Origin of the sequence: Brachybacterium sp. AOP43-C2-M15, assembly GCF_052446295.1 — a bacterium.
Lineage (GTDB): Bacteria > Actinomycetota > Actinomycetes > Actinomycetales > Dermabacteraceae > Brachybacterium.
Window position 1 is genome coordinate 168,463 of the sequence record NZ_JBQSWB010000004.1, and the last position, 54,790, is coordinate 223,252.

At 73.6% G+C, this 54,790-nt stretch carries 54 protein-coding genes and 1 riboswitch (2 of these 55 running past the window's edge); of the genes, 33 read left to right on the top strand and 21 right to left on the bottom strand.

All coding sequences use genetic code 11. The features are described 5' to 3' along the window. From ACT3SP_RS05995 to ilvD, 3 genes are all read left to right on the top strand, one after another. Positions 1–402: the 3' end of an L-lactate permease gene (locus ACT3SP_RS05995; protein ID WP_444586347.1), read on the top strand. It extends 1,290 nt beyond the left edge of the window; the window shows 402 of its 1,692 coding nt (coding positions 1,291–1,692); the start codon falls outside the window, past its left edge; it ends in the stop codon at positions 400–402. 100 nt (positions 403–502) lie between these two features. Next, positions 503–1,759 carry an alpha-hydroxy acid oxidase gene (locus ACT3SP_RS06000; protein ID WP_444586348.1) on the top strand — a complete coding sequence of 419 codons (1,257 nt, stop codon included), beginning with the start codon at positions 503–505 and terminating at the stop codon, positions 1,757–1,759. 56 nt (positions 1,760–1,815) lie between these two features. Further along, on the top strand, positions 1,816–3,591 hold the full coding sequence (gene ilvD, locus ACT3SP_RS06005) for a dihydroxy-acid dehydratase (RefSeq protein WP_444586349.1): 1,776 nt from the start codon (positions 1,816–1,818) through the stop codon (positions 3,589–3,591). A 4-nt stretch (positions 3,592–3,595) separates the two neighbouring features. On the opposite strand, the gene ACT3SP_RS06010 is transcribed toward ilvD, so the two are convergent. The 7 genes from ACT3SP_RS06010 to ACT3SP_RS06040 form a co-directional block, all read right to left on the bottom strand. Then, on the bottom strand, positions 3,596–4,849 hold the full coding sequence (locus ACT3SP_RS06010; protein WP_444586350.1) for a PEP/pyruvate-binding domain-containing protein: 1,254 nt from the start codon (positions 4,847–4,849) through the stop codon (positions 3,596–3,598). Next, the gene (locus ACT3SP_RS06015; protein WP_444586351.1) at positions 4,846–5,421 is read right to left on the bottom strand and encodes a histidine phosphatase family protein; all 576 of its coding nucleotides are present in this window, start codon (positions 5,419–5,421) and stop codon (positions 4,846–4,848) included. The genes ACT3SP_RS06010 and ACT3SP_RS06015 overlap by 4 nt, the downstream gene beginning before the upstream one ends. A 1-nt stretch (position 5,422) precedes the next feature. Continuing rightward, the gene (locus ACT3SP_RS06020; RefSeq protein WP_444586352.1) at positions 5,423–6,094 is read right to left on the bottom strand and encodes a hypothetical protein; all 672 of its coding nucleotides are present in this window, start codon (positions 6,092–6,094) and stop codon (positions 5,423–5,425) included. Beyond that, positions 6,091–6,477, bottom strand: coding sequence for a hypothetical protein (locus tag ACT3SP_RS06025; protein WP_444586353.1), 387 nt, complete (start codon positions 6,475–6,477; stop codon positions 6,091–6,093). The genes ACT3SP_RS06020 and ACT3SP_RS06025 overlap by 4 nt, the downstream gene beginning before the upstream one ends. Positions 6,478–6,625: 148 nt before the next feature. Next, positions 6,626–7,213, bottom strand: a complete 588-nt coding sequence (locus ACT3SP_RS06030; protein WP_444586354.1) for an AAA family ATPase — start codon at positions 7,211–7,213, stop codon at positions 6,626–6,628. 1 nt (position 7,214) lies between these two features. Continuing rightward, entirely contained in the window at positions 7,215–7,991 is a 777-nt protein-coding gene (locus ACT3SP_RS06035) for a class I SAM-dependent methyltransferase (RefSeq protein ID WP_444586355.1), read from the bottom strand. Positions 7,992–8,090: 99 nt separating this feature from the next. After that, on the bottom strand, positions 8,091–8,702 hold the full coding sequence (locus tag ACT3SP_RS06040) for a class I SAM-dependent DNA methyltransferase (RefSeq protein WP_444586356.1): 612 nt from the start codon (positions 8,700–8,702) through the stop codon (positions 8,091–8,093). Positions 8,703–8,812: 110 nt separating this feature from the next. On the opposite strand from ACT3SP_RS06040, the gene ACT3SP_RS06045 reads away from it, so the two are divergent. From ACT3SP_RS06045 to ACT3SP_RS06055, 3 genes are all read left to right on the top strand, one after another. Next, the gene (locus ACT3SP_RS06045) at positions 8,813–9,574 is read left to right on the top strand and encodes a phosphotransferase (protein WP_444586357.1); all 762 of its coding nucleotides are present in this window, start codon (positions 8,813–8,815) and stop codon (positions 9,572–9,574) included. A gap of 81 nt (positions 9,575–9,655) precedes the next feature. Beyond that, positions 9,656–10,789 carry a hypothetical protein gene (locus tag ACT3SP_RS06050; RefSeq protein WP_444586358.1) on the top strand — a complete coding sequence of 378 codons (1,134 nt, stop codon included), beginning with the start codon at positions 9,656–9,658 and terminating at the stop codon, positions 10,787–10,789. A gap of 146 nt (positions 10,790–10,935) precedes the next feature. Next, on the top strand, positions 10,936–11,256 hold the full coding sequence (locus ACT3SP_RS06055) for a hypothetical protein (RefSeq protein WP_444586359.1): 321 nt from the start codon (positions 10,936–10,938) through the stop codon (positions 11,254–11,256). 64 nt (positions 11,257–11,320) lie between these two features. On the opposite strand, the gene ACT3SP_RS06060 is transcribed toward ACT3SP_RS06055, so the two are convergent. Further along, the gene (locus tag ACT3SP_RS06060; protein ID WP_444586360.1) at positions 11,321–12,160 is read right to left on the bottom strand and encodes a TetR/AcrR family transcriptional regulator; all 840 of its coding nucleotides are present in this window, start codon (positions 12,158–12,160) and stop codon (positions 11,321–11,323) included. Positions 12,161–12,267: 107 nt separating this feature from the next. Here ACT3SP_RS06060 and ACT3SP_RS06065 point away from each other — a divergent pair, with 107 nt between their 5' ends. The 9 genes from ACT3SP_RS06065 (at position 12,268) to ACT3SP_RS06105 (ending at position 20,532) form a co-directional block, all read left to right on the top strand. Further along, on the top strand, positions 12,268–13,236 hold the full coding sequence (locus ACT3SP_RS06065) for an NAD-dependent epimerase/dehydratase family protein (protein ID WP_444586361.1): 969 nt from the start codon (positions 12,268–12,270) through the stop codon (positions 13,234–13,236). 26 nt (positions 13,237–13,262) lie between these two features. Then, on the top strand, positions 13,263–13,715 hold the full coding sequence (locus ACT3SP_RS06070) for an SRPBCC family protein (RefSeq protein ID WP_444586362.1): 453 nt from the start codon (positions 13,263–13,265) through the stop codon (positions 13,713–13,715). 79 nt (positions 13,716–13,794) lie between these two features. Then, positions 13,795–14,112 (top strand): ArsR/SmtB family transcription factor, encoded by a 318-nt coding sequence (locus tag ACT3SP_RS06075; RefSeq protein WP_444586363.1) that lies wholly within the window; start codon positions 13,795–13,797, stop codon positions 14,110–14,112. Next, positions 14,109–14,594, top strand: a complete 486-nt coding sequence (locus ACT3SP_RS06080) for an SRPBCC family protein (protein ID WP_444586364.1) — start codon at positions 14,109–14,111, stop codon at positions 14,592–14,594. The genes ACT3SP_RS06075 and ACT3SP_RS06080 overlap by 4 nt, the downstream gene beginning before the upstream one ends. Next, positions 14,594–15,025: a VOC family protein gene (locus ACT3SP_RS06085; protein ID WP_444586365.1), complete on the top strand. Its 432-nt coding sequence runs from the start codon at positions 14,594–14,596 to the stop codon at positions 15,023–15,025. Before ACT3SP_RS06080 ends, ACT3SP_RS06085 begins: the two co-directional genes overlap by 1 nt. 52 nt (positions 15,026–15,077) lie before the next feature. After that, on the top strand, positions 15,078–16,421 hold the full coding sequence (locus ACT3SP_RS06090; protein WP_444586366.1) for a sensor histidine kinase: 1,344 nt from the start codon (positions 15,078–15,080) through the stop codon (positions 16,419–16,421). Further along, a complete protein-coding gene (locus tag ACT3SP_RS06095; RefSeq protein ID WP_444586367.1) occupies positions 16,409–17,050 on the top strand; it encodes a response regulator transcription factor in 642 nt (213 codons plus the stop codon). The genes ACT3SP_RS06090 and ACT3SP_RS06095 overlap by 13 nt, the downstream gene beginning before the upstream one ends. 388 nt (positions 17,051–17,438) lie before the next feature. Continuing rightward, positions 17,439–19,388 (top strand): DUF222 domain-containing protein, encoded by a 1,950-nt coding sequence (locus tag ACT3SP_RS06100; protein ID WP_444586368.1) that lies wholly within the window; start codon positions 17,439–17,441, stop codon positions 19,386–19,388. A gap of 67 nt (positions 19,389–19,455) precedes the next feature. Next, positions 19,456–20,532 carry an FAD-dependent monooxygenase gene (locus ACT3SP_RS06105; RefSeq protein WP_444586369.1) on the top strand — a complete coding sequence of 359 codons (1,077 nt, stop codon included), beginning with the start codon at positions 19,456–19,458 and terminating at the stop codon, positions 20,530–20,532. 118 nt (positions 20,533–20,650) lie between these two features. On the opposite strand, the gene ACT3SP_RS06110 is transcribed toward ACT3SP_RS06105, so the two are convergent. Then, entirely contained in the window at positions 20,651–21,250 is a 600-nt protein-coding gene (locus ACT3SP_RS06110) for a class I SAM-dependent methyltransferase (protein WP_444586370.1), read from the bottom strand. A gap of 198 nt (positions 21,251–21,448) precedes the next feature. Here ACT3SP_RS06110 and ACT3SP_RS06115 point away from each other — a divergent pair, with 198 nt between their 5' ends. After that, entirely contained in the window at positions 21,449–22,687 is a 1,239-nt protein-coding gene (locus ACT3SP_RS06115) for a glycosyltransferase (RefSeq protein WP_444586371.1), read from the top strand. After that, entirely contained in the window at positions 22,684–23,475 is a 792-nt protein-coding gene (locus ACT3SP_RS06120) for a PIG-L family deacetylase (RefSeq protein ID WP_444586372.1), read from the top strand. The genes ACT3SP_RS06115 and ACT3SP_RS06120 overlap by 4 nt, the downstream gene beginning before the upstream one ends. Positions 23,476–23,543: 68 nt before the next feature. On the opposite strand, the gene ACT3SP_RS06125 is transcribed toward ACT3SP_RS06120, so the two are convergent. Then, positions 23,544–24,281, bottom strand: a complete 738-nt coding sequence (locus ACT3SP_RS06125; RefSeq protein WP_444586373.1) for an endonuclease/exonuclease/phosphatase family protein — start codon at positions 24,279–24,281, stop codon at positions 23,544–23,546. Further along, a complete protein-coding gene (locus tag ACT3SP_RS06130; RefSeq protein WP_444586374.1) occupies positions 24,278–25,342 on the bottom strand; it encodes an ADP-ribosylglycohydrolase family protein in 1,065 nt (354 codons plus the stop codon). Before ACT3SP_RS06130 ends, ACT3SP_RS06125 begins: the two co-directional genes overlap by 4 nt. A gap of 82 nt (positions 25,343–25,424) precedes the next feature. Between ACT3SP_RS06130 and ACT3SP_RS06135 the strand changes: the two genes are divergently transcribed. The 6 genes from ACT3SP_RS06135 (at position 25,425) to ACT3SP_RS06160 (ending at position 32,269) form a co-directional block, all read left to right on the top strand. Beyond that, on the top strand, positions 25,425–26,219 hold the full coding sequence (locus ACT3SP_RS06135) for a hypothetical protein (RefSeq protein WP_444586375.1): 795 nt from the start codon (positions 25,425–25,427) through the stop codon (positions 26,217–26,219). 55 nt (positions 26,220–26,274) lie between these two features. After that, the gene (locus ACT3SP_RS06140) at positions 26,275–28,299 is read left to right on the top strand and encodes a M13 family metallopeptidase (protein ID WP_444586376.1); all 2,025 of its coding nucleotides are present in this window, start codon (positions 26,275–26,277) and stop codon (positions 28,297–28,299) included. Beyond that, entirely contained in the window at positions 28,296–28,862 is a 567-nt protein-coding gene (locus tag ACT3SP_RS06145; RefSeq protein ID WP_444586377.1) for a hypothetical protein, read from the top strand. The genes ACT3SP_RS06140 and ACT3SP_RS06145 overlap by 4 nt, the downstream gene beginning before the upstream one ends. Positions 28,863–28,908: 46 nt before the next feature. Further along, positions 28,909–29,015: riboswitch (TPP riboswitch) on the top strand. Positions 29,016–29,061: 46 nt separating this feature from the next. Next, entirely contained in the window at positions 29,062–29,643 is a 582-nt protein-coding gene (locus ACT3SP_RS06150; RefSeq protein WP_444586378.1) for an ECF transporter S component, read from the top strand. A 98-nt stretch (positions 29,644–29,741) separates the two neighbouring features. Beyond that, on the top strand, positions 29,742–31,781 hold the full coding sequence (locus tag ACT3SP_RS06155) for an ATP-binding cassette domain-containing protein (protein WP_444586451.1): 2,040 nt from the start codon (positions 29,742–29,744) through the stop codon (positions 31,779–31,781). Positions 31,782–31,840: 59 nt separating this feature from the next. After that, a complete protein-coding gene (locus tag ACT3SP_RS06160; protein WP_444586379.1) occupies positions 31,841–32,269 on the top strand; it encodes an ankyrin repeat domain-containing protein in 429 nt (142 codons plus the stop codon). On the opposite strand, the gene ACT3SP_RS06165 is transcribed toward ACT3SP_RS06160, so the two are convergent. Genes ACT3SP_RS06165 through ACT3SP_RS06190 form a run of 6 tightly spaced genes read right to left on the bottom strand, consistent with a single transcriptional unit; the run spans position 32,260 to position 37,094 of the window. Next, entirely contained in the window at positions 32,260–32,781 is a 522-nt protein-coding gene (locus ACT3SP_RS06165) for a GNAT family N-acetyltransferase (protein WP_444586380.1), read from the bottom strand. The two genes, ACT3SP_RS06160 and ACT3SP_RS06165, sit on opposite strands and share 10 nt — an antisense overlap. Positions 32,782–32,791: 10 nt before the next feature. Beyond that, the gene (locus tag ACT3SP_RS06170) at positions 32,792–33,886 is read right to left on the bottom strand and encodes an alpha/beta fold hydrolase (protein WP_444586381.1); all 1,095 of its coding nucleotides are present in this window, start codon (positions 33,884–33,886) and stop codon (positions 32,792–32,794) included. Continuing rightward, a complete protein-coding gene (locus tag ACT3SP_RS06175) occupies positions 33,879–34,817 on the bottom strand; it encodes a phosphotransferase family protein (protein ID WP_444586382.1) in 939 nt (312 codons plus the stop codon). The genes ACT3SP_RS06170 and ACT3SP_RS06175 overlap by 8 nt, the downstream gene beginning before the upstream one ends. Before the next feature lie 4 nt (positions 34,818–34,821). Then, a complete protein-coding gene (locus ACT3SP_RS06180; protein WP_444586383.1) occupies positions 34,822–35,904 on the bottom strand; it encodes an Fpg/Nei family DNA glycosylase in 1,083 nt (360 codons plus the stop codon). Further along, entirely contained in the window at positions 35,904–36,425 is a 522-nt protein-coding gene (locus ACT3SP_RS06185; protein WP_444586384.1) for a ribose-5-phosphate isomerase, read from the bottom strand. Before ACT3SP_RS06185 ends, ACT3SP_RS06180 begins: the two co-directional genes overlap by 1 nt. Before the next feature lie 48 nt (positions 36,426–36,473). Further along, positions 36,474–37,094 (bottom strand): mycothiol-dependent nitroreductase Rv2466c family protein, encoded by a 621-nt coding sequence (locus ACT3SP_RS06190; RefSeq protein WP_444586385.1) that lies wholly within the window; start codon positions 37,092–37,094, stop codon positions 36,474–36,476. Positions 37,095–37,252: 158 nt separating this feature from the next. On the opposite strand from ACT3SP_RS06190, the gene ACT3SP_RS06195 reads away from it, so the two are divergent. Beyond that, a complete protein-coding gene (locus tag ACT3SP_RS06195; protein ID WP_444586386.1) occupies positions 37,253–39,058 on the top strand; it encodes an ABC transporter transmembrane domain-containing protein in 1,806 nt (601 codons plus the stop codon). Further along, positions 39,055–40,887, top strand: a complete 1,833-nt coding sequence (locus tag ACT3SP_RS06200; RefSeq protein ID WP_444586387.1) for an ABC transporter ATP-binding protein — start codon at positions 39,055–39,057, stop codon at positions 40,885–40,887. The genes ACT3SP_RS06195 and ACT3SP_RS06200 overlap by 4 nt, the downstream gene beginning before the upstream one ends. Here the strand turns inward: ACT3SP_RS06200 and ACT3SP_RS06205 are convergent. Then, positions 40,884–42,248 (bottom strand): hypothetical protein, encoded by a 1,365-nt coding sequence (locus ACT3SP_RS06205; protein ID WP_444586388.1) that lies wholly within the window; start codon positions 42,246–42,248, stop codon positions 40,884–40,886. The two genes, ACT3SP_RS06200 and ACT3SP_RS06205, sit on opposite strands and share 4 nt — an antisense overlap. A 67-nt stretch (positions 42,249–42,315) precedes the next feature. Between ACT3SP_RS06205 and ACT3SP_RS06210 the strand changes: the two genes are divergently transcribed. Then, complete coding sequence (locus tag ACT3SP_RS06210) at positions 42,316–43,587, top strand: serine/threonine-protein kinase (RefSeq protein WP_444586389.1); 1,272 nt, start codon at positions 42,316–42,318, stop codon at positions 43,585–43,587. 28 nt (positions 43,588–43,615) lie between these two features. Here the strand turns inward: ACT3SP_RS06210 and ACT3SP_RS06215 are convergent, their stop codons facing one another. After that, positions 43,616–44,296 carry a response regulator gene (locus ACT3SP_RS06215; RefSeq protein ID WP_444586390.1) on the bottom strand — a complete coding sequence of 227 codons (681 nt, stop codon included), beginning with the start codon at positions 44,294–44,296 and terminating at the stop codon, positions 43,616–43,618. Positions 44,297–44,340: 44 nt separating this feature from the next. Between ACT3SP_RS06215 and ACT3SP_RS06220 the strand changes: the two genes are divergently transcribed. The 3 genes from ACT3SP_RS06220 (at position 44,341) to ACT3SP_RS06230 (ending at position 48,140) form a co-directional block, all read left to right on the top strand. Further along, a complete protein-coding gene (locus ACT3SP_RS06220) occupies positions 44,341–46,173 on the top strand; it encodes a sensor domain-containing protein (protein WP_444586391.1) in 1,833 nt (610 codons plus the stop codon). Positions 46,174–46,235: 62 nt separating this feature from the next. After that, a complete protein-coding gene (locus ACT3SP_RS06225) occupies positions 46,236–47,327 on the top strand; it encodes a fatty acid desaturase family protein (RefSeq protein WP_444586392.1) in 1,092 nt (363 codons plus the stop codon). A gap of 159 nt (positions 47,328–47,486) precedes the next feature. Continuing rightward, a complete protein-coding gene (locus ACT3SP_RS06230; protein WP_444586393.1) occupies positions 47,487–48,140 on the top strand; it encodes a DUF402 domain-containing protein in 654 nt (217 codons plus the stop codon). A gap of 30 nt (positions 48,141–48,170) precedes the next feature. Here the strand turns inward: ACT3SP_RS06230 and ACT3SP_RS06235 are convergent, their stop codons facing one another. Further along, entirely contained in the window at positions 48,171–49,940 is a 1,770-nt protein-coding gene (locus ACT3SP_RS06235; RefSeq protein WP_444586394.1) for an ATP-binding cassette domain-containing protein, read from the bottom strand. A 100-nt stretch (positions 49,941–50,040) separates the two neighbouring features. Between ACT3SP_RS06235 and pepN the strand changes: the two genes are divergently transcribed. The 3 genes from pepN to ACT3SP_RS06250 all read left to right on the top strand — a co-directional run bounded on the left by pepN (position 50,041) and on the right by ACT3SP_RS06250 (position 54,096). Continuing rightward, positions 50,041–52,590: an aminopeptidase N gene (gene pepN / locus ACT3SP_RS06240; RefSeq protein ID WP_444586395.1), complete on the top strand. Its 2,550-nt coding sequence runs from the start codon at positions 50,041–50,043 to the stop codon at positions 52,588–52,590. 127 nt (positions 52,591–52,717) lie between these two features. Continuing rightward, positions 52,718–53,668 carry a mechanosensitive ion channel family protein gene (locus ACT3SP_RS06245; RefSeq protein ID WP_444586396.1) on the top strand — a complete coding sequence of 317 codons (951 nt, stop codon included), beginning with the start codon at positions 52,718–52,720 and terminating at the stop codon, positions 53,666–53,668. Then, positions 53,665–54,096: a globin gene (locus ACT3SP_RS06250; protein ID WP_444586397.1), complete on the top strand. Its 432-nt coding sequence runs from the start codon at positions 53,665–53,667 to the stop codon at positions 54,094–54,096. Before ACT3SP_RS06245 ends, ACT3SP_RS06250 begins: the two co-directional genes overlap by 4 nt. 41 nt (positions 54,097–54,137) lie before the next feature. Here ACT3SP_RS06250 and ACT3SP_RS06255 read toward each other — a convergent pair whose 3' ends face one another. Next, positions 54,138–54,635, bottom strand: a complete 498-nt coding sequence (locus ACT3SP_RS06255; RefSeq protein WP_444586398.1) for an acyl-CoA thioesterase — start codon at positions 54,633–54,635, stop codon at positions 54,138–54,140. 40 nt (positions 54,636–54,675) lie between these two features. On the opposite strand from ACT3SP_RS06255, the gene ACT3SP_RS06260 reads away from it, so the two are divergent. After that, positions 54,676–54,790, top strand: partial view of an acyl-CoA thioesterase gene (locus ACT3SP_RS06260; protein WP_444586452.1) — the beginning only. The gene runs 824 nt beyond the window's last position; 115 of the gene's 939 nt are visible here — the first part of the coding sequence; the start codon lies at positions 54,676–54,678; its stop codon lies beyond the right edge, outside the window.

Consider the following 54,790-nt stretch of genomic DNA (forward strand, 5'->3'; position numbering starts at 1 on the left):
GTGATGAACCAGTCCGGGCAGACCATCACCATCGGCACCTGGATCGCCGGCGCCGGCGCGGCCTTCGCCTTCCTCTCCCCGATCCTCGGCTGGCTGGGCACGGCGGTCACCGGCTCGGACACGAGCGCGAACGCCCTGTTCGCGACCCTGCAGCAGACCGCCGCCGAGGAGGCGGGACTGGACCCGGCCCTGCTGGTCGCGGCGAACACCTCCGGCGGCGTGGTCGGCAAGATGATCAGCCCGCAGAACCTCGCCATCGCCGCCACCGCGGTGGGCCTGGTCGGCAAGGAGTCGGCCATCTTCCGCAAGGTCATCTGGTGGAGCCTCGGCATGCTCGTGGCCCTGTGCCTGCTCATCGGCCTCCAGTCCGGCGTCCTGTCCTGGATGGTCCCCGTGCAGTGACCCGACCGCCCCTCCGCCCGCCGCGCCGACTCCCGCACCCGCACCCGCACCCGCACCCGCACCCGCACCCGCACGACTCTGCTCTCGAAGGAAGGCCCCCATGGTCCAGCGACAGATCCCCCGCCCGGCCGAGATCCTCGACCTCATGAAGTTCAAGCCGATCGACCTCGACGGCACGCGCCGTCGGCTCTCCTCGGCGCTCACCATCGACGACCTGCGATCGATCGCCAGGCGTCGCACCCCCGCCGCGGCCTTCGACTACACCGACGGCGCCGCCGAGGGCGAGATCTCGATGGACCGCTCCGTGGAGGCCTTCGAGGACATCGAGTTCCACCCCTCGATCCTGCACGACGTCTCCTCGGTGGACACCACGGCGCAGATCCTCGGCGGCAGCTCCGCCCAGCCCTTCGGCATCGCACCCACCGGTTTCACCCGGCTGATGCAGACCGAGGGCGAGATCGCTGGTGCCTCCGCCGCGGGCGCGGCAGGAATCCCCTTCACCCTCTCGACCCTGGGCACCACCTCGATCGAGGACGTCCGCGCGGCGAACCCGCTGGGACGCAACTGGTTCCAGCTCTACGTGATGAAGCAGCGCGAGACCTCCTACGGCCTGGTCGAACGGGCGGCGCAGGCCGGCTACGACACGCTGTTCTTCACGGTGGACACCCCCGTGGCCGGGGCGCGCCTGCGCGACTCCCGCAACGGCTTCTCCATCCCGCCCCAGCTGAGCCTCGGCACCGTGATCAACGCGATCCCCCGCCCCTGGTGGTGGTGGGACTTCCTGACCACCGCGAAGCTCGAGTTCGCCTCCCTGTCCCAGACCGGCGGCACCGTCGGCGAACTGCTCGACTCCGCGATGGACCCGTCGATCGACTTCGAGGACCTCGCCGAGATCCGGCGCATGTGGCCCGGGAAGTTCGCGGTCAAGGGCGTCCAGACGCTCGAGGACGCGAAGAAGCTCGCGGACCTCGGGGTCGACGCGATCGTGCTGTCCAACCACGGCGGCCGACAGCTCGACCGCGCCCCGGTGCCCTTCCACCTGCTGCCCGAGGTGGCCCGCGAGGTGGGCGGGGACATGGAGATCATCCTGGACACCGGGATCCGCAGCGGCGCCGACATCGTCGCCTCGATCGCGCGCGGCGCGGACTTCACGCTGATCGGCCGCGCCTACCTCTACGGCCTCATGGCCGGGGGCCGGCAGGGCGTGGACCGCACCATCGACATCCTCTCCGACCAGGTGGAGCGCACCATGAAGCTGCTGCAGGTCCCGACCCTGCAGGATCTCGGCCCCGAGCACGTCACGCAGCTCAGCCGGGTGCGCCGCCTCGACGAGGAGTCCCGCCGCCGCGTGCTGTGAGCCGGGGCCTCGGCGCGTCCGTGTACATCGGCGGTGGAGGGTCCTAGGGTCGGGGCATGGACGCCGACGCCACCAGCACCGCCCCGGACACAGCACCGGACACCTCCCAGGACGCATCTCGAGGCACAGCCCGGGACACCGCGCCCGACATCAAGCCGCGCAGCCGCCAGGTCACCGACGGGCTGGGCGCGACGGTCTCGCGCGGCATGCTGCGCGCGGTGGGCATGGGCGACGCGGACTGGGACAAGCCGCAGATCGGCATCGCCAGCTCCTGGAACGAGATCACCCCCTGCAACCTGTCCCTGGACCGGCTCGCGCAGGCGGCGAAGGAGGGCGTCCACTCCGGCGGCGGATACCCGCTGCAGTTCGGCACCATCTCCGTCTCCGACGGCATCTCCATGGGGCACGACGGCATGCACTACTCGCTCGTCTCCCGCGACCTGATCGCCGACAGCGTCGAGACGGTGATGAGCGCCGAGCGGCTCGACGGGTCGGTGCTGCTGGCCGGCTGCGACAAGTCCCTGCCGGGGATGCTGATGGCCGCGGCGCGGCTGGATCTGGCCAGCGTGTTCGTCTACGCCGGCACGATCATGCCGGGGCGGGTCTCGCTCTCCACCGGCGAGGAGAAGGACGTGACCATCATCGACGGCTTCGAGGCCGTCGGCGCCTGCGCCCGCGGGCTGATGAGCCGGGAGGACGTCGGCCGCATCGAGCGCTCCATCTGCCCGGGCGAGGGCGCCTGCGGCGGCTACTACACCGCCAACACCATGTCGACCGTGGCCGAGGCCATCGGGATGTCGATCCCCGGCTCCGCCACTCCCCCGTCGGCCGATCGCCGCCGCGACGCGGACGCCCGCCGCGCGGGCGAGGCGGTGGTCGGCATGCTCCGCCAGGGCATCACCAGCCACGACATCATGACCAAGGCCGCCTTCGAGAACGCGATCGCGGTGGTCCAGGCCTTCGGCGGATCGACCAACGCGGTGCTGCACCTGCTGGCCATCGCGCACGAGGCGGACGTCGACCTCGCCCTGGACGACTTCGCCCGCATCGGCGCGAAGGTCCCCCACCTCGCGGACCTCAAGCCCTACGGCCGCTACGTGATGAACGACGTCGACCACGTGGGCGGCATCCAGGTGGTGATGAAGACGCTGCTGGACGAGGGGCTGCTGGACGGCGACTGCCTCACCGTCACCGGGAGCACGATCGCCGAGAACCTCGAGGTGCTCGCGCCGCGTCCGGCCGACGGCACCGTGCTGCGCCCGGCCTCCGCGCCGATCGCCCCGACCGGCGGGATCACCATCCTGCACGGCTCGCTCGCGCCGGACGGCGCGGTGGTGAAGTCCGCGGGCTTCGAGTCCGACGACTTCGAGGGCACCGCCCGCGTCTTCGAGCGCGAGCAGCAGGCCCTGGACGCCCTGAACGACGGCACCATCACCCACGGCGACGTGGTGGTCATCCGCTACGAGGGCCCCAAGGGCGGGCCCGGCATGCGCGAGATGCTCGCGATCACCGGCGCGATCAAGGGCGCCGGTCTGGGCAAGGACGTGCTGCTGATGACGGACGGGCGCTTCTCCGGCGGCACCACCGGGCTGTGCGTCGGGCACATCGCCCCCGAGGCCGTGGACGGCGGCCCGATCGCCGTCGTGCGGGACGGGGACCGGATCCGCCTGGACGTGAGCACCGGGGCGCTCGACCTGCTCGTGGACGAGGAGGAGCTGGCCGCCCGCTGGGAGGGCTGGGAGCCGCTGCCGCCGAAGTTCACCAAGGGCGTGCTGGGCAAGTACGTGCAGCTGGTGAAGTCCGCCTCGACCGGCGCGATCCTCGGGGACTGAGGGCTCAGCGCATCTCTCCTGCGCAGGGCGTCACGGTTCCGCGGGCGCCGTCGACGTGCACCTCGGTGCCCTCGACGAGATGCTCGAGGGCTCCGGGCACGGCGAGCACCGCGGGGATCCCGACCTCCCGGGCCACGATCGCGGCGTGGGAGAGCGCCCCGCCGGTCTCCGTGACCACCGCCGCGACCACCCCGAACAGCGGGGTCCAGGCCGGGTCCGTGGCGCGGGCGACCAGGATGTCCCCGGGGTGCACGCGGGAGAAGTCCGCCGTCGAGCGCACGTGGCGGACGCTGCCCGTCGCGGCGCCGCCGCTCGCCGCGATCCCGGTCAGGCGGGCAAGGGGCCCCTGCTCCGCGACCGGCTCCGCGACCGGCTCCTCGACGGGCTCCTCGGCGGGGGCGGTCGGAAGGCTCGCGGTGACGGGCCGGGCCTGCAGGAGGTGCAGTCGGTCGGCCACCAGCGACCATTCGAGGTCGATGGGGAGTCCGAGATGCGCCTCCACCTCGCGGCCCAGCCCGTCGATCCGGAGCACCTGCTCGCGGGTGAGCACCGCCCGCTCCTGCAGCTCGACGGGAAGATCCTCGTGCCGGACGCCGTTCCCGCGACGCACGGACCGGCTCCGGGCGGTGCCTCGACGATGCGCGCGGATCCCGTCCCCCTCGAGCCACCATGCCTCCGGCGTGATCTGCCCGCTCACGTGCCCTTCGCCGAGACCGTGGACCGCCTCGAGCATCCGGACGCCACCGGTGAAGAGCACCCCGGAGGCATCGGCGTCGACGAAGCTCTGGACGAGCACCGCCATGCCTCCCGCGGCGGGGGCCCCGCCCCGGTAGGCGAGGGCTCGCGCGGAGAACCAGGAGGCCCAGCAGCGCAGCACCGCCGCTTCGACGGCCTGGGGCCCGCTCACGCCGAGGACGCTGTCGTGCTGCCCGGCGAAGGAGGTGCTCGCTCCGTCCTCGTCGGTCGCGGAGGAGCGCACGGCGACGGGTGCGTCCACACCACCCGGCAGGTCCGCGAGCGCACGGGCGAGCACGCCGCGCAGCGCAGGATCGGGTCGGAGCTCCGGTACCCGCCGGCTGCCGTCCTCCTCCGAGGTCTGCGAGGGTGCGACCCCGCCCTCGAGGGCTCGGGCGAAGAGCGAGGAGGGCACCACGAATCCCGGCGGAACGGGGAACCCGTCACGGGCCAGTCGGCCGAGGCTCGACGCCTTCCCACCCGCCTCCCGTGCGGAGGCCTCCTCCAGGGGCGGCAGCCTCATGGGCGCTGATCGACCAGGTGGGAGCGGTCGTTCACGCGGAGCACCGACGGCGGCTCGCCGAGGCTGTGGACGATCGTGGTCAGCGCCGTGTTCTCGATCCGGCCGAGCGACATCCAGCTCGCAGGCGGCGCGCCGAGCGCCTCGCGCACCAGCCAGGCGACCTGGAAGGCATGGGTGACGAGGAGCTCGTGCGTGGGCCGGTCCCCGATCCGGGGCGGCGTCGAGAACCGTGCCCCGAGGCGCTCGGCGAGACGCCTGCCCTGCGCCGCCTCCTCCTCGTCGTAGCCGTCGAAGAAGGCGGCGGTGCGTGCGCCGGCCGTGGACGTGTCGGGGACGAACGGCACGGCGTCGATCAGCTCCTCCGCCTCGTCGACGAGCAGGCCGGGCAGCTGCTCGGCGATCTCGGAGGCGCTGTCGACGGCCCGCGGCAGGGGCGAGTGCCAGATCGCGTCCAGGGGCACCGGGGCGAGACGGCGGCCCAACAGCCGGCACTGCTCGCGGCCCTCCTCGGTGAGTACGCCGAGCGCGTCCGCCGCGCCGTGCCGGACGATGTGCAGGGTTCGGGTGGTCAACTCAGCGCTCCTCGATCGTGTTCTCGGGCCCGGCCGGGTGCTGGAACCCCCGTGCGCGGCCGAGCGTCGAGAGCAGGTCCTGGTGCAGCTCGGCCCAGACCACGTGGCAGGAGGGGATCCCGATCCCGGCGATCCAGCGCGACTCGCCGGACCGGGCGCGCTCCAGGGCGATCCTGTACTGGGAGGGATAGCGCCCGAACCGCGGCAGCAGCTCCATGAGCGGACGGAGCAGCTCGCGCAGCGCGCCGCCGAGCTCGTCCAGCGTCTCGAGCAGCTCGGCGGGCGGTGCGGCGTCCCCCGTCGTGGAGCGCCCGGCGCTCAGCGCCCCGTCGGCCAGCTGCCAGTGCGAGAGGGCACCGACCAGCGAGGCGTTGATCCCGGCCTCGAAGGAGTCGAGCACCTCGGCCGCGATCTCACGGGCCCCTGCGGACGACAGCTCCGCGGCCAGCAGCTCGGCGAGGCGAAGGCGTCCGGACTCCGTGAGCACGACTCCCCCGCCGAGGCCGAGGTCCAGGTCCTCCACCTCCCCCGCGCTCGCGCCCCGGCCCAGCTCCCGTCCGACCACGGCCTCGGGCAGCAGCGTGCGGTCCAGGACCTGCTCGGTCGTGGCCACTCCCGACAGCCGCACCGCCAGGAGCACGAGCAGCGAGGGCTCGGAGCGGTGCGCGCTCATGCCCGGGGGTCCGCCTGCGACGCCTCGGACGGGGATCCGGCGCCGGCTCGGCGACTGCGCTGCTGCGCGGCCTGGGCGGAGCGCAGGCCGAGGTCCTCGGCGATCTGCGCCCAGGTCAGACCCTCGGCACGGGCGGTGAGCAGCAAGGCCGCCTCGAGGCTGTCGAGGTCCGAGCGCGCGGAGTCCAGCAGCCTCAACGCGGCGCGCAGCTCACCGACCCCAGCGGCGCCGTCGCGTCGCCCGGCCCGATCCACGGCGAAGCGCAGCAGGGTCGAGTCCTCAGGTGGGGCGTCGGGGTGCTGCCAGGGCATGTGCGGCAGGGCATCGGCGCCGGCCGTGCGCAGGGTGCGGCGGGCCTCGGTCCGGGGGTCGTCGGAGTGCATGTGCCCAGACTCTGACATCAACACATTGTTGTCAACACCTTGTTGACTACTGCGGCGAGAGCCGACGGAGGATCGGGGTCCGATGCGCGGCGGGATCGTCCGGACCGGTCCTCTCACGGGACCGCTCAGGGATCGTCCACGGGACCGCTCAGGGGTCCGGGAGCACCCCCCGGAGCGCCTCGAGCACCTCCGGGGCGGCGCCATCGGCCGCGATCCTGCGGGCGTGCGGACGCTGCGCGAGCATCCCCTCGATCGCGCGGATCAGCGCCGGGGCGTCCTCCGGGCGGACATGACGGTCGTTCGCCGCCTGCTCGGGACGATCGGGCCGTTCCCGTCGACCGGCGAGCCGGGTGCGCAGCGTGCGCTCGTCGAGCACCAGCACCGCGTCGACGAAGCGTGCTCCGTGCTCGGCGGCCAGCTGCTCGAGCTCCTCGAGGAACTCCGTCCTGGCGAGGTACTGCCCGATCACGACGTCGAAGCCGTCGGCCAGCTGCCGCCCCGCCATCGCGAGGGCGAGTCGGCGGGCCTGCCGCCCCGAGGCGGTGAGGTCCTCCTCCCAGCCGCCGAGGGAGTGCTTGATCCCGTCGATGTCGAGCGAGAGCGCGCCGGGACGCTCCGCGGCCAGCAGCGCGGCGAGGGTCGACTTGCCGCTTCCCGGGGCCCCGTTGAGCAGCAGGAGGGTCGGGGCCGAGCGGGCGGGCGCGGAGCGGGAGGGGCCGGGGGCGGCGGGGCGCATCTCAGGGCTCCGAGACCAGCAGCACGAGCGATCCCTCGTACCGGGGCAGGGTGCGCAGCTCGCCGTGGGCGGCATCCCAGCTGCCGTCGAGCAGGTCGGCGGCGAGGCGGCGCGTGAAGCGGTCGATGACGTCCGGGGCGACGAGGCTCCACGCCGAGCAGGCCAGCTGCGCCTCCGCGTCCAGCAGGGCCTCGGGTCGTCCGTAGTAGGCCTCGGTGAAGCCGTCGGTGCACCCCTGGGGGATGCGCACGGTGCTCGTGGCGATCCGGCCCCCGAGCCCCTCGGCGAGGTCCTCGAGGCGGGGGTAGCGGAGGGCCTCGGTCGCGAGCACCTCGGGGGCGTACTCGGCGACCCAGAACTCCTCGACGCGCCGCGGGTCGCAGGTGAGGACCACGACGGGCCCGCGGGTCACCCGTCGCAGCTCGCCCAGCCCGGCGGCGAGTTCCTGCCACTGGTGGACGCTGAAGGTGGTCATCGCCGCGTCGAAGGACCCGTCGGCGAAGGGCAGCGCCTCGGCGGTGGCGTCCACGGCCTCGGGCAGGTGCCCGGGACGCTGTGCGCGCATCGCCGCCGAGGGCTCCACCGCGGTGACCTGACTGCCGGCGGGCTCGTAGGAGCCGGCGCCCGCGCCGACGTTCAGCACGGTGCGCGCCGCGCCGAGGGCCTGCGTGATCACGGCGGCGATCCTCGGGTCCGGGCGTCGATATCGCGAGTACGCGGAGCCGATGGTCCCGTAGTCCGCGTCTCCCGCGCTACCGTCCTGCGTGCGTCGCCCCATGGTTCCCAGCGTAGTCACGGCGAGCAACGGTCGGGTCGGGGCGCAGTCAGGGCGGGGCGCAGTCGGGTTCGTGCGCAGTCGGGTTCGAGCGCCGGTCAGTCAGGCCCGGTGCCGCGTCGCCCGCGGGCGGCGGGCGTGCAGCGCGGCGTGTGGTCTCGCGCCGGGATCGTGTCGCGCCCGGCGCCCGACGATCTCGAATCCGGCCCGTTCCAGGAGGGCCTCCATCCGTGCGCTCGGCCAGAACCGGGCGGTGGCCACGGCATGCTCGAAGCTCTCCTCGCGGGGCCCGTCGAAGAAACCGAGCAGCAGGCGACCCCCGGGCCGCAGCGCCCGGTGCAGATCCTCGAGCACGGCCGGGACCTGTCGGGGTTCGAGGTGGATCAGCGAGTACCACACGAGGAGGCCGCCCCAGCCCTCCACCCGGTGCGGGAGCTCCTCGAAGGAGCCGAGGCCGTAGGGGACTCCGGGATGGGCGCGCCGGGCGATCTCCACGAAGGCCGGGACCGGATCCGCCCCGTGGGCGTCGTGCCCGAGCGAGGCGAGATGGGCGGTCCAATGCCCGGGTCCGCAGCCCAGGTCGAGCAGCGGCCCCTCCACCTCCGACGCCCAGGTCTCGATGCACTCCCGGTCCTGGGGAGCCATCGTCTCGAGCGAGCCGAGAAGATCGGCGTACTCCCGGGCTCGGGCGGAGTAGGCCTCGATCGCGCTCATGGCCGTCATCGTAGGCGCAGCGCCGCGATCCCCTTCCCGTCCCGCGTTGGATCCCCCTCGCGCCGCGAATCCCCTCGCGCCGGCGGCAGCGTCGCGACTACGGTGTCGCGATGGACCTCGAGCAGGAGCACCCGCTGAGCGGAGGGAACGCGACCGAGGGCGTGGTGCGCCTCGGGGACACCGTGCGCAAGCCGTGGGAGCCGACCACGCCCGCCGTGCACGAGCTGATGCGCACGGTGGCCGCGGCGGGGATCGACGTGCCCGAACCCCGGGGTCGGGACGAGCGGGGACGGCAGGTGCTGGAGTTCGTCCCCGGCTCGCTCGCCCTCGACGGCCCGCCGCTACCCCTCGAGCAGCTCGCGGACGTCGGCGCCCTGATCCGTCGCATCCACGACGCGTGCGAGGGATTCCGCCCCTCGACCCCGGCGCCGTGGGAGCCGCTGCTGCCCGTCCCGGGCGGAGGGGCCGACCTGATCTGCCACGGGGACCTGACGCCGTGGAACCTGATCCTCGGCGAGCGGCGGGTGTTCATCGACTGGGACGGAACGGGCCCGAGCACCCGACTGTGGGATCTCGCGTACTCGGCGCAGGCCTTCTGCGTGAACGACGTCGGTGCCGTCCCGGAGGAGGCGGCCGCGCGACTTGCGGCCCTGGTCGACGGTTACGCGGCGAGCCCCGCCCTGCGTGCCGAGTTACCCGCGGCGATGTCGGCGCGCGCCGAGGCGATGTGGCGGATGCTCCGCGACGCGCACCGCGAGGGTCGCGAGCCTTGGGGGTCGATGTTCGTGACCGGCCACGGCGAGCACTGGCGCGGCGTCGCCGAGTACGTCGAGCGGCACCGGGAGGTCTGGGTGGAGGCGCTGACGGAATAGGTGATCGCCGGCACCAAAAGCACGGCCAGGGCAGCACCGGATCTGCGCTCCGCTGTCGGAGGGCTGTGATCGCCTGGATCAATGGACTCAGCAGCCTGGACGGAGAACGAGACCTCGCCTTCGGAGTCTCGACGCAAAGGTCGACGGCGCCGGGAGACTTATCCGGCACCACCTGGCCGCTCGTCGCTGTGGGCCCTGTTGCCCGGAGTACTTTTCTGGGTACTCATCGGTCCGATTATCCATCTCTGGCTGCTTCCCCAGTTCTTCCCACACTTCACGCGAAACCCGGCAACCATCGGGTGGATCCCTGAGCCGCTGGCAGCTCTGGGGATCGGCTTGGCGCTCGTCGGAACGCTCGGCGCTTTCATCGGGACTCGACCTTGGCCGGAGAGCGACGAGGCTTATCGGCTCTCCTCCTCAGTGCTCGTTGTCCTCTTTCTGCTGAGCATCGGAAGCTCTTGCGTCGCCGCGGACCTGGCATTCTCACGGCTCCTGGGTCCGGAGCCGGACTTGATGACTCCCGTTCTGGCGTTCGGAGCGACGTACGTGACGATCTTCTTCGCGACTTCGCAGACTTTGCTCTGGGGTGACCTCCGCCGTCTCCACCTGCAGCGACGGATCTACGCCGTGGAGCGATTGCGGTCGGCTCTCGAACGTGGCTATACCGACGATGACGCTAGGCATCCACCCACCGCTGGCACTCTTGGCGCCGTCACAGCGGTAAGCCTCTGGTCCGCCGGTCCGGCGATCATCCTCACGTGGGCCGTGCTCGCCCAACCGTGGCCAGTAGGAACCTCCATCCTCCTCATCGTCCTCCCGAGCGGAGCGACAGCTCTCACCGTGTTCATCGCCCGCCATCTCCTCATCACGCTGGCTGAGACTCCGGCCGCTGGCGCGCTGTCGATGAAGACGATCTGTTTCCTCGCCACCTGCCTCCTCTCCTTGTACATGTTGGTTCCTGGTGTCGCCGTGGGGTTGGGAATTGGTGGCTTCTCCGGCTGGATGTGCCTCCTCGCCATCGCGGTTCACTCACTGCTCCATGGGTTCACGTCCTTCCGTGCCATCTCGGAGCGGAGGTGGGCGATGTCTCTCACGGGAACGTACCGTGTCGCCGTCGCGCGCAATGCCCGTGCACGGAAGAAGCTCGCTGCTCAGAAGATCCGGCTCGAAGGGGAGCTTCAGCGCGAAGAAGCCGACGCGACACGTGCCGATTGACCGGGCCGTGGCAGGAAGGACTTGTGCCGTGAGTCCGCTCATCCTCGACACCACAACGTCTGGACCCGACCGTTGTCGCAGGGCGTTCCGCGCTGAGCCCTGCACGCCGCCGCTGCATTGTCACACCCCGTTCTTAGTCTCGAGCCATGGCTTCCTCGGGTTCGATCCTCTCGCACCCCGCCTCGGGCAGCACCGCGCTGGTCGAGCGGGAGGCGATCCGCGCCCTCCTGCTCGAGCACCGTCCCGAGCTGGATCGTCGGCTCGTCGTCGGACCCAGCGGCGCCCTGGTGATCCCGCTGACCGCTGGGCGCAGCATCGAGATCGGCCGGATGCGTCGGCGCGGCGAGGCGCGCTGGGTGGTGGTGACCCCGTCGGCCGACGGGGCGGTCCTGCGCGAGCCGCGCACCCTGCGCGCCGTGGCCCGCACGGCGCTGGGAGCACTCGACGGGGTCACCGGGCGGCGCTGAGACCTCTCGACGGGCCCCACGGGGAGGAGTCGGGAGCGAGGAGCTCAGGGCCGACGGGCGGCGATCAGACCGGCTCCGGCGCGAAGAGGTCGGCGAGCAGGCGCACCTGGGCATGGAGGATCTGCGGGCCGACGGCGACCGCATCGGGGCCGAGCTGCCCGAAGACGTGTGCGCTGATCATGCCGACCAGGCCGGACCAGGCCGTGAGGGCGGTGAACTCGGTGCGCGCCGAGGCGTCGATCCCGAACTGCTCGAGGTGGCTCTCCAGCAGTGCGGTGACCTCCGGCGCGAGGGCGGTGCCGGGAGCGCGCCCCACCGAGGTCTCCCCCGTCGTCCCGTCCTGGGACGCCCTCCCACCCTGCGTCTCCGCCGTCCTCTCGGCTGCGGCGTCGGCGGCGATGACGAGCACCGCGCGCATCACCCGGGTGCCGGCGTCGTTGGTGGTCTCGGCCGGGGCCGCGTACCCGCGCACGGGCGTGCCGTACAGGAGCGTCCACCGCTCGGGGTGCGCGATCGCCCAGGCGCACATCGCGTCGCCGAGGGCCAGGAAGCGCGCGCGGGGATCGCCCCCATGCGCCGACCCCGCCTCGGCGACGGCGGTGTCCACCGCCTCGGCCACGTCCTCGAAGGCGTCGACGAGGAGCAGGGTGAGCAGCTCGTCCCGGCTCGCGACGTAGCGGTAGATCGCGGAGGAGACCATGCCGAGCCCTCGCGCGATCTCGCGGACGCTGAGCTCCGCCGCGCCCCGCTCGCGCAGCTGGGCGTTGCCGAGCTCGATGATGCGCGCCATCGTCTTCTCCCTCGCGGCGGCGCGCGGGCCCTTCGGCACCGCCGGGGACGCGACGGCAGGGCGGGAGGGGGCGGCGCGGGAGGGGGCGGGGTCAGGCACCTCATGAGCGGGCATGCCCCCATCCTCGCACACACTGAGAGCAGTGCTCTTGACTCCGGACCGAGAGCGGTGTTCACTGTTGTCCTCATTCAGAGAGCAGTGCTCACATCCTGGAGGTCCTCATGCATCACCTGGTCATCGGAGAAGGACAGATCGGCCGCGAGATCATCGCCCGGGCCCTGGAGGACGGCGACACGGTCACCGTGCTCCGTCGCAGCGAGGGCGACCCCGCCCCTGGAGTCCGACGGGTCCGCGGGGACGTGCTCGACCCCGACGCCCTCGCCGCAGCGCTCGAGGGCGCCGACGCCGTGCAGGCCTGTTTCCACGCCCCCTACGACGCCCGGGTGTGGGCACGGGACCTTCCGCCGCGAGAGCTCGCCGTGCTCGACGCCGCCGCAGCTCGCGACATCCCCGTCGTCCTCCCGGAGTCGATGTACGGCTTTCAGGGAGGTTCCCGCGACCTGCGCGAGGGCGCTGCCCCCTCACCCCTGGACGCGAAGGGCGAGGTGCGCATCGCACTCCTCGAGCAGCGACGTGCCCATGCCGCACGCACCCTCAGCATCATCGCCGCGGACCTCGTGGGGCCGACGACCATGGGCACCGGCGCATCGGTCGCCTGCGCGATGGTGATCGAGCCGATCCTCGCCGGCCGACGACCGGTCCTGTTCGGCGCGCCGGACGTCCCCCACACGCTCACCTTCGTGCCAGATCTGGCCCGGGCGATGCTCCACGCCGCCCGCCACGCCGACCGGCTCACGGCGCCCGACGACGGGGACGCCGTCCTGCACGCCCCGTCGGCCCCGGCGCGCACCCAGCGGGAGCTGATGACCGCCGCGTCGGAGATGCTGGACCGTGCGGACCGTCGGCCGTGGCGGATCCCCCGCTGGTCGGTCCGCGCGCTGAGCGGCGTGAGCACCTTCGCGCGCGAGCTGGCCGGGATCTCCGAGCTCTGGTACGCGCCGTGCGTGCTGCACCCGGGGGTCCTCACCACCGAGGAGGGGCTCGCGGCGACGCCGTGGGAGGAGGCGCTGCGCCGCACCGCCGACCTCCCCATCGCACCGGTCAGCACCTCGGAGTGCGCCGCCCCCTGACCGTCGGGACTGCTAGGTTCGCGACCATGAGCGACAGCGAGCAGCCCACCGACCGCACCGCCGAGCGCGAGCCGGGCGCCCCCGGCGTCTCCCGCCACCTCGACGTCGTCATCGAGCGCCCCTGGCGCGAGGTCTACGAGTACGCGAGCGATCCGCGGAACCTGCCGCGCTGGGCCGGGGGCCTCGCCGGCAGCGAGGTGCAGCGGGAGGTCTCGCAGTGGTCGATGAACTCGCCGATGGGGCGGGTGCTGGTCAGCTTCGTCCCCGAGAACGTCTACGGGGTCATGGACCACACGGTCACGCTCCCCACCGGCGAGTCCGTGCTGAATCCGCTGCGGGTGATGCCGCTCGAGGAGGGGCGCTGCGAGGTGGTGTTTACCCTGCGCCGAGGTGCCATGAGCGAGGAGGAGTTCGCCGAGGACGCCGCCGCCGTCGCCGAGGACCTCGCGACGCTCAAGGAGATCTGCGAGCGGACCTGAGGACGCCGGGCCGACCCGCCCGACCTCGGGCTCTTTATGTACCCTTGCGGTTACGTACACAGCCGGGTACATTCGGGTCATGGATGCGGTGCTGCAGGCCCTGGCCGACGGGAATCGACGCACGGTGCTGGAGATCCTCCGGGATCATCCGGCGACCGTCGGCGAGCTCGCCGAGGCGCTCCCCATCGCCCGGCCGGGGGTGTCACGCCACCTGCGGGTGCTGCGGGACGCCGGACTGGTCGAGGTCGAGCAGGACGCCCAGCGCCGGATCTACAGCCTGCGCCCCGCGCCGCTGGCCGAGCTGGACGAGTGGCTCGGGACGTATCGCGCGCTCTGGGAGCACCGGCTCGACGCTCTCCACACCGAGATCGCCCGAGGGAAGAAGGCACGGAGATGACCATCATCGGCAGCATGCGTCGGATCGACGACACCCGAGGCGCCGTACGGGTCGAGGACCTCTACGACACCGACATCGAGGACCTGTGGCGCGCCTGCACCGAGCCCGAGCGCCTCGCGCGCTGGATCGGCGAGGTCTCGGGCGATCTGCGCCCCGGCGGGATCGTCCGGTCCTCCTGGACCAGCGGCTGGTCGGGCCCGGCGCGGATCGACGCCTGCGAGCCGCCCCGTCACCTCCGACTCACCTCGGACCCCGGGACCGACGGGGAGACGCAGATCGAGGCGTGGCTCACCCAGGAGGGCGAGCGGACCAGGCTGGTGGTCGAGGAGCGCGGCCTTCCCGTGGCCGAGCTGCCCACCCACGGGGCGGGCTGGCAGGCACACCTCGAGGACCTCGCGCGCTCCCTCGTCGGCCTCCCGTCCCTCTGGGAGGACCGCTGGAACGAGCTGATCTCCGCCTACCAGGACGCGGACGTGGCGTGATGTCGACAGCCATCACGCTCGACGCCGTCACCGTGAACGCGCCGGACGCTCTCGCCCTGGCCAGGTTCTACGCCGAGATCACCGGCGGCACCGCACGGGGTGACGCCCGCTTCGCGACCGTCCGGACCCCCGGCACCGAGATCGGGTTCCAGCAGGTGGACCAGTTCCGGCCGCCGAGCTGGCCGTCCGGCGACCCTCCGATGCAGATCCACCTCGACTTCCTCGTCGACGACCTGACCGCCGCGGAGCCGCGGGTGCTGGCGGCGGGAGCGACCCGATACGCCGCCCAGCCGAACGCCGACCACTGCCTGGTCTACGCCGATCCCGTCGGCCACCCCTTCTGCCTCACCCTGTGGGACGGCGCCCGGGCGCTCGCCGAGGCGGATGGCAGCGACGTGAGCAGCACCGGCGTCGGGCCAGCCCGACAATGATCCACCCGGTGACAGGATGGGGCGCGCGAGCATCCATCGCCAGAGTGGAGTCATGACCACGATGCCCCTGCCCGACGCCCTCGACGCCCCTCCCTCCCCCACGGCACCGTCGCCACCGTCCGAGCGCTGGTCCGTCGGCCGCTGGGCCGCTCGCATCGGCCGCTTCCTCGCCTACGGATTCCTCGCCCTGGTGCTGGGAGCCATCGGATTCTCCCTCGTCCTCGGCCTGCTCTCCGCCGGTGCCTCCACCGTGATCGTCTGGGTGGGCCTGCCGATCCTGATGCTCGCAGTGCTCGTGGCCCGCGGCTTCGCGATGGCCGAGCGCGCGGTGCAGTCCTCGTTCCTCGGCACCGACCTGCCGACCCCCGCGCCGGTGCGCGCCCCCGCCGGCGCCGGTCGGACCCGCCGCCTGCTCACCCCGCTGACCGATCCCCAGAACTGGCTCGACTCGCTGTGGGTGCTGGTCAACTTCCTGCTCTCGCTGATCACCTTCCCGCTGGCCCTGGCCTGGACCGTCGGCGCGTTCGCCACCCTCGGAGGACCGATCGCCACCCTGGTCCTGGACAACGTGCTCCCCTCGTCGTCGAACGACGGCCTCGGCACGCTGCTGGGGGTCCCCGAGCCGTTCACGCTCCCGGCGGAGATGGCCATGCAGTTCGGCGTGGGCCTGCTGTTCCTGCTCACGCTCGGGCCGGTGGTGCGCGGCCTGACCGCGCTGCACCAGGGCGTCGCCCGCGGTCTGCTGAGCTCGCGGCATCAGGAGCAGCAGCGCCTGGTGCGCACCGAGCAGTCCCGCGCCGCGGGCCGCTCCGCGGAATCCGCCGCCCTGCGCCGGCTCGAGCGCGATCTGCACGACGGTCCGCAGCAGCGCCTGGTGCGCGCCTCGATGGACCTCGCCCGCGTGGAGGCGCTCGCGGCCAGGGACCCCGAGAAGGCCCAGACCGTGCTGCGCGAGACCCGCGAGCAGCTGGGACTCACCCTGGACGATCTGCGACGGCTCTCCCGGGGCATCGCCCCGCCGATCCTGGTGGACCGCGGCCTCGCCGCCGCGCTCACCGAGCTCGCGGCGATCTCCCCGCTGCCCACCGCTGTCGAGTGCCCGGAGCTGGACCTCCCCGAGCACGTCGAGATCGGCATCTACTACGTCGTCTCCGAGGCGCTGACCAATGCCGCCAAGCATTCGGGGGCCGGCCGCGTCCTGGTGGAGGTCGCGAGGGTCGGGGATGATGCACGGGTGAGGATCGAGGACGACGGGCGCGGCGGCGCCGAGGTGCGCACCGGAGGCGGTCTCGCCGGGCTCGCGGGCCGCGTCGCCTCCCTCGAGGGCCGCTTCACGGTCACCTCTCCCGCCGAGGCGGGAACCCGCGTGGAGGCGGTGATCCCGTGCGCGTCCTGATCGCGGACGACTCCGCACTGATCCGCGAGGGCCTGCGCCTGGTGCTCGAGGAGGCGGAGCACGAGGTGGTGGGCACGGCCTCGACCGGCACCGAGCTGGTGGTGCGGGCGCTCGAGCTGCGACCGGACCTGGTGATCTCCGACATCCGCATGCCGCCCAGCCACACCGACGAGGGGCTGCGCGCGGCGCAGGAGATCCGCCGGGAGTGGCCGGAGGCGCCGATCGTGCTGCTCAGCCAGTACGTGGTGGTCGGCTATGCGACCGAGCTGATCGAGTCCGGCGAGCACGCCACGGGGTACCTGCTGAAGGACCGGGTGTTCGACATCCGCGCCTTCCTCGAATCCATCGAGCGGGTGGCGGCCGGCGGCGTCGCGATCGACCCGGACGTGGTGGGCCAGGTGATCGCCTCGCGCCGACGCACCCCGCTGGACGAGCTGACCCCGCGCGAGCGGGAGGTGCTCGAGCTGATGGGCGAAGGACTGACCAATGCCGGCATCTCGCAGCGGCTGTTCATCAGCGGCGGCGCGGTGGAGAAGCACACCCAGCGGCTGTTCGCGAAGCTGGGGCTCAGCGAGAGCGCGAGCGTGCACCGCCGGGTGACGGCGGTGCTGACGCTGCTGGGGCGCTGAGCTCGCCGGAGCGCCGACGGGGCGGCGACACCGGGACCGTTCCTCCCCGGGATGACTTCTCCACAATTCTTCAGGACGCTCTTGACGTACTATCCGGTCGCCGTTCGCGTGATCGTCGCGGAGATTCCTCTCGATATCACGCCCAGGCCCACCCCGCGCCGCCCCTGCGACGGCGGGCGACCCGCGGCTCAGGCGGAGCCTCCTTCCGCGCGACCAGCCAGATCCTCACACTCTCGAGTCGTGCGGACACCGTCGCCGACGGAGCGCGCCGTCCGCGACCGCTCCTCCACCGAGCCCCCTTCTCCACATTCTCGTCCACAGCCGAGGAGTTATCCACCGCCCGAGGGCGAGGGTGGTGGTCGCAATCGAATCTCCGTACGATCGCGGCATGGATTCGATGACGCCGCGCGACGACGGGGCCCGGCCCGACGAGGCCTCCCCGCGCCGGGACGATGGCGGGCGCGGGGAGGCCGCCTCGCGCTCGACGGATGTCCTCGACGCCGTCGCCGCCCGTCTCACGGCGGTCGAGGCGAGCGACGGGGCGCGCACCGTGCTCGCGCAGATCGTCTCCGCCACGCTCGTCGCCTTCACCCGCACGAGCTCCGTGCGCGACTCCCTCCCGGACACCGCCCCGGACTCCCCCGCGGAGGCGCTCGCCGTGCTCGGCGGGCTCGATCACCTCCGCTCCTCCCTCGCCGCGGTCGGCGCAGCGTGGCAGGTCGCCGCGGAGGAGCGGATCCGACGGGAGGACCAGGCGCGCGGGTTCCCCGCCGCCGAGCAGGGACGCGGAGCGAATCAGGAGATCGCCCTGGCTCGGCGCGTGTCGCCGGCCGCGTCCTCCTTCTCCCTCGCCGCCGCCCGACGGCTGGTCCAGCAGATGCCCGGCACCGTCGACGGCCTCTGGGAGGGGTCCGTCACCGAGGCGCAGGCCACCACCGTGGCCGCAGCGCTGCGCGGCGCCTCCCCCGCCACCTGCACGCGCGTCGACGAGATGATCCGGGAGAGTCCCGGGACCCTGCAGGGCAAGGGCCACAGACGACTGCGCTCGGACATCGAGCAGATGGTCCAGAGGCTCGAGCCCGAGACCTCCCGCGAGAGGGCCGAACGGGCGGCGCGGGAGCGCCACGTCACGATGACGCCGCTGGCCAACGGGATGGCCCGGGTCACCGCCGTGCTCCGGGGCATCGACGCCGTGGGCATGATGACGTCCCTGAACTCGCGTGCGGAGTCCCTGCGTGCGGCCGGGGAGAAGACCTCCGTGCCCGCGCTCGAGGCGGATCTGCTGGTCGATGCCATCCTGCACCGGGCCGAGGGGTCCGACGAGGCTCCCTCCCGGCCCCGACCGACCCCCGGCCTCGACGTCGGCATCATCGTGACCGACACGGCGCTGCTGGGACGACAGGACGAGGATCAGAGCGCGCAGCTCGAGGGCTACGGATCGATCCCGGCGCACATCGTCACGGACACACTGCTCGGGCGTCCGCCCGGGCATCTCCGGCACACGGTGCCCGAGCATCCTGACGACGAGGTCACAGCGTTCTACCGGCGCGTGTACTCGGAACCGCGCACGTGCGATCTGATCGCGATGGAGTCGCAGGCCAGGGCATTCCCCGCCGGGTTGGCCAGGATCCTGCGGTGGCGCGACACCACCTGCCGCACCCCGTGGTGCAACGCGAAGATCCGGCAGGCGGACCATGTGGTCCCGTCACATCGCGGCGGCCCCACCAGCTACGCGAACGGCCAAGGGCTGTGCGTGCGCTGCAACCTGCTCAAGGAGCACGGGTCCTGGGTGATCGCACCGCTCGACGGCGCCGGTCTGGACATCGCCGGGTTCGATGCGACTCCGGCGGACCCGACGGAGGCGGAGGACGCGGCGGACGCGGATCGCGCGGAGGATGCGGAGGACGTCACGGAGGCCACGGGCTCCTCGGACACCACAGGCTCCTCGGACACCACGGGCTCCTCGGACCCCCGGAACGCCTCGGCCATCACCAGCGGTGCCGACGCTCTGGACGCACCGGCCGCTGGCGAGCGCGCCGCGTCCCCGCAGTCACCACCAGCCGCCTGGTTCTGGATCAGCCCTCACGGTGCGCAGGGGATCTCGACCACGCCGCCGCTGCACCTCCCGGCGACGACGGGGCCGCAGGAGCGACGACCGGACCCAGTCGCTCCGCCCGTCACAGACGGTCCGCACGACGCAGACGGTCCGCACGACGCAGACACGGCCCTCGACGCGGACGGTCCGCCCGACGGGGATCCGCCGCCGATCCCGTCGGACCCGCCGCCGCCGGCACCGCCGTCCTCGCCGCCAGCCCCACCGTTCCGGCCGCCCACGTAGAGTCCCGCCCACATGGCGTCCCGCCCGCATAGAGTCGGAGCACGCTTCTCGACCACGGAGTGCATCCATGCCCCCTGCCCTCACGATCCGCGTCCTCGGTGCCGGTGTGTCCGGGCTCGCCGCCGCCGGCCTCCTGGCCGCCGACGGGCATCACGTCGACCTGATCGACGAGCGCTTCGACGTCCCGGCCGTCGGGACCGCTCTCGGGCTGTTCCGCTCCGCGCAGCGGGTCCTGGAGCGTCTCGGGGTCCTGGATGCCGTGCGCGCGGCCGCCGCAGCCCCGCAGAAGGGCACGCTCCGCACGGCCGACGGCAGAGTGCTCGCCACCGTGCCCGCCGGGGACGTCCTCCTCATCGCCCGTTCGGACCTGGTGCGAATCCTGCAGGATGCTCTGCCGCGCTCCGTGATCACGCACCGCCGTCGAATCGAGGACGTCCGCCCCCTGCGCGCGGGCGCCGATCTCCTCGTCGGCGCCGACGGCGTCCACTCGCTGACGCGGCGCTCGGGCTGGCCCGGTCGGCCCCGTGCCCGCGACCATGGCGCCACCGTGCTGCGCGGCACCGCGGAGGTGCCTCCGCCCGAGATCTCCGAGACGTGGGGCCGCGGCTGGCTGTTCGGCATCACCCCACTGGCCGGGGAGCGCACCAACTGGTTCGCCGGCATCCCCGTGCACCGCACCGTGTCCCGTGCCGAGGACCTCGCGCATCTGCGTCACGTGGTGGGCGGGCATCGGGACGAGATCGACACCGTCCTCGCCGCAGCCACTCCGGAGCGCACCCTCGTGCACGGCATCCACACGGTCCCGCCGCTGATCCCGGTGCGAGAGGACGTGGTGCTGCTGGGCGACGCCGCACATGCGATGGCGCCGAACCTGGGCCACGGCGCGAACACCGCGCTGCAGGACGCCGACGCCCTGGCCGCGGCGCTCCGTGAGGCGCCGTGCTCCGTGGGCCGAGCGCTGACCCTCTTCGCACAGCGGCGCACGCTCCCGGGACAGGGATGGCGGGTGGCCTCCGGGATGGTGGCGGCCATCGCGATGACCAGCGATCACGCCGCGCTGAGGGACCGCACGCTCGGCGGGGTCAGGTGGCCGGGAAGGGCCGGAAGGGCCGGGGACCTCGGAATGCTCGACCGTTCCGCATGAGCCCCGTCCGCAGGGCGTCCAGGAGCACCTGCCGCGGGTGCAGAAGCACCTGCCGACGGTGCACGAGGGTCTGCAGAGAGTGAGGCGGCGCCCGCGGAGGGCGGCCGCCGGGGCCGGATCAGCGCAGCTTGCGCGCGAGGGTCGTGATGACGTGCCAGTGCTTCTTGTCGGCCAGGAAGCGCCCGTCCTCGTCGCGGATCGACCGGTCGACGACCTGGAACCCGGAGAACATCGCATCGATCTCCTCGAGCGGCAGGGTCGCGACGTCCGCGCGCTCCGCCCAGGAGTCATTGGTCCCGAAGAAGTCCACCGCCATGACGCCGCCGCGCGGGAGCGCCGCCACCAGCTTCCGCCAGACCTCCGGCAGTGCCGAAGGACCCAGCAGGCCCAGCGTGTAGGTCGAGTACACGATCTGCGCGGAAGGGAACACGGGAACGTCCGCGATGTCGGTGTGATGGAAGTGCACCGAGCCGGTCATCCGCTCGTTCTCGACGAGGCGGGCGGCGAGGGTGTCGTCGCTGTCGTAGGCATGGACGGTCCAACCGCGCCGCGCGAACTGGAGCGAATCGGCCCCGGCCCCGGCGCCGAGATCGAGCACGGTGCCCGGTTGACGGTCGCCACCGGCCGCGGCGATCGCCTTGGCCACCAGTCGGCGGGCAGGACGGCCCGCAGCGTGGGCGTTCAGTGCAGCCCAATCAACTTTCTCCGCCGTCTCCATGCTTGTCAGGCTCCATGATGCTGATGCCCGTTTCAACTTCCCGTGACGCAGGCCGCGTGAAGTTTCGTCACGGGCGAACACAGGAGGGCGATCCATCGCATCCCCGCACCGCCGTGGGGCCTCCCGCGAACTGACGGGCGTACCCCGGGCGCAGGAAGGGGACCCGCCCGCGCATCGGCCCGGCCTAGGATGGCGGGCATGTCGGCCACCTCGTTGCGCATCGCCGCGATCTCCCTGCACACCTCCCCGCTCGAGGAGCCCGGCGGCGCCGATGCCGGGGGGATGAACGTGGTCGTGCTCGAGCAGGCCCTCGCGCTCGCCCGGCTCGGCCACCGCGTGGATCTGTTCACCCGGCGCAGCGACCCCTCCGCCCCGGACGTCGTCGAGGTCGCCGACGGCGTGCGACTCCTCCACCTGGACGCGGGCCCCGCCGAGCCTCTCGCCAAGAGCGCGATGGACCGGACGATCGCTCCCTTCCGCCGCGCGCTGCACGAGATCCTCGCCGGCGCGGCGAACAGCGACGGCTGGGACCTGATCCACTCCCACCACTGGTTCAGCGGCGTCGCGGCCCTGCCTCTGGCGCGCGAGCTCGGCATCCCTCACCTGCAGTCCTTCCATTCCGTCGCCGCGCCCGAGGGGTCCGGGACCCTCGATGCGGGCGAGCCCGCCGAGTCCGAGGGACGCATCCCCGGCGAGCAGTTCGCCGCCACCGGCTCCGATCTCGTCATCGCCGTCTCCGAGGCCGAGGCCCGGACCGTCGGCGAGCGCTACGGCGTGCCCGGGTCCCGGCTGGCGGTGGTGCGTCCCGGGGTGGACATCGAGCGCTTCCGTCCCTGCGACGACGTCTCCGCACGGCGCCTTCGACCGACGGTGCTGTTCACGGCGCGCCTGCAGCCCCTCAAGGGTCCCGACCTCGCTCTCGAGGTGCTCGCCCACCTGGACCCGGCCCTCGAGGCGCGTCTGGTGCTCGCCGGCGGGGTCTCCCAGGACTTCGAGGACTACCTCGAGCATCTGCGGGCGCTGGCCCGGGAGCTCGGCGTCGAGGATCGCGTCGACTTCGTCGGCTCGCTGGACCGCGACCAGCTCGCCGAGGAGATGCGCTGCGCCGGCGCGCTGCTGCTGACCAGCTGGTCGGAGACCTTCGGTCTCGTCGCCCTCGAAGCCCAGGCCAGCGGCACCCCGGTGATCGCCTGGCGCTGCGCGGGCGGGGTGCAGGAGGCCGTCGCCCCCGACGGTCTGGTCCTCGAGTCGCGCGACCCCGACGTCTGGGCCGAGGCCCTGCAGGCCCTGCTCGGCGACGCCGACGGGTACGACGCCGCGGTGCGATCCGCCCGCGAGTTCGCCGCGACCCGCACCTGGGACGCCGCCGCCGACGCTCTGGCCGCCCAGTACGAGCGCCTGCTCGTGCACCGCACCTCGCCCGGAGGGACCGCATGAGCTCCGGTCCCCGAGATCCCTGGGAGCTGCTCGGGACGGCACGGACCGTCCTGGCCGTCCACGCCCACCCGGACGACGAATCGCTCTCCACCGGGGCCCTGCTCGCCTCGCTGTCCGCCGCCGGCACCCGTGTGGTGCTGGTGACCGCGACCCGGGGCGAGGAGGGCGAGGTGGTGCCCGGCGCCGTCTCCCCCGAGGACCCCAGACCGCTCGAGGCGGTCCGGGAGACGGAGATCGACGCCGCGACCCGCACGCTCGGGATCGCCGAGCGGCACTGGCTCGGCACCGCGCCCGCTCTCGCGCCCGACGCCGCTCCGCGTCGCTACCGCGACTCCGGGATGCGGTGGGTGCGCGAGGGCCTCGCCGGCCCGTCCGACACCGCCGGTCCGGACAGCTTCTCCCACCGCCCCCTGGACCAGGCCGTCGCGGATCTGTCGGCGCTCATCGGGCAGCTCCGGCCCGACGCCGTGATCGGGTACGACGACGAGGGGACCTACGGGCACCCCGACCACGTCCGCGCCCACCACGTGACCGCTCAGGCCTGCGCCCGCACCGGCACGCCCCTGCTCGAGGTCGCGAGCACCCCGGACGGCGGGGCCGACGGCGCCGTCTCCTCCTTCCGGTGGCGCGAGCATCCCGGCACCGCCGAGACCGTGCGGCGGGCCGTCGACTCCTACCGCACCCAGCTCACCGTCGTCGGCCCGGTCCCCGGGGGCATCGCGATCCGCCACGTGGGCGGGCAGGACGACGTCGTCGCGCTGCGCACGGGGCTGCGTCTGCGCGGCTGAGCGGTCGGGAGGGGAACCCGGGGCGCCCGGGAAGGGGGCCCGGGCCGCTCGGTGAGGGGACCCGGTGCTCAGAGAGAGACGTCCAGCAGGGTCGGGCGGTGGTCGGAGGCCCCGGCCAGCCGTTCCTCCTCGACCCGTGCGGTGCCGTGCACGGCGCGCGCCTGCCGCACCCGCACTCCGTCGGTGACCAGGATCGCGTCGATCCGGCGGGTGGGTGCCGCGGCGGGGAAGGTGTGCTGGTCCGTCCCCGCGGGATCGGCGAGCAGGGGAGCCAGGAAGCGCCGCGCGGCACCGTCGGCCGTCTCGTTGAGGTCCCCGCCGACGATGACCGGCGCCCCGGCCCCGCGCACCAGCGCCGCCAGGTGCTCGGCATGATGCATCCGGTTGTCCTCCTGCAGCGCCAGATGGGTCGAGGAGACCACCACCGCGCCGCCGCCGGGCACCGACAGCCGCACCGCGGCGACGCCGCGGGGGTAGGTCGAGCTCAGGTCCGAGACCGTCTGCGCGACGGGATGGACCCCGCGACGGATCACCTGCGCGGCGATCTCGTCGGTGGCGAGGATCGCCAGACCGCGCCCGCCGGCCCCGCCCACCAGGATCCGACGATCGATACGACGCGCGAACCAGCGCAGCCGCGCCGACGGGAGCACGAAGCGGGGCGCCTCCTGGATCAGCAGCACATCGGGCCGCAGGTCCTCCACCGTCTCGATCAGCGCCCGCAGGTCCCCGCGCAGCTCCCACAGGTTCCAGGCCAGGATCCGCAGATCCCAGGCCTCCCGGGGGAGGGTCTCCGGGGAGGACGTCATGCGGCTCCGTCCTCGCCGGACTCGTCGACCATCGGCTCGATCACGCGCTCGACCAGCCCCCACAGCTCGTCGACCTCGTAGCCGGGCCAGCCGAACAGCGCGCGCCGCCACTCCGGCGGCACCGCCTTGGGACCCAGCGCGGCCCCGGTCAGCGCACCGACGATGCAGGCGACGGTGTCCGTGTCGTAGCCGGCGCGGACCGCCGCCTCGAGCACCGCGACCATCGCCTCGCGCTGCGCGAACTTCCCCTCCGGGATCGGCCCCATGCCGACGATCGCCGCCCAGGCGGCCTGGAAGGCCCCGACCACCCAGCCGTTGCGGCGGAACCGGACCGGGGACGACTCCTCGGCCTCCTCGATCCACTCGCCCCACGCCGCACGGCGCCCCTCGGGCAGCCGCGGCAGACCCACCCTCACGTCCATCTCCCCGGTGAGGACCGCGTGCCGCACGGCCAGCCCCCACAGCGTGCAGGCCTCGAGGGTCTCCGGATGCACGTGTGTCAGGCGGCACACCGCCTCGATCCCCTCGACCGCGTCGTCCTCCGAGGACAGCAGATAGGGCAGCACCGAGGCGTGCACGCGCCCCAGCGACCCGTTGCCGGCGGAGGCCGGCAGCTCCTCGTGAGCGGCCTCCGCGGCCCGACGGAAGTCCGCCGCCCGGGGCGCGTAATGACCGCTCTCACGGGCGAGGTCCGCCGCGGTGCGCACCACCTGCGAGGTCAGCGTCCCGATGTCCGGGGTGCCCAGCGACCAGGAGTACCACTCACGCGCGATGTGGTCCTGTGCCGTCTCGATCCGCAGGTCATGACCGTCGGACGCCGCGAGCGAGGCCTCCAGCACCACGATCGCCATCGACGTCTCGTCGGTCCACTCCCCCGGCTGCCAGTCCAGGATCCCGCCGCCGATCATCTCGACCTCCTCGGAGTCCACCACCGGGGGCTGGAACTCGTAGGGAGCGCCCAGGGCGTCGCCCGCGGCGGCCGCCACCACCGCGCCGACGGCGCGCTGGCGCTGGGCAGCGGACAGGCCCGCGCCGCCGGTCTTCCTCGCATCCGTCCTCACGAACCCATCGTTCCACACCGCCGGTGGCGGACCGCACGGCGTCTCGCCCCCGCTACCCTGGTGGGGACCCAGAAGGAGCTCCATGACCGACACCCCCGCAGCGGCCGGGCCGCACTGTGACGACCCCCACGACCACACCGGACACGACCATCCCCCCACCGGTGCGGATCTGGTCCGGGACCTCGTCAAGGGGCTGTCGATCCAAGCGCTGCTGATCCCTGCGCTCGCGGTGGTGCTGCTGATCGCGATCCTGCCCTTCGCGCCCGTGAGCCCCGTCCCGCTGCTGCTGGGCATCGGTCTGGGCGCCGCGCAGCTGGCCTCGCTGGTCGCCACCAGCCTCTTCGTGGCCCGCACCCGCACCCAGCTGGCCGTCAACCCGGGACTGCTGGCCGTGCGCAGCGTGGTCGACGAGCTGCTGCGCGTGGCGGCGGTGCTGCTGGCGGTGCTGCTGTGGCCCGCGGACATCCGGGCCGAGCTCGGCGTCTGGGTGGGCGCGGGCTGCGCCCTGGTGTGGCTCATCCTCGCCACCGCCCAGACCGTCACTACCCGGCAGCGCATCGCCCGCCCCGGCGACTGGTCCACGGAGGCGATCTCGACCCTGCTCGCGCAGCGCGTCGGGGCGCGCTCCACCGTGATCATGCGCCTGCTCGACGTGGCGGGCACCGCGATGTTCCAGGTCGGCGCGACGATCCTGGTGATCCTCTCGCCCGTGCTCGTGATCGGCACGATCGTGCTCTCGATCGGCGTCGGCCTGTCGACCCTCGTGCTGCACCGCCGCCCGCCCGCCGATCGCGCCCGCAGCCCCTGGGCCTACGCCCCCGTCGGCCTCGGGCTGCTGGCCCTCGCGCTGGCCTCCTTCGGGCTGCTCGCCCTCTGACCCGCGTCCGCCGGACGCCGCCCTCGACCACCCCACCTCACCGCAGGAGCCGATGATGACCACTGCCCCCGCCGCCCGCCGTTCGGGCCTCTCCCTCGACCAGGTCGACGACGCCGTCCGGATCCAGGACGACCTCTTCGGACACGTCAACGGGCGCTGGCTGCGCGAGCACGAGATGCCCGCGGACCGCTCGAGCGACGGTGCCTTCCACGCCCTGCGCGACCTCTCGGAGGACCAGGTGCGCGAGATCGTCGAGGAGGCCGCGGCCGACGTCGAGCGCGCCGACCCCGCCGGGGAGCAGGTCCCCACCAGCGACCACGCCCGGGTGGGCGCGCTGTACCGGATGTTCATGGACACCGACGCGATCGAGCGGGCGGGGCTCGGGGTCCTCGAGGACCTGCTGGGCACCATCACCGCCGCCGCCGATCTCGAGGCGATCACGCGCACCATGGCCGCCCCCGACTCCGGGGCCTCCGCGCTGCTGTCCTACGTGTGGACCGATGACCACGACTCCACGAGCTACCAGGTCAAGATCCACCAGGGCGGGCTGGGCCTGCCCGACGAGTCCTACTACCGCGAGGACCGCTACGCCGAGATCCGCGAGGCCTACACGGCGCACCTGGCGAACCTCGCCCGCCTCGCCGAGCTGCCCGGCCGCGAGGGCCTGGTCGCCGGGTCCCCGGAGGACCTCGCCGGCGCCGTGATGGTCTTCGAGACCCGTCTGGCCGCCTGCCACGTGGACGTGGTCCGCCTGCGCGACCGTGAGAAGTCCTCCAACCCGATGGACGCCGCCCAGCGCCGCGAGCTCGCCCCGTCCTTCCCCTGGGAGGCCTTCGTCGAGGGCACCGAGGCGCCCAGCGCCGCCTTCGAGGTCGTCTCGGTGGGCCAGCCCGAGTTCGTCTCCGCGGCCGCCGAGCTGCTGGCCGGCGAGGACCTCGACGTGCTGCGCAGCTGGCTGGCCGTGCACGCGGTCGCCGCCTACGCCCCCTACGGCCCCGCCGCCCTGGTCGAGGAGGACTTCGCCTTCTCCGGCCGGATCCTCTCCGGCGCCGAGCAGCTGCGGGAGCGCTGGAAGCGCGCCGTCGCCTTCGTCGAGGGCGTCGTCGGCTTCGCCGTCGGCCGGGAGTACGTCTCCCGCCACTTCCCCGCCGCCCACAAGGAGCGGATGACCGAACTGGTCGACGCCCTGCTGGACGCCTACCGCGACTCCATCGAGACGCTGCCCTGGATGACCCCGGCCACCCGGCAGAAGGCGCTCGCGAAGCTCGCGAGGTTCACCCCGAAGATCGGCTACCCCGAGAAGTGGCGGGAGTACGACGGACTGGAGATCGTGCCCGGCGACCTCGTCGCCACCGCCCGCGCCTCGCGCCGCTTCGACGCGGCCTACGAGTACGCGAAGGTGGGCGGCCCGATCGACGAGACCGAGTGGCACATGACCCCGCAGACGGTCAACGCCTACTACAACCCTGGCCGCAACGAGATCGTCTTCCCGGCCGCGATCCTGCAGCCCCCGTTCTTCGACGCCGAGGCGGACGACGCCGTGAACTTCGGCGGGATCGGCGCCGTCATCGGCCACGAGGTGGGGCACGGCTTCGACGACCAGGGCTCCAAGTACGACGGCGACGGCAACCTGATCTCCTGGTGGACGCCGGAGGACCGGGAGGCCTTCGACGGCCGGGCGGCGCAGCTCATCGCCCAGTACTCCGAGCTGTCCCCGCGCGAGCTCGACGACACTCATCGCGTCAACGGGGCTCTGACCATCGGCGAGAACATCGGCGACCTGGGCGGGCTCTCGATCGCGGTCAAGGCGTATCTGTCCCGCAGGGACGCCGAGGAGGTCGCCGCCGAGCTCGACGGCCTCGACGGCCTGCAGCGCGTCTTCTGGTCCTGGGCGACCGTGTGGCGGGGCCGGAACCGCACCCAGGAGGCGATCCGACGCCTGGCCGTGGACCCCCACGCCCCGATGGAGTTCCGCTGCAACTCCGTGGTGGGCCACCTCGAGGAGTTCCACACCGCCTTCGACGTGACCGAGGGCGATGCCATGTACCGCGCCCCCGAGGAGCGGGTGGCGATCTGGTGAGACCGGACCCGCCGTTCTACGTGGGCCGCACCCGGCCCACCTCCGTCGGCTGGACCCGCATCGGGGTGACGCTCCTGTGCGGCGCGGTGCTCGCCGTGCTCATGGCCCAGCGCTCCTCGACGCCGGTGGTGCTGCTGGTGGTGGTGCTCTTCCTCGCCCTGTCGCTGTGGACCTGGATGGGCCAGGCCACCCGCTTCATCGTCGACGAGCACGGGATCACGGTGAGCCTCGGCGGATTCCTGCCGCGCCGGCCGTGGCCGGTCGAGAACTTCCGCACCGTGCAGCTGCGCGAGATGCCGTCCTCGACGGTGGGCGTGACCCTCGGCGGCTACGGCTGGCGGCGAGGGAAGGCGATCACGTCGCGGCCCGAGGAGCTCACCCCCGTCGGCCGCCGGAAGATCTTCACCGTCGCCGGGACCCAGCAGCCCTACCGGATGCTGGTCACCCGCCCCGGTACGCTGGTCGAGATCATCGGCCGCGACGCCCCGCACTACATCCTCTCCCCCGAGGATCCGCAGGCGACCGCGGAGGCGGTGGACCAGGCGATCCGGGCGCGCCGCTGAGCGCGGCGCCGTCCCTCGTCCGGGCACGCTAGACTGGGCGATCGTCATCCACTGACAGGGGAGCACCTCCGGGTGCTGAGAGTGCGCACACGAGCGCAGACCCTCGAACCTGATCCGGCTCGCACCGGCGTAGGGAGTCGGGATATCCGCGCGGCACCACCGGTGGCGCACGCCCCTTCCACTCATGGGAGGAGAAGTGATGACCCGCTATCGCACCGTGGACCTGCTGGTGACCGTCCTGATCGGAGCGGCCTTCGGCGTCGCGTTCCTGGGCTACGGCCAGCTGTACACGCTGATCGGCCCGCTCACCGCGGCCTTCAAGCCCGCCGAGGGGCTGCTGGCAGGGATCTGGTTCCTGCCGGCGATGCTCGCCGCCCTCATCGTGCGCAAGCCCGGCGCCGCCCTGCTCGCGGAGATGATCGCCGCGGTGCTCTCGATGCTGCTGGGCAGCCAGTGGGGCTGGGGCACCGCGATCTCCGGGCTGATGCAGGGCGGCGGCGTGGAGCTCGCCTTCCTGCTCACCCGCTACCGCCGCTTCACCCTGCCGGTGGCCGTGCTGGGCGGCGTGCTCGCCGCGCTGCTCGAATGGGGCTGGGAGAAGTTCGCCTACTACCAGGAGATGAGCTGGGCCTTCTCCGGCGCCATGCTCGGCTTCTTCGTGCTCTCCGGGGTGCTGCTGTGCGGCGTGCTGGGCTGGGCGGCCACCCGCGCCCTGGTCGCCACCGGGGCGGTGGACTCCCTCGCCGCCGGCCGGGAGCACTCCCGGGCCGCGGCCGTCTGAGCGGAGGGAAGAGGATCACCCCGCCGAGCGCCCCGACCGCCGCGGGTCTGCGCCTGGACGGCCTGCGGTGGCGCCCCCTCTCGCGCCGCGAGCCGACCATCGCGGGCCTCGACCTCGAGATCCCGCACGGCCAGCGGGTGCTGCTCGCCGGGGCCAGCGGCAGCGGCAAGTCGACCGTGCTGCGCGCCCTGGCCGGCCTGCTCGACGAGGAGGACGGCGAGGGCGCGGGCCTGCTCCCGCCGCCGCAGCGGCCCGGCGAGCGCGGACTGCTGCTGCAGAACCCCGCGCACGCCCTGGTCGCCGCGACCATCGCGAGGGACACCGCCTTCGGACCCGAGAACGCCGGCCTGGAGCGCCCCGAGATCCGCGCCCGGGCGGAGGCGGCCCTCGACGCGGCGCAGGTGCGGATCGATCCCTCCCGCGCACCGCTGGACGCCTCCGGGGGCCAGCAGCAGCGAGTCGCGCTGGCCGGCGCGCTCGCCCTGGACCCCGAGCTGCTGCTGCTCGACGAGCCCACCAGCATGCTCGATGCCGACACCGCCGCGCTGGTGCGCGAGGCGGTGCTGTCCGCCTGCGCTCGGTCGGGCTCCACCCTGGTGGTCGCCGAGCACCGCCTGGAGCCCTGGATCCCCCACATGGACCGGCTGGTGGTGCTCGGCGCGCAGGCGGAGGTGCTCGCCGACGGCGCGCCGGGGACCGTCCTGCACGAGCAGGAGACGCTGCTGCGGCAGGCGGGGGTGCTGGGGGCTGGGCCTCGGGGTGCGGGGCCGCTGGGCGCGGGGCCGCCGACGGCGGGACCGGAGCGGGGACGGGCGGCGGGGGCCCCGGTCCTCGCCTCCCTCGAGGGCGTCACCGTGCCGGGACGCGGGCTGCGCGAGCCCCTGGACCTCGAGGCGCGGACCGGGCGGCTCACCGTGCTCACCGGCCCCAGCGGCGCCGGGAAGACGACGCTGCTGCGCACCCTGCTCGACCCGGGCGAGCCGGCCACCGGCACCGTCACCCGGCCGGAGCCCGCTCGGATCGCGTTCGTCCCCCAGGACCCCGAGCACTCCTTCGTCGCCGGGACCGCGGGCGAGGAGATGCTCGCCTCCCCGTGGGCCGAGGATCCCCGACTCGCGGAGGAGCTGCTCGAGCGGGCCGGTCTCGCGGCCCTGCGCGGCGCACCTCCGCACCGCCTCTCGGGCGGGGAGCAGCGTCGGCTCGCGATCGCCGCGGCCCTGGCCCAGTCCCCCGCGCTGCTGGTCCTGGACGAGCCCACCGTCGGCCTGGACGCCCGCCGCCGCGGCGCGGTGGTCGACCTGCTCGCCGAGGCGTCCTCCCGCGGCTGCGCGGTCCTCGTCGCCACCCATGATCCCGAGCTGATCGGGATCGCCGACCACCGCACCGAGCTGCCGGCCCCGGACCCCGCCGGCCCTCCTCCCCCGCCACGTCGCAGGATCCCCGCCGACGCCCTGAACCCGCTGACCCGCTGCCTGATCGGGATCCTCGCCGCGATCGGCTCCTTCGCCGTCGAGTCCTGGCAGGGCGGACTGCTCGCGCTGGCGCCGACGCTGCTGCTGGCCCCGCTCGCGGTGCGCACGCCGCGCGGCGCGCTGCTGCGCCTGGTGCCGATCCTGCTCTCCGCCGCGGGACTGGCCTGGACCACCGCCCTGCTCGGCGACGCGCCCTCCCTCTCCGGCGAGGCCTGGCTGGTGGGGCTCAAGGAGGCCTCCCGCATCACCGCGTTCGTCGCCCCGGGGGTGCTCGCGCTCGGCAGCGTCGAGGCGACGCCGCTCGGGGACGCCCTCGGGCAGCGACTGCGGCTGCCGGCGCGCCCGGTCGCCGCCTCCGTGGTGGCGCTGGTGCGGGTGGGTCACCTGGGCCGTCAATGGGAGACGATCCTGCGCACCCGGATCCGTCGCGGCCTGGGCACCGCCCGCTCCCCGCGCCTGCTCGCCGGCGCCACCCTCGCCCTGCTGGTGGACACCCTGCGCGGTGCGGAGCAGCAGGCGCTCGCCATGGACTCGCGCGGCTTCGCGACCGCCGCGGGACGCACCTGGGCCGAGCCCAGCCGGTTCCGCCGGGCGGACCTGTGGGGGCTGGGGATCGCGCTGGTCCTGCTCCTCTGGCCCGCGCTCGCCGGGCTCGCCGTGGCATGAGCGCTGTGGCACGAGCGCTGCGGCACGAGCGCCCGGCCCGGGTCTCGTATCCTGGCCCGGTGAACGACACCGCTGACCCCACAGAGCCCTCCGACGCCTCCGAGGACGAGGCCGTCCTCGCCCTCGCCGGCTCGATGCTGGACGCCGCCCGCCAGGGCGACGCCGCCGCGCTGCTGCCGCTGCTGGACCAGGGCGCCCCGGCGAACCTGCGCGACGGGGCAGGCAGCTCCCCGCTCATGCTCGCCGCCTACCACGGCCACGCCGACCTGGTGCGCGAGCTCGCCGCTCGCGGCGCCGACGTCGACCTCATGAACGATCGCGGGCAGACCCCGCTCGCCGGCGTCGCCTTCAAGGGCTTCGCCGACGTCGCCTCCGTGCTGCTGGAGGCCGGGGCGGACCCGGACCTCGGCGCGCCGAGCGCCCGGGAGACCGCGCGCTACTTCGAGCGTGCGGAGATCCTCGCGCTGATCGAGGCGCGTCAGGCCTGAGCCGCTCGGGCGCGGGACGGTCGCAGCACCATCGCCACGTGCTCGATGCCGGCCTCCCAGAACACCTCGCTGACGGTCTCGAAGCCCATCGAGGCGTACCACGGCTCGAGATACGCCTGCGCATCGATGTGCACCTCCGCCCCCGGGGAGAGCTCCTGGGCGTGCGCGAGCGCGGCGAGCATGAGCCGGCGCCCCGCGCCCTCACGTCGACGATCGGAGCGCACGGCGACCCGACCGATCCGCACCGTGCCGTCGGCCTCCTCGAAGAGGCGCAGGTGCGCGACGGGCTCGCCGGCGAGACGGGCCCGCTCGGCGAGCGGGCCCGGTGCCTCGAGCCACATCACGGTGGTGGTGGGGTCGAGCTCGCGACCGTCGAGGTCGGCGTCGGTGGCGCGCTGCTCGAGGGTGAACACGTCCTGACGGAGCATCGCGAGCAGGTACACCGTGCGCGGGTCGAGGTCGGTGAGCAGGCCCTGGCGCAGCACGAGACGGGCGGAGGAAGGATCGGGCATGGGCAGAAGACTACTGCCGCCGGGCCCCGACCATCGCGGTGACGGCCTCGCGCCAGTGCCCGGCCATCACCGGGCCGCCGTGTCCCTCCTCCTCGACCATGATCAGCTCGCTGCCGGGCCAGGCGCGGTGCAGCTCCCAGGCGGTGAGCGCGGGGCCGGAGACGTCGCGCCGGCCGTGGATCAGCACGCCCGGGACGTCGTGCAGGCGGGCCATGCCGCCCAGCAGACCGCTGCCGGGCGCGGCGCCCCAGGGCACCGCCCAGTCGGCGACGAAGCCGTCGTGCGCCCAGTAATGGGTGGCGAGTCGGACGAAGCCCCGCGCGTGCGCGTCGACCTCCGCGTCCTCGGGCACCGCATGCGCCCGGGCCGGTCCGCCGGCGCCGATCGCGATGTGCGCGTCCTCCCAGCGCATCCAGGCGCGCACGGCGTCGTCGACGAGCTCGGGGTCCTCGCCGGTGACCATCCGCCGATAGGCCTCGACCAGGCGCAGGCGCTGCGGCGAGCGGTCGCGGCGGTCGAAGCCGCCGCGGGCCTCGGCGAAGGCGGCGAACTCGTCCCAGGCCTCGGGGTACAGGGCGCCGACGCCCTCGGTGATCCAGTCGACCTCGCGCCGGGACGTGGAGGTGACGGCGAAGAGCACGACGCCGAGGACCCGCTCGGGATGGGCCTGCGCGTAGGCGAGCGCGAGGGTGCTGCCCCACGAGACGCCCTGCACGATCCAGGCCTCGACGCCGAGGTGCTCGCGCAGGGCCTCGAGGTCGGCGATCAGGTGCGCGGTGGTCTGCGCGGAGAGGTCGACGGGGCCGGGGAGGCCCGCGGACGGCCGCGAGCGTCCGGCGCCGCGCTGGGACAGGCCGATGATGCGGGCACGGTCCGCGGGCGCGTTCCGGCGATGGCCGGGAGTGAGCCGGCCGCCCGGTCCGCCGTGGAGGTAGAGGGTGGGCACGCCGCCCGGGGCGCCGGCCTCGTCCCAGTGGATCGCGTGCCCGTCGGGGACCTCGAGGACCCCCTCGGCCGTCGTCGGCGGCGGGGCCAGGGTCGGGGTCGGGGTCGGGGTCGGGGCCGGGGACGGGACCGGGGCCGGGGACGGGATCGACTCACTCATGGGCCCCATCCTCCTCGGTGAGCTGCTCGCGCAGCCCCTGCAGAGCGATCTCGTCGTCCTCGGTGCCGGTGTGCGGGGCGTGGAACCAGCGCATGTACTCCTCCACCTCGCTGAGCATCCACTCGAGCTCGAACAGCTCGATCATCGCGGGATCCGCGCCGCACGAGAGCTGGACGTGCGCGGGCAGGGCGGAGAGATCGCGCTCGGCGGGGGCCGCGGCGAGCGTCTCCCAGTCCACGAGGAGCAGCTCGCCGTCCTCGGCGAGCATCTGGTTGGCGTGATGGGGCTCCCCATGGGTGGGGACCCGGCGATGGGCGCGGATGCTCTCGAGAGCGACGAGCTCCCGGTAGCGACGATCGACCTCCCGGATCCGCGGCGCCGCGGAGCGGAGCAGCGCGCGGGCCTCCTCCCCCAGCGGTCCCGCGGTCCAGGCCGTCCCCGTGCGCACCTCGAGCCGGTCCGGGAGCTCAGGACCGACGCGCGGCGCCCACGGCCGGAGCACCTCCGGCGCGCGGGCCGCGTGCAGAGCGTCGAGCAGGGCACGCACCCGATCGAGGTGCTCGCCGCGCGCGGCCTCGGACGCGGACGGCGTGCGCCCTTCCCGCCAGGGGGTCACGCTCAGCAGGGCGTCGCCGAGCCGGATCGTCACGCGCCCCTCGTCGTCGGCGCACGGGGAGAGGACACCGGGGACCCCTGCGGCCCGGAGCTCGCGCGCCGCGAGGTAGGCCCGTGCGAAGCTCTCGGCCGAGCGGGTGGGCGAGGGCTGATCGAGCGTCGCGAACAGCACCGGCCGGTCGGCGTCGTCGATCCGCCAGTGGTGCGCGCCGAAGCCGAGCGGCAGGTGGATCGCCTGCTCCGCCTCCCGCAGCCAGGTCCGGCGCACCGCCTCCAGGACCTGGGCGGCGGTCGGGGTCCCCGGGGCGGTGCGCATGCGCTCAGACCGCCGCTGCGCGGGGGCCGGGCTCGAGCGCCCAGGGAGCGGCCGGATGCTCGCGGGTCCACGCCGCGCGGCGGCTGCGGACGCTCTGGCAGCGCGGGCACCAGAACACGGTGCGCCCGGCGAGGTCCGCGCTGCACACGACGGTGCCGCACAGCCGGCAGGGCAGGGTCTGGCGGTGGTAGACGTAGAACGACTCCTCGCGGGGCACCACGGACGGGTCCTCGTCACCGTTCTGACGGGTGCCGCGGGAGCGCTCGACGAGGCGGGCCTCGATCGCGCGGTGCTCGGGCTGGGTGGTGACGATCCTGCCGGTGCGGGCGCCGTAGGCCATCAGCGCGACCAGGTCCTCCCACATCCCCTCGCACATCCCGGCCGAGAGGTCCCGGCCCGGCACGGAGGGGTCCAGCCGGGCGCGGAACAGCAGCTCGGCCCGGTAGATGTTCCCGATCCCCGCGACGACCTTCTGGTTCATCAGCAGCGCACCGATGGTGGTGCGGGAGCGGCGCACCGCCTCGACGAAGCGTCGCCGCTCCCGGCCGTCGGGGTCGGGGCGCAGCGGGTCCGGGCCCAGGCGGTCCAGGACCGCCCGCCGCCCGTCCGCGTCGAGCACCTCGCAGGCGGTGGGGCCGGTGAGGTCCGCGATCCCGCGGTGGCCGGCGATGCGCAGGCGCACCGTGGGCCGCGGCACCAGGCGGCGCCAGTCGGCGGTGCCCACCGCGTCCGCAGCGCCCGATCCGTCGGCGTCGAGCCCCTCCTCCTGCTCCCCGATGCGCAGCCTCGGCGCACCGATCGCGTGCGCGTCGGAGAATCCCGGATCCCCCGCGAAGGTCCAGGAGCCGTACAGCCCCAGATGCACGTGCACGAAGCGCACGGCCGAGGAGCCGCGGTCGACGTCCCTCGCGGGAGCGACGGACAGGAACAGGTGCTTGCCGACGGCCTCGGCGCCGAGCAGGACCATGCCGTCCAGCTGCGCTGCCTCGGAGAACCGGCCCTGCGGGCTCGAGGTGCGCACGCGCTGCCCGCCGAAGGCCCTGTCGAAGGCCGCGGCGAGGCGGTGGACGGTGTGCCCCTCGGGCATTACCGGTCGTCGGAGGCGGGGACGCCCGTCGCAGAGTCCGCAGAGCCCGCAGCGTCCGCAGGCTCCTCGTAGCCGCCGGTGCGCTCGTACCGGCCCACCAGGTCGATCCGGCGCTGGTGGCGCTCCTCGCCGGAGAAGGGCTCGGCGAGGAACAGGTCGATCAGCGCCTCGAGCTCCTCCTCGGAGTGCTGACGGGCGCCGACGGAGATGATGTTCGCGTCGTTGTGCTCGCGGGCCAGGCGCGCGGTGTCCTCGTTCCACACCAGCGCCGCGCGCACGCCGGCGACCTTGTTCGCCGCGATCTGCTCGCCGTTGCCGGAGCCGCCGATCACGATGCCCAGCGACGCGCGGTCCGCGACGACGGCTTCGCCGACGTCGGTGCAGAACGGCGGATAGTCGTCGATGGCGTCGTACTCGTGGGCGCCGTGGTCGGTGACCTCGTGCCCCTTGTTCCGGAGCACCGTCACCAGACGGTTCTTGAGCTCGAAGCCGGCGTGGTCGGTGCCGATGTGGACGCGCATGTCAGGGGATCTCTCTGGGTGGGGGACGGTGGCCGGGGCGCAGCGGGCTCAGCGGAGGTCGACGCCGCCGGTGCGGGAGCGCTTGACCTCGTAGAAGCCCTCGACGGTGGAGAGGGTCCGCAGAGCGTCCAGCAGCTTCCCGGCCTCCTCGCCGCGGGGAGCGGGCGAGATGACGGGACCGAAGTAGGCGATTCCCTCGCCGAAGGAGATCACGGGGGTGCCGACCTCGTCGCCCACCAGGGAGATGGCCCGCTCGTGGGAGGCGCGCAGGGCGGTGTCGACCGCGTCGCCGGGGACGTGGTCGTAGGACTCGATCAGCCCGGCCGGCAGCTCGGCATCGGCCAGGGCCTGCTCGGCGACCCGGCGGCGGTCGCCCTTGTCGTCGCCGACGTGGTAGCGCTCGCCCCAGGCGGTGTACCAGCGGGAGAACGCGTCCTCGCCCTCGGCCTCGAGGATCGCGACCGAGAGACGGGCGGCGCCCCAGGCGTCGTCGAGAGAGCGACGGTAGTCGGGGTCCAGGTCCCGGCCCTCGTTGAGGACCGCGAGCGACATCACCGAGAAGCGGGGCGTGATCTCGCGGACCTCCGCGGCGTGGCCCAGCCAGCGGCTGGTCATCCAGGCGAAGGGGCAGGCAGGATCGACGAACAGCTCGACGGTGGGCTCACTCATGGGATCTCCTCGGGTCGACGGGTGATGCCGCCATTCTGTCATCGGCGGCCGCCCCGCGCGGGACCGCCCACCGATCGAGCGCGGGGGTGACCGGGGCGACACCCCCGTGGCACCAAAAAACATTGCGCTGCGCTGTGCGGACGGGTTGGATCGGTCGAGTGCTCGACTCCCGCTCCGCGACTCCCGCTGCTCCCCCGGCGCCCTCGGCCTCCGCGCCCGGGGTGATGCGCTCGATCGTCCGGGGACACCGACGGATGCTCGCGGTGGTGCTGCCGCTGGCGACCCTCTCCGAGGGCGTCGAGCTGCTGATGCCGATCGTGCTCGGGCTGATCATCGATCACGGGATCCTCGCCGGCGACCTGCGCCTGACCGTGCTCGGCGCCCTGGGCCTGATCGCGATGCGGGTGCTCGGCGTGCTGCTGTGGGCGTGGACCTTCGTGCAGTCGCAGAAGGCCTGCATGTACGAGCGGCACCGGCTGCGCGTGGGGCTGACCGGCGCGGTGCTCGATCCGCGCTCCCGCTCGGTCCAGCGCCCGGCCGGTGAGGTGCTCTCGATCGCGACCTCGGACGCCGACAAGGCCTCCGACGTGATGGACCTGCTCCCCTGGGTCGTGCCCTCGGGCATCGCGGTGCTCGCGGCCGCCGGCTACCTGGCGGCGATGGACCTGTGGCTGGGGCTCGCGATGCTCCTCGGGATCGCGGTCATGGTGCTCGTGATCCGGGTGATCACCCCGACCCTCTCGGCCCGTTACGACGACCAGCAGTCGCAGGCCGCCGAGGCCGCCGCGACCGCCACCGATCTGGTGCACGGACTGCGCGTCCTGCAGGGCTTGGGCGTGCAGAGCCGGGCCCGGACCACCTACCGCCGGCGCTCCCGCATCGCCCTGGACGCGGCGCTGGTCAACGCCCGCTACTCGGGCATCTCCTCCGGGCTGACCACCCTGGTCACCGGCACGATGCTGGCCGCCGTGGTGGTCCTGGCCGCTCTGCGCACCCTCGACGGCGCGCTCTCGATCGGCGTGCTGATCGCCGTGGTGGGCGTGGCCCGGTACGTGATGGGCATGCTGCAGGGCCTGTCCGGGGCGCCGGTGTGGTGGGCGAGCCTGTCCACCTCCGCGCGTCGGGTCCGCGACCTGTACACCGACCTGGGCCGCACGGTCGACGACCCCGAGCTGCGCCTGGACGTCCTCTCGAGCCGCCGCGACGAGCGCGGCAACGGTGCCTCCGCAGAGACGGGCGGACGTCCCGGCGGAGGCGGCCGGGGCGCGTCGGGCCGTCGGGGCGCCGCGGGCGGCCTGCACCTGCCGCAGCTGTCGGTGGCCGACGGGGAGGTCGTGGCGCTCGCGTGCACCGACGTCCGCGACGCGGACGAGGTCGTCGACGCGGTCAGCGGAAGGGTCGACGCCGGCGCGCGCGTGGGCGGGACGCCGGTGACCCCGCAGGAGCGGCTCGGTCTGCGCGCCGATCTGCTCGTCGAACCGCATGTGGTGGATCTCTTCGACGGCACCCTGCGCGAGCAGCTCGCGACCCGCGCCCCCGAGGGCGGCGACGACCGGGCGGATGCCGACTGGGCCGATCGGGCACTGCACGCCGCGGGGGCCGAGGACCTGCTGCGGATCCTGCCCGAGGGCTACGACACCCGGATCCTGGACCGCGGCGCGAACCTCTCGGGCGGGCAGCGCCAGCGCATCGCCCTGGCCCGTGCCGTGGCCGCGGACGCCCCCGTGCTGGTGCTGCACGACCCGACCACCGCGGTGGACGCGGTGACCGAGCAGAACATCGCCGAGGCCCTGGTCGCCGCGCGGCGCCGCACCGACCGGGCGACCCTCCTGGTCACCCGGGCACCGGCGCTGCTGCAGGCCGCCGACAGGGTGGTCTTCATGCACGACGGCCAGGTCCGGTCCGAGGGCACGCACACCGAGCTGATGAGCATCGAGGAGTACCAGGAGGTGGTGCGGCGATGAGCGACATCGACTGGAAGCGGCCGCTCTCCGAGGTCCTCGGCGACGACGCGACCGCGCGCCGTCAGCTCGCCGAGCACGCGCAGGTGCTGCCGATCGCCGATGCCCGCACCTCCCTGCGGTTCATGGGGGCCCGTCTGCGGGAGCACTGGGCCTGGTCCCTGCTGACCCTGGTGACGACGACCGGCGGCGCCGTCGCCGCGGCCGTGCTGCCGCGCCTGATCGGCTCCGCGGTGGACGTGGTCGCGGACGGCGGACCGACCTCGCAGGTCTGGGTGCTCGGCGCCCAGATCCTGGGTGTCGGCGTCGTCCAGGCGCTGCTGATGGCGCTGGGCTGGTGGATGATCTCGGCGCTCGGGCAGCGGATCCTCGCCGGGATGCGCGAGGACGTGATCGACCGGGCGCTGGACCTGCCCACGCAGACCATGGAGCGCACCGGCATCGGCGACGCCCTCTCGCGCGTCGCCGACGACGTGGACGTCGCCGCCCGCGCCGTGAACAACCTGGTGCCGAACCTGATCCAGCTGGGCTTCCTGGTCCTCATCACCCTGATCGGCATGGCGACGCTCTCGCCCTGGCTGCTGCTGATGGTCGTGATCATCGTGCCGATGTACGTGCTCGCGGCCGTCTGGTACCTGCGGCGCACCGGCCCCATCTACCGCCGGGAGCGGATCGCGATGGGCGCGCGCGCACAGGGTCTGCTCTCGGCGATCCACGGCATCCCCACCGTGCACGCCTATGGGATCGAACGCCGCGAGACCCGCCACGTGGGGGTGCTCTCGGAGACCGCCGCCCTGCTGAACATGCGGGTGATGTACCTGGTCAGCCGCCTGGTGATCGGGCTGAACCTGCCGGAGAACCTGGCGCTCGCGATGGTCCTGGTGCTCGGCTTCGTGATGGTGCAGGTGGGCGGTGCCCCGGTCGGTCTGGTCACCGCCGCGGCCGTCTACCTGGTGACCCTGTTCTGGCCGATGATGGCCGTGATCTTCAACCTCGACGAGGTGCAGTCGGCGCTCGCGAGCCTCGCCCGGATGGTCGGTGTGATCTCCTCGATCGATCCCGCCGTCTCGCCCGGCACCGAGCGCCCCGCGGACGCCTCGATCCGGATCGAGCAGGTCTCCCACGCCTATGGCGAGGACGCGGACGGCCAGGAGCGGATCGTGCTGCGTCCGATCGATCTCGAGATCGCGCCGGGCGAGGTGGTGTCGCTGGTGGGTGCCTCGGGAGCGGGCAAGTCGACCCTGGCCGCGATCATGGCCGGCACCCTGGTGCCGCGTCACGGCCGGGTGCTGCACGGCGGTGCGGACCTCGCCGCCGCCGATCTCGAGGCGGTGCGCGCGCACGCCTCGATCGTCAGCCAGGACGTGCACGTCTTCCGCGGCACCCTGCGGGAGGATCTGCAGCTGGCGGCGCCGCAGGCGGACGACGAGGAGCTGCGGGCGGCGCTGTGCCGGGTCGACGCCCTCGCGTGGGTCGAGCGCCTCCCCCACGGCCTGGACACCGAGGTGGGCGAGAAGGGCGCACGGCTCACGGCCGAGCAGTCCCAGCAGCTGGCGCTGGCCCGGATCGCGCTGCAGGATCCCGCGGTCCTGATCCTCGACGAGGCCACCGCCGACGAGGGCTCCTCCGGCGCCCGGGTGCTCGAGCGGGCCGCGCTCGAGGTGGCTCGCGGCCGCACCACGATCGTGGTCGCCCACCGTCTCTCGCAGGCGATGGTCGCCGACCGGATCCTGGTGATGGCCGACGGCGCCGTGGTCGAGCAGGGGACGCACGACGAGCTGGTCGCCCTCGGCGGCACCTACGCCCACCTCTGGGAGGCGTGGACCGGCTAGCGGCGGCGGAGGCGGAGGACGAGGACGCCGGCGGCGCCGGTGACCAGGCCCGCCAGGGTCAGCGCCCCGGCACCCGCCAGCATCACCAGGCGCCCCGCCGAGGTGCCGATGCCGAGGGACGCGAGGAGGCCGCGGTCCACGCCCGTCTCGCCGAGCTCGAGCACCGTCCCCTCGGGATCGTCCTCGGCGATCTCCCCGTCGAGCTCGAGGGTGAGCACCACGGTGACGGGGGCGTCGCCCGCGGTCTCCGAGGCCCTGTCCCGCTGCAGCCGCTGGACGGTGACGGTGTGGGTGCCCGGCAGCCAGGCGCTCGCGACGGAGTCGAGGTCCGAGCTGCGGTTGCCGCGGTCCACGGGCGCGGTCATGCCGCCCCCGGCCACCCGGTCGCTGCCGTTCATCCGCCAGCTGCCCCCGCCCACGGTCACCTGTCCGCGCACGGCGTCGGCGACGCGCAGCGAGAGCTCGCCCGCGTCCTCGTGCGTCGAGGTCTCCTCGACCCTCCAGCGCAGCCGCTGGCCCTCCCTCACCTCGATCCGCACGGCCGCGACCTCCCCGGGCACCAGCTCGAGCACCACGGAGCCGGGCTCGACCTCGGGTGCCGTCGCGAAGGAGCGTCCCGCCTCGAACGGCTCGTCGTGCTCGGGCGCGACAGGGGCCGCGCCGTCGTCCTCGACCGCCTCGGTCACCGCGGGCGATCCGCCCCCGATCCCGGCCGGCTCGATCGCGACCTGCAGCTCGACGGGGAGCGGCGCGTCGGCGAGCCGGGTCCCGGCGCGGCCGACCACCAGGAACAGCTCGTCGCCCGCGCATCCGTCCCAGCTCATGGTCCCTGACACGGCGGTCGAGGTGATCGGCCCGTCGCCGGACTGCCACTCCCCGACGTCGTCGGTGCCGCGGTCCTCGCACTCGTCCCCGGCCGCGGTGACGAAGGTGATGCTCAGCCGCAGGTCCTCGGGCTCCGGCGGCACGCCGTCGGGGTAGGGCGGGGCGGCGACGGTCGCGGCGGCGTGCACCCGCTGCCCGTTCCCGACCGCGATCCGGTAGTACTTCACGGTCCCGAGGGTCTGGTCCTCGCTCCTGGCCCCCTGGGCGAAGGTGTCGCGGTGGATGCCGGGGAGGACGAGGGGCGCCTGGGCCTGGGAGGCGCCTCCCGTGACCTCCGGCCCCGTGGCCCGGTAGGCGTGCTCCGGGACGGAGGGCTCCTCGCCCGGATCGGCGTGCGCGACCGGCGCCGTCCCCCATGCCGCGAGCGCGACCAGGAGCACGACCACGAGCGAGAGCACGGGCGGGACGACGGGCGGGACCACGGGCGCCGCGGGAGGCGAGCCGTGCGCTCCGCGGTCTCGCACCGTGCGGGTCATGCGCGCTCCTGGGGGTCGGGAGAGGTCGGCGGGCCGGGGCACCGGGTGCCCTAGCATGACGTCCATCATGTCCGATCTCATCGCCGGCCGCATCGAGCTGCTCGATCCCCTCGCCCGAGGCGCCTCGGGGTCGCTGTGGCGCGCGATCGACCGGCGGTACGGGGCGGTGTGCGCCGCCAAGGTGATGCGCCAGCGCGACGGCGCGGAGGTGCTGCGCTTCGTGCGCGAGCAGACCGTCGGCTCCGCCCAGGGCCTCGGCGCGCATCCGCACCTGCTCCCGCCCTACACCTGGGTGGCGGAGGACGACACCATCGTGCTGGTGATGCCGCTCGTGCACGGCGGCACCCTGGCCGGTGCGGTCGCCGACCACGGCGCCCTGGCCCCCTCGCTGGTGGCCCAGCTGCTGCGCCAGCTGCTCGACGCCCTGGCGGCGATGCACGAGACGCACTGGGTCCATCGCGACGTCAAGCCCGCGAACCTGCTGCTGGACGCCACCGGACCGGGCGCCCCGCGCCTGCTGCTGGCCGACTTCGGCATCGCCCTGCACGAGACCGACGTGCGCCTGACCGAGACCGGCTTCGTGCACGGCACTCCGGGCTTCGTGGCACCGGAGATCCTCGAGGGACACGGGACCTCCGCCGCCCAGGACGTGTGGGCGGCGGCGGCCTGCGCGGTCGAGGCGCTCTCCCCTCCCGCGCCGCGCGAGCGACGCACGCCCGCTGAGCTGCCGGCGCTCCTGCGCGACGCGCTCGCGGGGAGCCCGGATCCCGCGGCCCGGCCGCTCGGCGAGCTGCTGGCGGCGATGCTCGACATCGATCCGAGCGGACGGCCCTCCGCCGTGCAGGCCAGGGACCGGATCCCGCGGCCGAGCACGCCGGCGGCGGCATGGTCCCGCACCGCGGACGGCGCGCCCTTCGCGGTCCCCGACCGCCTCGTCGCCCCCGAGGGCATCGAGGTCCTCGGCACCCTGCCGGAGGTCCCGCTGGACGGCCCGGACTCCCTCGCCGGGCTCTCCCCCGGCCTCCACGAGCGGCTGTCGGCTCTCTCGCGCTCGGCCGGCTCTCCCCCGGGCGCCTCCGCGGCGTCGGCACCGCCGGCGGCCTCCCCGGATCCCCCGCGGACCACCACGGAGCGGTTCGTGGACGATCCGACCCGTCGGAGCCCGGTGGCGCAGCTCGTGCCGCCGCAGCACCCCGGTCCGCAGCACCCCGCACCGCAGCACCAAGCGCCGCAGCCCCGGGGCCGGGGGCGCGGCACCTGGATCGGATGGCTGCTGCTGGGGATCTCGCTGCTCTGTCTGCTGGGCGCCGGAGCGCTCGCCTGGACGGCGCTGTCGTGACCGTCGGCGGCGCGGACGGCGTCCTCCCTCACTCGCCGGGGCGCACCAGCCCGGACTCGTAGGCCGCGACCACCAGCTGGGTGCGATCGCGCAGGGACAGCTTGCCGAGGATCCGCGAGACATGGGTCTTGACCGTCTGCTCCGCCATCACCAGCTGCGCGGCGATCTCCCGGTTCGCGAGGCCCCGTGCGACCAGCCGCAGCACCTCCAGCTCCCGTTCGGTGAGCACGGCGAGGCTCGCATCCGCCCCCGCTGCCCGTTCGGGTCGCGCCACGAAGTCGGCGATCAGCGCCCGGGTCACCCGCGGCGCCAGCAGCGATTCGCCGTCGGCGACCACCCGCACCGCCCGGACCAGATCCTCCGGTGTGGAATCCTTGAGCAGGAACCCGCTCGCCCCGGCCCTCAGCGCCGCGAACACGTACTCGTCCGCATCGAAGGTGGTGAGCATGATGATCCTCGGCGGAGTCCCCGGCATCCCGAGCACCTCACGGGTCGCGTCGAGCCCTCCGACCCGCGGCATCCGGATGTCCATCAGCACCACGTCCGGACGGGTTCGCTCGACCACCTCGGTGATGCCCGCCCCGTCGTCGGCCGTGCCCACCACCTCGATCCCCTCCTGGGCGTCGAGCAGCGCCGCGAAGCCCCCGCGGATCATCGACTGGTCGTCGACGACCAGCACCCGGATGTCGTCGTGCGCGGCGGAGTCCATGTCCCCACGGTATTCCCTCGCCGCGCCCCTCCCGGAGCCCCGCCATGTTCCTGGTCCCTGATCGGCGCAGCCTGCGGCGGCTGGGCCCCGACCTGGCACTGCTGCTGACCGGGCTTCCCCTCACCCTGCTCGCGGTGGCGGTGCTGCTGCCGCTGGCCGCGATCTCGACCGGCCTGGCCGTCCTCTGGGTCGGGGTGCTGCTGTTCCCGCTGACGCTCACCCTCGCCTCCGGCTTCGCGCACTGGGACCGGGCCCGCCTGCGGCGCTGGGGGATGGAGATCGCCGACCCGCGATACCGGCCGACGGGGGCCGGCGCCCGAGGGCTGCTGCGTCGCACCACCGATGCGCGGCGCTGGCTGGACCTCGGCTTCGAGGGGCTGATCGCCCTGCCCGTCCGCGTGCTCACCGCGACGACGGCCCTGGCCTGGGGTCTCGGCGCCCTGGCCGGGCTCACCTCACCGGTGTGGGGCCGCCTGCTGCCCCCGCAGCTGCGGGAGATCCCCGGGCAGTGGGCGCTCGCACTGGTCGCGGGCCTCCTCCTCGCCCTGACCCTGCCCGCGATGGTGCATCTGCTGGCCCGCCTCGACGCGATCCTCACCGCTCCCCTGCTGGGCGGCGCGGAGTCCGACCCCCGTCTCCCCGCCTGGCCGGGCAGCGGGGCCTCACGGCTGCCCACCTCCTCGGACGCCCGACTGCGCGAGGCCGCGTGGACCTGGATGACGATCGCCTTCCTCGCCTTCGTGCTGGTGGTCGTGGCCTGGCCGGTGACCGTCGAGGTCTACGACGTCCATCCCGCCACCGCGATGGTCGTGACCACGGCAGGGGGCGCCGCCGCGCTGCTGGGAGCACGGTGGCCGTGGGCGGGGCTCGCCCTCTCGGCGGTCTCGGCCCTCGCGATGATGCTCGTGACCGCTCCCGCGCAGGCGGAGGCGCCCTGGCCGTGGCCGGTGACGGCACTGCTCGCCCAGTGCCTCACCCTCTCCGTCCTCGCCGTGCTCCACCGCTGGTACTGGGTCCTGTCGGCCTGGTCCGCCGGCGCCGTCCTCACCCTGGCCGCACTGGTGGTGACCGATCCCGCCACCATGGCCGGCGGCACCCTGCGGGCGGTGACGACCAACGGCGTGGTGCTGGTGGCGATCAGCGGCGGCGTCGTGCTGCTGGGGCTCACCGCGCGCCAGTGGATCCTGGTGCGCGGCCAGGTGGAGCGCGCGCAGACCGTGAGCGCCGAGGAGATGCGGCGACGGCGCGAGCTCGAGGAGCGCGGCCGCATCGCCCGCGAGCTGCACGACGTGGTCGCGCACTCCATGTCCGTCATCACCGTGCAGGCGGGCACCGCGAGGTTCCGCCTGCAGCACCTGGACGAGGCCACCGTGAGCGAGTTCGAGGACATCGCCGCCTCCTCCCGGCAGGCGCTGGGCGAGATGCGCTCGCTGCTCGCGATCCTGCGCACCGACGACTCCCTCGCGGAGGTGCCGATGCCGGGGCTGGGGGACGTCGAGGAGCTGGTGGTGTCCTCCCGCAGCGCGGGCGCGGCGATCACCGCCGAGCTCGAGGACGTCCCCGCCCCGCCGACGGTCGGGCTCACCGGCTACCGCGTGGTGCAGGAGGGGCTCAGCAACGCCCTGCGCCACGCCCGCGGGGCGGCGATCGAGGTGCGGGTCCTCGCCCGGGCCGGCGTCCTGCTGATCAGCGTCCTGAACGGGCCCCCTCCGCCCTCGGCCGCTCCGCAGGAGCGGATCCCGGGTGCCGGGCTGGGGCTGGCCGGGACCCGCGAGCGCGTCGGCGCCCTCGGCGGCACCGTCGAGAACGGTCCGACGCCGGGCGGCGGATACGCGCTGCGGGTGCGGATCCCGCTGGCGGGACCCCTACCCGGGTAGGGGGTCGAGGTTCGCTCCGGCGGGGGACGCGCGGAGCGGCTCCCGGGCATAGCGTCGGGACCATGACCACCACTGTCGAGCCCGCCGCGCCCCCGTACCGCGCCGCCGCGCACACCCGCGACTACTTCGAGCTCTCCCGTCGGGTCAAGGAGGCGGGCCTGATGGGCCGCAACGTGCGCTCCTATATGGTGCGCACCGCGGTGCTCGCCGCCGCGCTCCTCGGCGCCTTCGCCCTGCTGCTCACCCTCGGCGGCACCTGGTGGCAGCTCGCCGTGGCCGCCCTGTTCGGGATCCTGTTCACCCAGGCCGCGTTCCTGGGCCACGACGCCGCGCACCAGCAGGTGTTCTCCAACGGCCGCCGCAACGAATGGTTCTCCCGCATCGTCGGGAGCTTCGTGGTGGGACTGAGCATCGCCTGGTGGAACCGCAAGCACAACAAGCACCACGCCCACCCCAACACGATCGGCCGCGACGGCGACATCGCCGGCGGCGTGCTCGTGTTCGTGCCCGGCGACCAGGAGGGTCGCACCGGGTTCATGGGCTGGCTCGCCCGGCACCAGGGCTATGCCTTCATCCCGCTGCTGAGCCTGTTCGCCTTCGTGCTCCACTACGAGGCGATCTCCTCGCTCCTGCGCCAGGATCGGGTCAAGCACCGCGCCCTCGAACTGACCCTGGTGCTGGTGCGCATCCTCGGATTCCCCGCCCTCGTGCTGATCACGCTCGGACCCGGCCTCGGCGCCGCCTTCCTCGCCGTGCAGTTCGCGGTCTTCGGCATCACCATGGGCGGCTCCTTCGCCCCCAACCACAAGGGCATGGCGCTGATCCCGAAGGACCTCGAGGTCGACTTCCTGCGCCGACAGGTGCTCACCAGCCGCAACATCACCGGCGGCCGCCTGATGAATATCGCGATGGGCGGGCTGGACCTCCAGATCGAGCACCACCTGTTCCCGCGGATGCCCTCGGCGAACCTGCGCAAGGTGCAGCCGATCGTCAAGGAGTTCTGCGCCGAGCGCGGCATCACCTACACCGAGACGGACCTGGTCTCCTCCTACCGGGTCATCATCCGCTACCTGAACCGGGTGGGGCTCGGATACGCGGATCCCATGGACTGCCCGCTGGCCTCGCAGCTGCGCGGAGCCCCGCTCAGCGCCTGAGACCGGGACGCCGCCGGACGACGGCGCGCCGCGCACCCCGCGCTGAGCGAGGCGGTATGGTCGGCCCATACGCCTACCCCTTCACGGGCAGTGCAGCCCCGGCCCGGTGGCCGGTCGGTACGGGGCGTCCGTGGAGGCCGATCCGGCCGGGATCACCTCATGTCTTCCACCCCGCACTGGTCGCCCGGCGACCAGGTGACCTGGACCTACTACACACCTCAGCACCCCACCCGCACCGTCCGCCCCGGCACCGTCGTGCTGGACGACGACCGCGGGGTGGTGGTCTGGATCGCGCCCGGCACAGAGGTGCTGCTGCCCGTGCTGGAGTCCGGGGCGGCGCTGCGCCGGGCCGGCGACGAGGGCATGTTCACGGCGCCGCGGGTCCAGTCCAAGCAGCTGTGGACCGGCAACGGCATCCTCATGATCGGCCTGCCGGGACGTCCCTACTCGATCTGGCTGTTCTACAAGGACGACGGCTCGCTGGGCTGCTACTACGTGAACCTCGAGACGCCGTTCGAGCGCACCGAGGAGGGCGTGCGCACCCGCGACCTGGTGCTCGACCTGGTGGTGCTGCCGCGCCGCGACTGGCACTACAAGGACGAGGACGAGCTCGAGGGCGCCGAGCGCACCGGGTACTTCACCGGCGAGGAGATCGAGGGGATCCGCGCGGCGGGACGCGAGGCGGAGCAGCACATCGCCGACTGGTCCTACCCCTTCTCCGCCGGCTACGAGTACTTCTTCCCGGACCCGAAGTGGCCCCTGCCCCGACTGCCCGAGCACTACACCTGGGACCTGGACCTCACCCGCCGCTGAGGCGCGTCCCGCCGCCCGCGGCCCACGGGCTCAGGAGAGCTGCTGCGTGAAGATCCTCGAGAAGCGGGACCGCACGGCGAGGAGCTCCTCGTAGGTCCCCGACTCGATGATCCGCCCCTGCTCGAGGACGTGGATGCGGTCCATGCCGCGCAAGGTCCAGGCCCGGTGCGAGACGACCACGGTGATGTGCTCCGCCGCCGTCTCGCGCAGATGGGCGAAGACCTCCTGCTCCGCCTCCGCGTCGATGGCCGAGGTCGGCTCGTCGAGGATCCGGAGGCCGGCCCCGCGCAGATGGATGCGGGCCAGCGCGATCCGCTGCCACTGCCCGCCCGAGAGGCCGACGCCGCCGAACTGCGGACCCAGCATCGTCCCCAGCCCGTGCGGGAGGGCGCGCACCAGGTCACCGGCGCGCGCGGCGTCCAGCGCGGCCCAGATCTCCTCCTCGCCCACGTCGGTGCGCGGCGTGCCGAGCGCGACCGCGTCCCGCACGCTCATCTCGTACCGTCCGAACTCCTGGGTGACCAGGCCGATGCGGCCGAAGCGCTCGGCGGCGGTGAGCTCGGAGGCATCGGCGCCGTCCAGCAGCACCTCGCCCGACTCCGGGAGGACGATGCCCATCACGGCGTTGACCAGCGACGTCTTGCCCGCCCCGTTGACGCCGACCAGGGCGATCATCTCCCCGCGCTCGGCGCGGAGGCTCGCACCGTCCAGGGCGCGGGCGTCGGCGCCGGGATAGCGGACGCTCACCCCGCGCACCTCGAGGCGCTCGATGGCCGGGACCACCCGCTGGACCTCGGACTCCCCGGGCAGCGCCTCGACCTCGCGGAAGCGGGCGATGAGAGGACCGGCGGAGATCACGTCGCCGATGGCGAAGCCGGCGCCGCGCGTGGCCTGCAGCCCGGCGATGACGCCGAGCACCCCGGCGCTCAGGCCCGCGGCGCCGCCGCCCGCGGCGAGCACCGCGATCAGGGCGCCGCCGAGGAGGACGGCGGTGACCGCTCCCCCGAGCAGGTCGCCGCGCAGCAGGAGGGCGTACAGCCGGTCCTGGACGCCCGACATCCGGGCGTGGGCGGCGGTCGCGTCCCGGGCGACCCTGGGCCCGGTCCCCAGTGTCGCCAGCTCGGTGCCGGTGCGGGCGACGACGAGCTGGTCGAGCAGGTAGCGGAACCGGGCGCCGTACGCCGCCGCCTCCTCGAAGCGGCGGTCCTGGACCCCGGCCGACCACGCGAAGATCACCAGGTTCGGCACCAGCGCCGCGACCACCAGGACGGCGGCGAGCGCGGAGTAGGGCAGGATCGCGCCGCCCAGGGCGAGCGCGGCCAGCAGGGAGGAGAGCGCCCCGACCACCGCGCCGGGGCTGCGGGAGAGGGCGAAGGTGCTGGTGCGGACCCCGTCCAGGAGCGCGTGGACCCGCGGATCGCTGACCCGTCCCGGAGGCAGAGCGGCGGCCGCCTCGGCCAAGCGGGAGTTCAGGGCGAGCATGAGCCGCAGGGAGATCCGCTGGCCCACGAGGTTCTCGGCGCTGGTGAGGATCTGGCCCAGACCCACCAGCGTCGTGAGCAGCAGAAGCGGGAGCAGCGCCGCACGGGCCCCCTCGTGCTCGGCGGCGCCGACCAGCCAGGCCACGGCACGCACCTGCGCGGCGGGCACCAGCGCGAGCACGAGCGCGGTGAGGGCGGTGAGCAGGAACCAGGCCGGGCAGCGGCGCACCGCGAGCGCGAGGGACCAGCGCACGCCCGCGAGCACCCGTCGGACGCCGACGGTGCGCGCAGGATCGGCGTCGTCGCTCCCGGCAGGCATGCGAGCACCCTACCGAGCAGGCACCTCCGCGGCCCGGGAATATCGGACCGGCTCGGGGGTTCGGCACGGCGCCGGGCCGGACGGTGGCAGGATGGAGCGCATGGCATCCGAGAACCTCACTCGGGACGAAGCCCGCAGCCGCGCCTCGTTCCTCCGCACCGACTCCTACGACATCCGCCTGGACCTCACCACCGACGAGCGGACGTTCCTCACCGAGACCACGATCCGCTTCTCCTCCTCCTCCGCCGTGGAGACCTTCCTCGACCTCATCGCGCAGGAGGTGACCGAGATCGAGCTCAACGGCGAGCTGCTCCCCGATCCTGCCTCCCGCTTCGACGGGGCGCGCGTGCGCCTCCCCGCCCTCGTCGAGGGCCCGAACACGGTGCGGGTGCTGGCCACCGGCCGCTACATGAACACCGGGGAGGGCCTGCACCGCTTCGTGGACCCGGTCGACGACGAGGTGTACCTCTACACGCAGTTCGAGGTCTCCGACGCCCGGCGCATGTTCGCCTGCTTCGAGCAGCCCGACCTCAAGGCGACCTTCGCCCTGACCGTCACCGCCCCCGCCCACTGGCGGGTCATCTCCAACGCCCCCACCCCGGAGCCGTCGGCCGCTGCGGAGGGAACGGCGACCTGGACCTTCGAGCCCACCGAGCGGATCTCCACCTACCTGGTCGCGCTGATCGCCGGCAACTACCAGGGCGGCACCGGCGAGGTCACCACGCGCGACGGACGCACCCTCGACATGGGCGTGTTCGCGCGCGCCTCGCTCGCCGAGCACGTCGACGCCCAGAACGTCATCGACGTGACGAAGGCCGGGATCGACTTCTACGAGCAGGCCTTCGACCAGGACTTCCCGTTCCGCAAGTACGACCAGGTGTTCGTGCCGGAGTACAACATGGGGGCGATGGAGAACCCCGGGGCGATCACCTACGTGGAGGCGTACGTGTTCCGCTCGGACGTCTCCGACGCGATCCGCGAGCGCCGCGACCTCACGATCCTCCACGAGCTCGCCCACATGTGGTTCGGGGACCTGGTGACCATGCGCTGGTGGGACGACCTGTGGCTCAACGAGTCCTTCGCCGAGTACGCCTCCACCCTCGCCAGCGCCGAGGCCACCGGCTGGACGGACTCCTGGACCACCTTCGCGCTGTCCGAGAAGGGCTGGGCCTACCAGCAGGACCAGCTCCCCTCGACCCATCCCGTCGTCGCGGACATGGTCGACCTCGAGGCGGTCGAGACCAACTTCGACGGCATCACCTACGCCAAGGGCGCCTCGGTGCTGCGCCAGCTGGTGGCCTACGTGGGGCGCGAGGAGTTCTTCGCCGGAGTGCGTGCGTACTTCGCGAAGCACGCCTGGGGGAACACCGAGCTGAGCGACCTGCTGGCCGAGCTCGAGGCCACCAGCGGCCGCGACCTGAGCTCCTGGGCGCAGCTGTGGCTGCAGCAGGCCGGGGTCACCACCCTGCACCCCGTCATCGAGCGCGACGGGGACGGCACGGTGACGAGCTTCGCGATCGCACAGACCGCCCCGCAGGAGCACCGCACCCTGCGCCCCCACCGGCTGCAGGTGGGCGGGTTCTCGCTGCGGGACGGCACCCTGGTGCGCACCGAGTCCGTCGAGCTCGACGTCGACGGAGAGCTCACCGAGGTGCCGGAGCTGGCCGGGAAGCGCGCCGATCTGTGGCTGCTCAACGACGGCGACCTCGCCTACACCAAGGTGCGCCTGGACGAGCAGTCACTCGCCGTGGCGATGGAGCACCTGCGCGACCTCGACGACTCCCTGGCCCGCACCCTGCTGTGGTCCGCGGCCTGGGACATGGTGCGCGACGGAGAGCTGCCCAGCCGCCGCTACCAGCAGCTGCTGCTCGCGAACCTCACCGGGGAGAGCTCCTCCTCGGTGGTGCGCACCCTGCTGCAGCAGCTGGAGACGGTCGCCGGGCCCTACGCGGCTGTCGACCAGCGCGCGCTGCGCACCGAGCAGGCGGCCGACGCGGTCTGGGCGCTCGCGGAGGCGGCCGAGGCGGGCTCCGACGCGCAGCTGCAGTTCGTGGAGAGCTTCGCGCGTCTGTCCCGCTCCGAGGAGCACCGCCACACCCTCGAGGGGCTGCTGGGCGGCAGCATCGCCCTCCCGGGCCGCGAGATCGACACGGAGCTGCGCTGGAAGCTCGTCATCTCCCTGGCCGTGCTCGGCGGGATCGACGCCGCCGGCATCGACGAGCAGCTGGCGGCCGATGACACCCAGTCCGGTCGCAAGCACGCGCTGACCGCCCGCGCCGCGCTGCCCACCGAGGTCGCCAAGGCCAAGGCCTGGCGGCGCACGATGGAGAAGGACACCCTCGCCAACGAGTCGATCACCGCCGTGGTCCAGGGCTTCCGTCGGGTGGTGGACGAGGACCTGCTCGCCCCGTACCGCCAGCGGTACTTCGACGCCATCGCGCAGGTGTGGCAGGAGCGCTCGAACGAGATCGCGACCCGCCTGGTCGGCGGCTACTTCCCTCACTCCTACGGCGGACAGGGCGTGCTGGACGCGGCCGACGCCTGGCTCGCGGACGCCGAGGAGGCCCCCTTCGGGCTGCGGCGCATCGTCATCGAGGGCCGGGACACGGTCGCCCGGCAGGAGCGCGTCCGCGCCGCGGACATCGGCTGACGGGACTCCGGGCGCCGGGGAGCCGCTCGGAGCTGCCCGGTGCTGCCCGGGGCGGGCTCGGGACGGTGACCGACCTCGCCCCCGGCCGCCCCGGACTTTCGCGCCCGCGGGCATTATCGTCGAGAGCATGTTGGACGACCCCCTGGATCCCGGACGCGTGCTGTCCGCGCCGACCACCGACGACGCCCTGTCCCTGATGGACCAGCTGCTGCGCTGGCTGGCCACCAGCGGGATCAAGATCGTCATCATCGTGGTCGCCGCGAGCCTGGTGAGCCTGCTGGCGGGGTGGCTGCTGCGCCGCTTCTTCCGCACCATGGCCCAGTCCGGGTCGAAGATCTCGAGCGTCACCGGCACCGTCATCAAGCGGGACCCGCGGTCCCAGAAGGCCGCCCAGGCACGTCGGGAGCAGCGCGCCAGCACGCTGTCGAACGTGGCCCGCAACATCGCGCACGTGATGATCTGGTCGGTCGCCTCGGTGATGATCCTCTCCGAGATCGGCGTGAACGTCGCCCCGGTGATCGCGAGCCTCGGCGTGGTGGGCCTGGCCGCCGGCATCGGCGCGCAGACCATCATCAAGGACGTGGTCGCCGGCGTGGTGATGCTGTTCGAGGACATCGTCGCGGTCGGCGACTGGGTGGACCTCGAGTTCGCCGAGGGCACCGTCGAGTCGATCAACCTGCGCGCCACCCAGGTGCGCGGGGTCGACGGCGTCCTGTGGACCGTGCGCAACGGCGAGATCGTGCGCGTGGGCAACTACGCGCGCGGCTTCTCCAACGCGGTGGTGGTGCTCGACATCGACGCCGACGCCGACGACGAGCTCGTCACCCAGGTCGTCGAGACGGTCTCCGCCGAGATCGTCGAGGACCCCGAGTGGAGCCCCCTGATCCTCGGCGGCGCCGCGATCACCGGCATCCTCGACGTCGACGGGAACCGCTATCAGCGGCGCGTGACGGTGCAGACCGTGCCCGGCCAGCAGTGGGGCGTCGAGCGCGAGCTGCGTGCCCGGATCCGCCGCGGTTTCGCCGCCTCCGACATCGCCTTCGCGATGCCCCGCTTCGTCGAGAGCGGGGCGAAGTGACCGAGCAGATCAGCTTCTACGAGGCCGTCGGCGGCCACGAGACCTTCGAGCGCCTGGTGGACCGCTTCTACGAGGGCGTGGCCGAGGACCCGCTGCTGCGGCCGATGTACCCCGAGGAGGACCTCACCGGGGCCAAGCACCGGCTGCGCACCTTCCTCGAGCAGTTCTGGGGCGGCCCGAAGACCTACGGCGAGGAGCGCGGTCATCCGCGCCTGCGGATCCGCCACGCTCCCTTCCCGGTCTCCCCCTCGGCCCGGGACGCGTGGCTGCGCCACATGCGCGCGGCGGTCGACTCCCTGGAGCTGCCGCCCCTGCACGAGCAGACGCTGTGGGACTATTTCGAGCGGGCCGCGAGCTCTTTGGTGAACACGGCCGACGGCGGGGAGGCCCCGGCCGCCGGGGCGGAGGTGCCGGACCGGCTGAGCTGAACCGGGCACCGCGCTGCCGGGGCGTCGCTCCCCCGGTGCCCTCAGTCGCGGAAGCGCAGCGGCTCTCCCGCGAACGGCTCGAGCTCCTCCCTGGTCCGCGCCTCGAGGCGCACGGGTGCGCCGGAGTCCGCGTCGACCAGCACCACCACGGTGCGCGCACGCGCGTACGGCGCGGCGCCCTCGGGATCGTCGCGGGTGAGCACCAGGTAGTCGACGCTCAGGCTCGCCCCGCCGATCCGGGACAGCCACAGCCGGACCACCACGCCGTCCCGCCGGTGCCCGAGCGGCCGGGCGTACTCGATCCGCTGCGAGGCGATGACGGTGCTCAGCGCGGCGCCGGCACCGCTGACGGGCAGCGCCGCGGGCGGCTGCGGTGCTCCGAGCGCGACCTGCTCGGCGGGCGGCTGCCAGAAGGCGGCGATGCGCGCCTCCTCGAGCAGGCGCACCACCGCCGCGTTGTTCACATGGCCGTAGGCGTCCAGGTCGGTCCACCTCACCGGGACGGTGATGTCGATCGGCTGCGGGGCGGAAGAGTTCATGGCTCTCATCGTAGGCCCCATGACCAGTACGATCGTCTCCATGACCTTCCCGCGCACCGACCCGTCGGAGATCGCCGCCGGCCTCGTGGATCTGCTGGATCTGACCGAGACCGCTCCCTTCGGCGAGTTCTCCACGCCCGCCACCGTCGCCGCCT

Excerpts from the sequence above, each read along its gene's own strand:
- ACT3SP_RS06175 (WP_444586382.1), bottom strand. The coding sequence starts at position 34,817 with ATGCGCACCGCCCCGGGGACCCCGACCGCCGCCCAGGTCCTGGAGGCG.
- ACT3SP_RS06185 (WP_444586384.1), bottom strand. The coding sequence starts at position 36,425 with ATGCGCGTCCACATCGGCACCGACCACGCCGGCTTCGAGCTCAAGAAC.
- ACT3SP_RS06055 (WP_444586359.1), top strand. The coding sequence starts at position 10,936 with ATGGCTTCCTCGGGTTCGATCCTCTCGCACCCCGCCTCGGGCAGCACC.
- ACT3SP_RS06230 (WP_444586393.1), top strand. The coding sequence starts at position 47,487 with ATGTCTTCCACCCCGCACTGGTCGCCCGGCGACCAGGTGACCTGGACC.
- ACT3SP_RS06100 (WP_444586368.1), top strand. The coding sequence starts at position 17,439 with ATGGATTCGATGACGCCGCGCGACGACGGGGCCCGGCCCGACGAGGCC.
- ACT3SP_RS06150 (WP_444586378.1), top strand. The coding sequence starts at position 29,062 with ATGACCCGCTATCGCACCGTGGACCTGCTGGTGACCGTCCTGATCGGA.
- ACT3SP_RS06245 (WP_444586396.1), top strand. The coding sequence starts at position 52,718 with ATGTTGGACGACCCCCTGGATCCCGGACGCGTGCTGTCCGCGCCGACC.
- ACT3SP_RS06075 (WP_444586363.1), top strand. The coding sequence starts at position 13,795 with ATGGATGCGGTGCTGCAGGCCCTGGCCGACGGGAATCGACGCACGGTG.
- ACT3SP_RS06220 (WP_444586391.1), top strand. The coding sequence starts at position 44,341 with ATGTTCCTGGTCCCTGATCGGCGCAGCCTGCGGCGGCTGGGCCCCGAC.
- ACT3SP_RS06210 (WP_444586389.1), top strand. The coding sequence starts at position 42,316 with ATGTCCGATCTCATCGCCGGCCGCATCGAGCTGCTCGATCCCCTCGCC.
- ACT3SP_RS06170 (WP_444586381.1), bottom strand. The coding sequence starts at position 33,886 with ATGAGTGAGTCGATCCCGTCCCCGGCCCCGGTCCCGTCCCCGGCCCCG.
- ACT3SP_RS06165 (WP_444586380.1), bottom strand. The coding sequence starts at position 32,781 with ATGCCCGATCCTTCCTCCGCCCGTCTCGTGCTGCGCCAGGGCCTGCTC.
- ACT3SP_RS06115 (WP_444586371.1), top strand. The coding sequence starts at position 21,449 with ATGTCGGCCACCTCGTTGCGCATCGCCGCGATCTCCCTGCACACCTCC.
- ACT3SP_RS06090 (WP_444586366.1), top strand. The coding sequence starts at position 15,078 with ATGACCACGATGCCCCTGCCCGACGCCCTCGACGCCCCTCCCTCCCCC.
- ACT3SP_RS06010 (WP_444586350.1), bottom strand. The coding sequence starts at position 4,849 with ATGAGGCTGCCGCCCCTGGAGGAGGCCTCCGCACGGGAGGCGGGTGGG.
- pepN (WP_444586395.1), top strand. The coding sequence starts at position 50,041 with ATGGCATCCGAGAACCTCACTCGGGACGAAGCCCGCAGCCGCGCCTCG.
- ACT3SP_RS06080 (WP_444586364.1), top strand. The coding sequence starts at position 14,109 with ATGACCATCATCGGCAGCATGCGTCGGATCGACGACACCCGAGGCGCC.
- ACT3SP_RS06040 (WP_444586356.1), bottom strand. The coding sequence starts at position 8,702 with ATGAGCGCGATCGAGGCCTACTCCGCCCGAGCCCGGGAGTACGCCGAT.
- ACT3SP_RS06205 (WP_444586388.1), bottom strand. The coding sequence starts at position 42,248 with ATGACCCGCACGGTGCGAGACCGCGGAGCGCACGGCTCGCCTCCCGCG.
- ACT3SP_RS06030 (WP_444586354.1), bottom strand. The coding sequence starts at position 7,213 with ATGCGCCCCGCCGCCCCCGGCCCCTCCCGCTCCGCGCCCGCCCGCTCG.
- ACT3SP_RS06225 (WP_444586392.1), top strand. The coding sequence starts at position 46,236 with ATGACCACCACTGTCGAGCCCGCCGCGCCCCCGTACCGCGCCGCCGCG.
- ACT3SP_RS06235 (WP_444586394.1), bottom strand. The coding sequence starts at position 49,940 with ATGCCTGCCGGGAGCGACGACGCCGATCCTGCGCGCACCGTCGGCGTC.
- ACT3SP_RS06105 (WP_444586369.1), top strand. The coding sequence starts at position 19,456 with ATGCCCCCTGCCCTCACGATCCGCGTCCTCGGTGCCGGTGTGTCCGGG.
- ACT3SP_RS06060 (WP_444586360.1), bottom strand. The coding sequence starts at position 12,160 with ATGCCCGCTCATGAGGTGCCTGACCCCGCCCCCTCCCGCGCCGCCCCC.
- ACT3SP_RS06190 (WP_444586385.1), bottom strand. The coding sequence starts at position 37,094 with ATGAGTGAGCCCACCGTCGAGCTGTTCGTCGATCCTGCCTGCCCCTTC.
- ACT3SP_RS06215 (WP_444586390.1), bottom strand. The coding sequence starts at position 44,296 with ATGGACTCCGCCGCGCACGACGACATCCGGGTGCTGGTCGTCGACGAC.
- ilvD (WP_444586349.1), top strand. The coding sequence starts at position 1,816 with ATGGACGCCGACGCCACCAGCACCGCCCCGGACACAGCACCGGACACC.
- ACT3SP_RS06255 (WP_444586398.1), bottom strand. The coding sequence starts at position 54,635 with ATGAACTCTTCCGCCCCGCAGCCGATCGACATCACCGTCCCGGTGAGG.
- ACT3SP_RS06050 (WP_444586358.1), top strand. The coding sequence starts at position 9,656 with ATGGACTCAGCAGCCTGGACGGAGAACGAGACCTCGCCTTCGGAGTCT.
- ACT3SP_RS06070 (WP_444586362.1), top strand. The coding sequence starts at position 13,263 with ATGAGCGACAGCGAGCAGCCCACCGACCGCACCGCCGAGCGCGAGCCG.
- ACT3SP_RS06000 (WP_444586348.1), top strand. The coding sequence starts at position 503 with ATGGTCCAGCGACAGATCCCCCGCCCGGCCGAGATCCTCGACCTCATG.
- ACT3SP_RS06045 (WP_444586357.1), top strand. The coding sequence starts at position 8,813 with ATGGACCTCGAGCAGGAGCACCCGCTGAGCGGAGGGAACGCGACCGAG.
- ACT3SP_RS06025 (WP_444586353.1), bottom strand. The coding sequence starts at position 6,477 with ATGCACTCCGACGACCCCCGGACCGAGGCCCGCCGCACCCTGCGCACG.
- ACT3SP_RS06180 (WP_444586383.1), bottom strand. The coding sequence starts at position 35,904 with ATGCCCGAGGGGCACACCGTCCACCGCCTCGCCGCGGCCTTCGACAGG.
- ACT3SP_RS06110 (WP_444586370.1), bottom strand. The coding sequence starts at position 21,250 with ATGGAGACGGCGGAGAAAGTTGATTGGGCTGCACTGAACGCCCACGCT.
- ACT3SP_RS06125 (WP_444586373.1), bottom strand. The coding sequence starts at position 24,281 with ATGACGTCCTCCCCGGAGACCCTCCCCCGGGAGGCCTGGGATCTGCGG.
- ACT3SP_RS06065 (WP_444586361.1), top strand. The coding sequence starts at position 12,268 with ATGCATCACCTGGTCATCGGAGAAGGACAGATCGGCCGCGAGATCATC.
- ACT3SP_RS06020 (WP_444586352.1), bottom strand. The coding sequence starts at position 6,094 with ATGAGCGCGCACCGCTCCGAGCCCTCGCTGCTCGTGCTCCTGGCGGTG.
- ACT3SP_RS06120 (WP_444586372.1), top strand. The coding sequence starts at position 22,684 with ATGAGCTCCGGTCCCCGAGATCCCTGGGAGCTGCTCGGGACGGCACGG.
- ACT3SP_RS06140 (WP_444586376.1), top strand. The coding sequence starts at position 26,275 with ATGACCACTGCCCCCGCCGCCCGCCGTTCGGGCCTCTCCCTCGACCAG.
- ACT3SP_RS06135 (WP_444586375.1), top strand. The coding sequence starts at position 25,425 with ATGACCGACACCCCCGCAGCGGCCGGGCCGCACTGTGACGACCCCCAC.
- ACT3SP_RS06035 (WP_444586355.1), bottom strand. The coding sequence starts at position 7,991 with ATGGGGCGACGCACGCAGGACGGTAGCGCGGGAGACGCGGACTACGGG.
- ACT3SP_RS06200 (WP_444586387.1), top strand. The coding sequence starts at position 39,055 with ATGAGCGACATCGACTGGAAGCGGCCGCTCTCCGAGGTCCTCGGCGAC.
- ACT3SP_RS06085 (WP_444586365.1), top strand. The coding sequence starts at position 14,594 with ATGTCGACAGCCATCACGCTCGACGCCGTCACCGTGAACGCGCCGGAC.